Here is a 57,671-nt window from a genome sequence, read left to right as displayed (position 1 = left end):
CACGCCCGGCATCGGCATCGACCTGGACGTCGCCCGCCTGCGAGCCAAACCCTATCGCGACATGGGCACCCGGATGGGGAAGGGGCTGCGGTCCTACACCGAGGAGTTTCCCCGCAAGCACTACGCCGCCGCAGCGACGCGGACGGGATATTGATCCGGCGGCCCTACGGCGTTGCCGTGCACGACAAGAAAAAGGGGAGGATGACACAATGCTGACGGAAGCCGACAACGTCCTGCTGACCCGTACTGGTCCGAAAACGCCGATGGGCCAACTCTTCCGCCATTTCTGGCAACCGGTCCTGCTCAGCACCGAATTGCCCGAACCCGACGGCCCGCCAGTCCGGGTCACGATCCTCGGCGAAGACCTTCGGGCCTTCCGGGCCACCGACGGGACCGTCGGTCTCGTCTCCCCGCGCTGCCCTCATCGCGGTGCCGACCTGTTTTTTGGCCGTAATGAGGAAGGCGGCATCCGTTGCGTTTATCACGGTTGGAAGTTCGGCGTTGACGGCCGCTGCCTCGCCTTGCCGACGATGGACCCCGGCCCAGCGAGGCAGCGCGCGGAAGATAATGTGCATCTGCTGGCCTACCCCACGCAGGAAGCCGGGGGATTCGTCTGGGCCTATCTCGGCCCGCGCGAACACAAACCGCCTCTGCCCGAACTTGAATTTGCGCTATTGCCCGCCTCGCATGTTTTCGTTTCCAAAAAGCTGCAACAATGCAATTGGGCGCAGGCGTGCGAAGGCGGACTCGACACCGCGCATTTCTCCTTCCTTCACATGGCCATCTCCGACGCCGACGACGTCACCGTCCGGCTGCTGGCCAAAGTCTCCTCCGGTACCGATACAGTCCGCTGGATGCGCGACGACGGCGCCCCGCGTTTCACCATCGCCGACCACCCGGCTGGCCTCGTTCTCGGCGCCGCTCGGCGAGGCGACCCGGGCCAGACCTATTGGCGGGTCAGCCAGTTTCTGATGCCCAACCACGGCCTGGCGCCGAACGCCTTTCCGGGCGAGAACTACCACGGCCAGTGCTGGGTGCCGATCGACGACACGTCGTGCTGGGTCCACACCTACACCTGGAACCCGGAACGTCCGCTGACGGATGCGGAACGTGCGCGCTTCCGCGCCGGATCAGGCGTCCATGCAGAGGTCGATGCGCACTACATTCCCCTGCGCCGGCGGGAGAACGACTATCTGATCGATCGTGCCAAACAGAAGACCGAAAGCTATACCGGCATCGAGGGCGTGTCCGAGCAGGATGCCTGCATCCAGGACAGCCAGGGCCTGATTGCTGACCGCTCGACCGAACATCTGGGGCCGACGGATATGGGCGTAATCCGTTTCCGCCGCCTGGTCCTGGAGGCGGCCCGCTCCCTGGCAAATGGGACGATTCCCGACGCTCTGACGCATGCGGCTGCGTATCGGGTCCGGGCTGGCGGCGCCGTCGCACAATCGGATAAGACCCTCCCCGAGGTAATGCGAATTCGTTTCGGACACGAACACGGACTTGTCCCGGTTAGTGCTGATTTGGCTAAATCCCGTGTATCGGCTTAAGGCGATGCCAAATAGCGTTGCCGCCAACCCTTGATCCGTCATGCCATGGCGCCAGTCCGGGTCATCTGATCCAGCACGGCACGGCGTGGATCCCTACGCAGCCTTCGGCACCCACCGCCGGGTCTTGCGCGCCGCGTGCAATGCAGACGATACTTGGCCTTATATTATCCCGCAGTACGGGTGGACGGCGGCGACTGTCATGCCCCGATGACACCCTGGTACGCAGAGGCCCCACCGGCTGGACAACGCACGGGATGACGATAACACTCCAGCCTGGACAATGGGGCTGGACCAAGTGCAATCCGCCCGCCTGAAGCGGCGCGCCGATAATCGTGGTTCGGCGTTTCTCGCCAGAATGGGTCAGTAAATATGCGAACCGAACTTATTTCGATCGAAACCGACACAATTCCCCTGGACGGTGCCTTGCACCTGCCGGATGGGCAGCCGACCGTCGGCGCGGTGCTGCTGTTTCATGGCAACACGATGAATTTCTATGTCGGCGCGCCACGGTTCCTGCCGCCGGCGCTCACCGCGATGGGCTATGCATGCCTGGCGTTCAACCGCCGTGGCCACGACATCCTGAGCATCCGTGACAGCCGCGCGGCCGAGGGCGCGGCGTTTCAACTGACGGCGGACGGAATCGAGGACAACCGCATTGCCGCGAAGTGGATGGCCGACCAGGGGTTTCCGCCGCCCGTCATCATCGGTCACAGCAACGGCGGCATGCTGGCCGTGCCGCATGTCGTGGCGCATCCTGACACGCCGGCACTGATCCTGCTGTCGGCGCACGGCGGCGGAAAGGAAGGTCTGCGCCGGTCAAGCCAGGCCGGCCTCATGGCGGGCGATCGTCTGGAGGAACTCACCGCCCAGGCTCGGGCCATGGTCGCGGCCGGCCGTGGGCGGGAGCTGATGCTCATGCCGGGCTGGTGGTACGTCATCACCCCGGAAAGTTTCCTCGACCGGCGAAGCGCGATGCCCGACACCCTGGAACTGGCACCGTCCATTGCATGCCCTATCCTGTATATACGCGGGGACCAGGAAGACCCGGAAACCTATCCCGCCGAGGCGTTCCGCGACCGCGCCGCGGGTGTCTGCGAGGTCGATATCATCCCCAACTGCGATCACTTCTATCGTGGGGGGCAGGACGCGGTCATCGAGCGCGTGACGGCATGGCTGCGGAAAACGCTGCCGCGGCAAGGATGAATCGGGTCATACCGGTCGCCGGTATGACCCCGTCCAATCAGTAAACGTCGCGGCTGCGTCCACCCAGCGCCGCGGCCACGCTGGCGATGAATGCGCCGATCAGCATCGAGAAGAACGTATAGAAGGAAAGCGCCGCCACTGCCTTCCTGCTCTGGTCGGCTGCCGCTTTGACTTTCTGTTCCGCGGCTTGTTCCTCACCGATCAGGTTATCCACGCGCTTGCGCGCATCGTCCTGGGAAATCCCGGTCCGTTCGGCCACCAGTCGTGCGAGGTACGTCTTGTCGCCGTCGGGGACCGATCCATTCCGTATCCCCATTGCCAGGATGCGGGTCGCTTCGGGACGCGGGTCCTGGCCTGAACTCGCCTGTGAGTCGGATCGAAACAACTGATCGATGTAGTATCCGCCTGGTGCCGCCGACTGCGCGGCCCCCTGGCTTGCCCCAGACGCCGCGCCGGCCGCCAGGCTGGTTGCGGCGTGGACACTACCGCCGACGATTGACGAAACGGCTGAGGTCAGCAGGCCGATGCCGATCACCGATGCAACGGCCCAGGCCAGCAGACCGTGCGCGGTGTCGCGGAAAAACACCTCGTGGACATGCACGCCCGCCCAATGCGTGCGCAACCGCCCCGTCAGGTAGCCGCCGAGCGCGGCGGACAGCCACTGGACGACGATAAGCCATATTGCCGTGATAACGGTGAAGCCCGTCACCGAAACCCCGCTGCCTGGCCATGGCGAGACGGAAGAGAGGCTCAACCCCGACCCAAGTGCCACCAACAGGATCGTGACCGCCGCCATGACGAAGGCGCCGGCGATAATGGCACCCCACGAGACGGCCGACACCGATGTCTCGGCGACCAGAGCGCCGGGATCGGTGGGCATTGTTGTTGTCTGCATCGCTGTTCTCCGGTCGGTTGGGACTCAGTGCCAGAGCAGCACAAGCAAAATGATGATCGGGATCGGCACGCCCAGCAGCCAAAGAAGAATTCCCGGTCCCATGATTTCCTCCTGTTATAATCTGCAAGATCACGCAAGCGGGAGCGCTGTCGTGTGTCACGCGCATGCAACATTGGCGGTGCGGAGCGAATTGGTAATCAAGCGCTGGTGAGCGACGATGCGGGGCACGGTCTGTTGTCGGCAGGCATCACCAATGATCTCGGTTCCGTGTTGGAAAGCAGGCAAATCAATCCACCGGACATCTGTCCTGACATCCCGGCGCCGTCGTGACGGCCAGCCTGAGTCCAATTGTTGTGACATGATCGGCCCGCTACGCGGTGTGCCGGTTTGGGCCCCATTCAGCCGTATCGTCCTATTGGGCAATGTGCGACGGTCGCAAACCGCCGTCGCGACGGCATGGACGACGGCCGATCGCGCATCGAGGCGGGTTCGCGCAGGCCTGCCACGGTGGCCATCCGGCAACGGTGGGTTTCATTCCGGGCGGCAAATCGACCAAGCGTTCTTGACACCCGTCCCCCCCGTCGGTAGCAAGCGCCGGCTTTCCGGCATGTAATGTTGCCAGGAGCGAGCATGAGTCAGGATGACGGCGACCCGGGGCCCTCTTTTGAGGATCGCCTGAAGGTCGCCCGAAGCAAGCAGGGTCTCGACGCCCCGCCGACGCCACCCGGACAGGATGGCCTTGGCGGCTCCGCGTGGGGAATCGGCGCGCGGGTTGGGGTAGAGTTGGTTTCGGCTCTTGTGGTGGCGGTCGCCATCGGTTACGGGCTGGACCGGATTTTCCACACCACCCCGATCCTGACGGCGGTGTTCGTCCCCCTGGGCGGTGCGGCGGGCGTGGCAAACCTTTGGCGTGTGTTCGCGCCAAAGCAGTCTGATCGAGGGTAGGAGCGCACAGCGTGGCGGCCGAGGGTTCAAGCAGCATCGACGCGCTGGGGCAGTTCCAGCTTCATCCGGCCCTGGGCGGCATTGGCGCCTCGGTGAATTTCACCCAGTCGAACCTGATGATGGTGGTCGCCAGCCTGTTGGTGCTGGCCCTGCTGTGGTTTGGCATGAAGCCGCGGGCGATGGTGCCGGGCCGGCTGCAGGCGGCGGCCGAACTGGCCTACGAGTCCATGATGTCGATGTGCGTCGAGCAGATCGGCCCGGAAGGCCGCAAATTCTTTCCGTTCGTGTTCACCCTGTTCTTCTTCATCCTGTTCGGCAACCTGCTGGGCGTCTTCCCCTATTTCTTCACCTTCACCAGCCACATCATGGTGACGCTGGCGCTGGCCCTGCTGGTATTCGTGCTGGTGACGGCGGTGGCGATCAAGGAACACGGGCTGCATTTCTTCAGTTACTTCCTGCCGCAGGGCATCCCGATGGTGCTGGCGCCGCTGTTGGTCGTGATCGAGGTGATCTCCTACCTCTCGCGCGTCATCTCCCTGTCGGTTCGCCTGTTCGCCAACATGATGGCTGGGCATGTTATGCTGGAGGTATTTGGCGCCTTTATCATCATGCTGAGCGGTCTGGGATGGCTGGGCTACTTCCCGGCCGGACTGTCGTTCGGGCTCAATACCATCCTGATCGGGTTCGAACTGCTGGTGGCGGTTCTGCAGGCTTATGTGTTTGCGGTGTTGACCTGCATCTATCTGCATGACGCGGTTCACCTGCACTGAGTGTCACTTCTCAACCCCTGAACAACCGGGCTGACGTCTCAGCCCGCGCGCTGGATAATCGAAAGGAAATAGAACTATGGATCTCGCTTCCGCCAAGATGATTGGTGCCGGTCTTGCCGTGATCGCTCTCGCGGGCGTCGGCGTCGGCATCGGCAACATTTTCGCCGCCCTCGTCTCCAGCGTGGCCCGCAATCCCGCCGCGCGCGACCGGGTGTTCGGGCTCGCGATCTTGGGCTTCGCGCTGACGGAAGCCGTCGCGCTGTACGCCCTGGTTATCGCCTTCATCATTCTCTTCGTCTGACAAAGGCGAACGCGCTCATGCTTTGTTCGAAGAAAGTCCAAGCGCGTTCGGCAGGCACTATGAAACTGTCCCGCTGGACCATACCGCTACTGGGAACGGGTTTGTCGATGCTGCCCGTCGCCGCGATGGCGGAAGGGATGCCTCAGCTCGACTTCAGCACGCCGCTGACGACCAGCCAGGTGGTTTGGGGCGCGATCATTTTCGCGCTGCTTTACTGGATTCTTTCCCGCGCCGGGTTGCCGCTGGTGGCATCGGTGCTGGAGGAGCGGGGGACGAAGATCGCCAGGGACCTGGATGAGGCCCGCGCGGCCAAGGCCAGTGCCGATGCCGGCATGGCGGAAGCCGATCAGGCGACTGCCAAGGCGCGGGCCGAGGCTCAGGCGGCGATCAATGCCGCCCTGGACGAGGCGAAGAAGAAAGCCGCGGAGCAAGCCGAGGCGCTGAACGCAAGGTTGGAAAAGCGGTTGCAGGATTCGGAAGCGCAGATCGCCCAGGCCCGTGTTTCGGCAATGAGTGCGTTACGCCAGGTGGCCACGGAAACCGCGACGACGGTGGTCACCCGATTGACCGGGACGGCGCCGGATGCCGGCCGTCTGGATACCGCGATCGGGTCGGCCCTCGCCGCTCGCGGTATCGGCTGAATAGGAGCAGAGCATCATGCACCCCGAGGCAAGCTTCTTCGCCGAACCCAGAAACTGGGTTGTCCTGGCGTTTTTCCTGTTCTTCATCCTGTTCGGGAAGAAGCTGTGGGGCGCGCTGGCCGGCATTCTCGATGCCCGAGCCGTCAACGTGAAGGCGGAACTCGAGGAAGCCTCAAGGCTACGCCGGGAAGCCGAGGCGATGCTGCGCGATGCCGAAAAGCAGCGTGCGGATGCGTTGGCCGATGCAAAGGCGCTGATCGAGGGGGCGCGTGCCGAAGCCAGCCGGTTGACCACCGCCGCCGCCGCCGAAGCCGAAGCGTCCGCCAAGCGTCGTGAGCAAATGGCGATCGACCGGATCGCCGCCGCCGAAAAGGCCGCCGTCGACGACGTCCGTCTCGCCGCCGCCGATATCGCGACCACCGCCGCTCGGCATGTGCTGGCCGAAGGCCTGACCACCGACGCGGATTCGCTGCTGATCGACCACGCGATCACCCAATTGCCGACGGCACTGGCCGCCCGCCGGGCGGCCTGAGGCGGGCCGAGGGCTTCACCGCCCGTAGGTGCCGGAACGAAGGCACCGGCCTGTCCCTGTGTCATGGTTCGGCGCGTTCTCACCGTTATGGCCGGGTATCTCCCGGCCATCTTCGCATCGGCGGGTGAAGCGCGGATAGCCGGGCCGAGCTTGGCCCACGGGGGCTAAGCCGCGGCCGATCTGGCCAGCCATTCTCCGCCCATCGCTTGTTCTGATGGTCATGGGGCTTAGCCTGGCCACCCACGACATTCTATCCGAAACGCGGCCAAGGCATGGATGGCCCGACCACAACACGGGGCAGGTCATGCCCTTATCGCAACCCCCGTGCGCCTCAACACCCTCCGCACCACCAGCGTCGGCGGCCCTGAGAACCCGCGGCGGACACGGGGAGGGGTCTTAAAGCCCTCCATGACGCCTTGCAGCCCTTCGCCCCGCCCCTATCGCAGTCGCTCCATCGCCCCCGCCATCAGCTCGATCTGTCGAGCCAATCGCGCCAACGTATCATTTTCCGTCCCGCCGGGCCGAGGCGGCAGGTCCGTCCGTCCCGACGCCAGCAGCCGCATCGACATGCCGATCCAATCCCGCCACACCCGCAAAACCGGCGCCGGCGTGCCCGAGGCCACCAGGGGATCGTGCTGAAGCCGCGCCAACCGCCCGGCGCACCGCCGTAGCGCCGCATCGACCACCATCGCCGCCTCCAGCGCGTCCCGCTGCTTTGTCCCCGGCTCCAGCAGCGCGCGCGTGATCAGTGCCTCCAGCGCATTGCTCGCCACCCCTGCCGCCCGTCGAGCCGGCCCAAGGGCCGCACCGGTGGAGTCGCCCAGCAGCGCGGAGAAATCCGCCTCGGCATAGGCACCGTGCGCGGCGATCGCGTTCTTCACCTCCGCCGCCACCAGATCCGGCTCCCGGCTCGGCCACAGCGCGAAATTCGCGCCCACGGCGATCAGCCCGCCCAGGATGGTGAACGCGGCGCGGACGAAGGCGATCATCCATTCGTCGGTTCCGGGCGTGCCAGTTTCCACCAGCAGTACCACCAGCGGCGTCAGCGCCATCATGAACAGCCCGAAACTGACCGCCCGCACCGCGAACGCCAGCATCGCCAGTGGAAACATCGCCCCCGCGATCGCCAGCGGAGTCGTGCAAACCAGTCCCACCACCGCGGCAACGATTCCGCCGGCGGCGGTGCCGGCAATGCGCTCGATCGCCCGCGTATAGGTCAGCGAATAGTATGGCTGCATTGTCGCCACCACGGTCATCGTCAGCCAGTGATCGTACGGCGTGAACCAGAACATCGTGAACGCCAAAGGCAGTGCCGAGACAACGCCGGTGCGCACCGCATGGCGCAGGGCAGGGGACTTCCAATCCAGATTCGCCCGCAGCGGCCGTATCATCTGAGGCCAGAACGGCATCGCTCGCCCGCTGGCATCGACCCCCGGAGCCAAGTTCGCCGGCACCGCCAGCGTATGCGCGATCCGCAGCCGCTCGGTGATCCGGTCGACGATGGCCCACAACGGCGCGCCATCCGGCAGGGCACCCAATCCCTCCACGATCGCGTCGATAGACCGGTCGATGCGGTGATGCGCATCCGGATCGTCGGTGACTATGCCCCGGCCGAGGATCAGCAACAGCGGCCGCATCCGCCGCAACACCCGCTCTGCCACGTGCCGTTCGGACGGTGACGCGTGCTCCAGCAGATCGCTCAGCGCGATCAGGCTGCCAAAAATCTGGTCTGCCGTCTCCAGCCGGATCACCGCCTGGGCGGCTCGATTGCTCACCGCCCCGCGTGCGCGCAGCGTGTCCATGACGACTGTCCTGGCGGCCTCGATCGCGTCGCGGGCGGCGCGCCGATGGATACGGGCATGGGCCTCCCACGCGGCATCGGAGATGGCTGGCGCCCGCACCAGCGCGTGCAGGTCGCCGGCCAGCTCGGATAATTTGCGATACGCCTCGCCGACCGCCCGCCGAGCCGGCAGGAACGGATGAATGCGCCATATCACCATGGTCAGCAGAATCGCCCACAGTGCCCCGGCGATGAACGAAGCCGCCAAGATGCCGGCCTCCGTCAGGCTGGAATTGCCCCGGTCCAGCGATAATATCTGCACCGTCGCCAGCAACGCGCCCAACTGCTGCGGCGCCTGGCCGTAAATCCGCACGAAGGAAGAGCAAAACAGCCCGAACACCCCCAGCGGCAGCGCCACCGCGGGGCCAAATTCCCGCAGCAGACCGAACCCAGCCGTCACGGCCGCGCCCAGCAGGGCAAATGTCAGCAGCACCGGGACACGCCGGCGGATCGGCCCGCCCGGGTCGCAGATGCAGGTCAGCAACGCCGCCAACGCTGCCTCCCGCAACGGCGCGAACGCCAGATATTCGTTCAGCGCAATGATGACCGCCACCGAAAGCCCCGCGCGAATGCCCTCCGACAGGCTGATTGCCCGAGCGTTGACGACGATCGGCAGGCGCGCGAGGTCTGGCGCACTGGAAAAGGAAGCTGACGGCATGCCGGCTTATTGCCGCTTCGCCTGGAAAAAGTCGCGCAGCAATGTCGCCGCTTCCGTCTCGCGCACGCCGCCGACGATGTCGGGACGGTGGTGGCAGGACGGCGCGTCGAATATTCGGGCGCCGTGATCGACTCCACCGCCCTTGGGGTCGTAGGCGCCGAAGATCAGCCGGCGGACACGGAACAGGCTGATGGCGTGGGCGCACATCGGGCAGGGCTCCAGTGTGACGACCAGGTCACAATCCGGCAGGCGAGGGCTTTTCCGGATTGCCGCGGCGGCCCGCAATGCCAGGATTTCCGCGTGCGCGGTGGGGTCGCTGTCGGCTTCGGTCCGGTTGCCCGCACCTGCGATGACCTCGCCGTCGGGGCCAAGAACCACGGCGCCGACCGGGATTTCACCGCGCTCGGCGGCCGCCCTGGCCTCGTCGAGCGCGTTTTGCATCGGGTCTGGGATCATGCGGACGGTTATAGCTGGTTGCTTGCGGTGCGGGGGGACTGTATAGCGTGGCCCGCACATGCTGCCGGCGTAGCTCAGGGGTAGAGCAACTGATTCGTAATCAGTAGGTCCACAGTTCGATTCTGTGCGCCGGCACCAGCTAAATCAAAGCATTAGCCGGCCGCTACCGTTCTAGGATTCCTATTAGAACGGTGGTTGCTGGCGCCACCCAGTTTGCGGAGGGCTGCAGCACAACCTTGCCAAGGTTGGGGTCGAGGGTTCGAATCCCTTCGCCCGCTCCCGATTTTCTAAATGAAATCAAGGGATCAGGAGTGGTCCTTCGGGGCCGATTCTGCTTCCCCGTCCCCGGCACGAAAGCCGGGGAAGCAGTAGAAAGCAGGAAGTAGCGGGTTTTCGGCTACCTTCGGCATGTATGCAGTCCCTAAAGCCCGGTTTTCCGCCCGCGCCGGAGGGTGTGATGAAAACGGCCGCGCAGCAGGGCGAAGGCTTGCGCTGGGCGTCGTCGGGCTTCCCCGAAGGCCAAAGTAAGGGTGATTTTGCTTCCCCGGGCGCTTCCCCCGCGCCGGCTGCGAGGCGGATACGAAGCTCATCGTTCAGCACTCCCGCTTGCTAGGCGCATCGGCAGGACCAGCCGCAGAGAATCTGGCAACCGCTCGATGATAGTGGTCCGACAGCCATCTCAACGCAACGAACTTTCCAATTCCGCCTTTCGGGTCATCCAATCAGGCATCACAGTGTCGAGGAGGTTGCGCCAGCCCTCGCCGTGGTCTGGATAAAAGGCATGCGCCAGTTCGTGGCAAATCACGTAGTCGATCAATCGCGGACTGGCCCGCACCAGGTCCACATTGAGCACTATGCGCCGATTTGAGGTGAAGCTTCCCCATCGCTTTGACATCGGCCGGATATCGAGCGTGCGGCTGGTCATTGTCATTCCGCCGGTTCCGAAGCCGACAGCAGCGGCTTGCGGAAGATCAGACGATCGACCGCCTGCGGATAGAGCGGGCGCAGCTTGACGATAAAGTCCCACGCCATCAGCAACGCGCCGACCGCAAACAGCACATCGCCCGGCAGCCGCATCCACTGCCAAAACAGGGTCGTGTCGTAGAAGGTGCTGCTGCGGGCGTAGGCAAGGCCATGCTCATAGACGGCGTCGAGCTGCGCCCAACCGATCGGGAAGAAGTTGAGCAGTATCCACAGCACCAGCCCGCCATTGTAGAGCCAGAAGGCCCACAGCCCGACCTTCTCGCTGAAGCGCTGCCGATCGGCGGCGATGTACCGCAGGCAGAAGTAGATCAGCCCGATCGCCAGTTCGCCAAACGCGCCGAACAGCGCGGTATGGGCATGGTTGAGCGTCAGGAAGGTGCCGTGCTCGTAGTAGTTCACCAGCGGCGCATTGAGCGTGCCGCCGCCGAACACGCCGGCGCCGACGAAATTCCAGAACGCCGCCCCGATGACATAAGTGTAGGCCAGCCGGTATTTGAACTCCTGATGCGCCTTGATGAGGCGGTAGTGATTGATCGCCTCGATGATCAGCAGCACCAGCGGCAACACCTCGATGAAGGAGAACATGCTCCCCATCGGCACCCACATGCTGGGACCGCCGGCCCAATAAAGGTGATGGCCGGTGCCGATGACGCCGCCGAGGAAAATCAAGATGATCTCGAAATAGGTCGCCCGTTCGGCGAGCTTGCGGGAAACCAAGCCAACAGACATCAGGAGATAGGCGCTCATGGCGGCGGCGAAGAACTCGAAGGACTGCTCGACCCAGAGATGGACCACCCACCAGCGCCAGAAGTCGGTGAGCGTGAAAGACTTCTCGATGCCGGTGAGCGGGATCATGCCGAACACGTAGAGGACAGCAATATTGATGGTGGAAGCCCAGATCAGGTGCTCCATGCGGATGCGCCCGGTCCAGAACTGGCCCGCCGCCGTGCGCCAAAGCGCCGTGCCCGGCCACAGCGCGCGCATCACCAGCAGGCTCCACAGCGCCAAACCGATGAAGAATCCGATCTGCCAGAAGCGCCCGAGCTGGATGTAGGAGAGACCCTGGTTGCCGAACCAGAACCAGTTCTGGTCGATTACCCCCATGATGCCGAGATAGTCGCCGATCAGCGCACCCGCCACGACCAGCAGCGTCACCCAGAACAGGAAATCCACCAGCCAGTGCTGGCCTTTCGCTTCCTGGCCGCCGGCGATGGCGGGGGCGAGAAATAGCGCCGCCCCGATCCACGACAGGCCGATCCAGACGATCGGCGCCTGGATATGGACGTCGCGCAAGAAGTTGAAGGGTAGGAGGTCGTTGATCGCGATGCCGTAGAAGCTCGTTCGATCATAATAGGAGTGCGCCATGATCGTGCCGGCCAGGATCTGGACCAGCAGCAACGCGGCGACGACAAGAAAATATTTGCCAATCCGCTTCTGGCTCGGCGTCAGCGGCCGGAAAGTCGCCAGCACCGGATCCATCGGCGCGGCGTCGGGGTTGTTCAGGAAGAATTCGTAGATGAACAGCACCACGCCAAAGGCGAAGAAGGTGAAGCAGAAGCTGATCCAGGTCCACCGGAAGGTGTTGGTGGTGGGGGTGTTGCCGACCAGCGGTTCAAAGGGCCAGTTCTCCGTCCAGGACCAGGTTACGCCCGGCCGCCGGGCGACTGTCGTAAGCGCGGAAAATACTAGGAAATCCGCGGTCTGGCGCGCGAGTTGCGGGTTCAGGCTGTAGGCCGGCGTCCAGCCCGCAGGAGGATTGGCGACGTTGAGCGACTTGGCGAGATCATCGCGCACACTGACGATGGCGGCCGCTACGGGCGGCGGCAGCACCACTTCTGTCTTCGTCAGATCAATGCTCTGCAGATCGTGCTGCATGACCGTGGTCGCCGCGGTCTGCTGGTCCGTGGTGAGTACCGCGAACGCCTTCCTGGTAGTCGCCATGGCGACATTGTTCTGCGTCTCCGTGCCCAGCCGCACCAGGGTCGAGGCGGTGTAGTCCTCGCCATAATAGGAGCCCATGCCGTAGAGGCTGCCGTAATCCATCAGGTCGGCTTTCTGGAAGCCGCCTTTGCCGGCCACGATGTCGTCGTCCGTCATCAGCACGGTCCCGTCCGTGGCGACGAAGCGCTCCGGCTGCGGTGGTGCTGTGCGGTAAGTCTCCACCGTCGCCCAGGCAAGCAGACCAAACGTGGCGATGGCGACGACGAGCAGCACCCATTTGAGAACGTTGCTGACGGGATCTTCGACCGGCGGGTCGATATGCGCCGCAGTCAGCGTCATGATGTCAGCCCTTGCTCAAAATCCATGGTCCGCTCTCCCCACGCATTTGCCGGCCGGCCACTCGTGGCCGGTATTCAAAAGATCGACCATCCCTGGCTGCCTGCCACCGCGCCCAGGATCGTCACCACGCTCAGCGCCAGCAGCAACCAGTGCGCCCGGTGCAGCCGGGCGAAGGCGACCTCCGGCTGCGCTGTCGCCCAGAGGCGGAAACGGCGGTGCAGAATGAATGGCTCGGCGATGAACAGGACGAAGGCGAACAACAGCCACAAGCAGACCATCGCGTGCATCCACCAGAAGCCGACGGTGCGGAAGCGATCCCACAGATCGAGCCGCCACGTCATGTAGAAGCCGGTCAACCCGACCAAGACAATTGCCGTGCGAGCCTGCCAGGCGAAGCGATGTTCGAAGGCCTGAAAAGCTTGGAACTTGTCGGACCCAAGATCGCCATGGCGAACCGCCGGCAGCGCCACCGTCGTCGCCATCGCGACGCCGCCGATCCAGATTACGACGGCCAGCACATGCAACGAGCGGGCGACAATGACGTCATCCATCATCCCGCACCCGCCCCAAAGGGAGAGGATCACCCGCTTTGGCACTGCGAACCCGCGATTCCATAGGTTTGCCTCCAGCTTTTCCAAAGAAATTTACGACGCTGCTGACCCGATGTGTTTGCGCTGGAGCAAACTGCTGCTCTTATTCCAGATCAGCGGGTAAGGTCTCCACATGATCAGAGATGCCCAGATGCCTCCGCAAACACTGGCTGCGATGGACCTATTTCGGGAACTGCCGCCCGCCGCCCTCGAAACGGCGGCGACCTGCGCGCGCGTGCGTCGCGTGCCCAAGGATATGTGCATCTTCAACCAGGGCGATGACAACGTTCGCGCTCACGCCGTCATCGAAGGTAGCGTCCGGATAACTCAATCAGGCAGCGACGGCGCCCAGGTCGTGATCCGCTTCATCGGCCCTGCCGAGATGTTCGGGACGGTCGCGCTCTTCACAGACAAACGCTATCCGGCCGACGCCATCACCCTCGCCGAGACCACGGAAGCGAGTTGGAGCGAGGACGAACTGATGAGGCTAATGGCCCGCTATCCGCAAATCGCCATTAACGTTATCCTTATCATCGGCAAGCGCCTGCAGGAGGCGCAAGACCGCGTTCGCGAACTCGCCACGCAGCGTGCGGAGCGGCGCGTCGCCCACGCGTTACTGCGGCTCGCGCGCCAAGCCGGGCACAGCACCGTCGATGGCACGGTAATCGGGTTCCCGTTGCGGCGAAGAGATCTGGCTGACATTGCCGGCACGACGCTTCACACCGCCAGCCGCATCCTGACAGGCTGGGAAAAAGCGCGGCTGCTGACGAGCCACAATCAGCATCTTACTATTCGAGACACGTCGGAGATCCTGCGGATCGCGGAGAACGCGACCGACTGACGCGGCGCATCGATATTGGGTTTGCGCGGGCGCCAGCCGGTCATCGAGGACCGATCGAACGGCAGCCTGTAGCAGAAGAAGTCCTCGCCGCGGAGCAACTGGTAATAGGGGTTCTTCAGTCACCGCTCGCACAGCATCTCGTCGGACAGGTTCTGTCCGCACCTCGCCTACTGTGGTGCGTCGCACCAGGCGCTTGCGGCGAAGCGCGTCCTATGTCGCCGTTCAGTGCAATGTCAGCGTCGTGCCGCCCGCTATTGGCCAATCCGGCGAAATGCCGATAGATTCACGGTCGTCAACGAACGCCCAGGGATCTCTGCCAACGTCCGCGGACCCGGATCCAATACACACATCAAGGCTACCCATCCATGAGCACACAGCCCGTGATCGTTCCAGTTGGCACGATCCGCCAGAAGCTGGATAACGACGATCCCAACTACATCTTTGCGCCCGATCTATATATGAATTTGGCACTCAGCTACGACTCGCTGGCAGCACCGGGCGTATCCACGGGACGCGACGGCGTGATGGAGCCGCGCTATGACATGATGCAGCCGCGGCTTGCGACCGCGTGGGAGGAGCAGGCGAACGGCGACTGGATCGTAAGCCTGCGTCCCGGCATCCGCAGCCATGCCGGCAACGAATGGTGTGCCGAGGACATCGCCTGGGTGTTCGAAAAAGTCACCGCACAGGGCGTCATGGCGTGCTGGCGCTGGCGCGAGGTGGTCGGTGTGACCCAGGTGGAGATCCTCGACCGGCATCGGTTGCGGTTTCACCTGCGCAGTCCGTATCCGCATTTTCCCAACTGGCTGATTTCCGTGTCGCCCAACATGGTCGATTCGACAGCAATCCAAGCCGGCAGTTCGGCAGAGGATCCTTGGGGTATTGAGTGGCTGAATAGCCATGTCGCTGGTTTTGGTGCTTATGAGCTGACGTCCATGGATGCCGATCGGTTGTGCTTCTCCGGCCGCAACGAGTACTGGATGGGGGCGCCAGAGGCGGGTGCGGTCGAGGTGCAAAAGGTAGGCTCACGCGCCGAAGCGATCCGTATGCTGGATGAGAATCGGCCCGTGGTGTTGGCCGGCCTGATGCCTGATGAGGCGGTGGCGTTGCTGAAGCGTGACGACCTGACCGTGCTGCGGACCTGGGCGGGGCATAACTCGGTGGAGATCGATTTCACTGCCGCACCATTCGACGATGCGCGGGTCCGCCAGGCGCTGGCCTTCGCAACCCCGGTCGAGCAGATCATGGCCGACGGCATGTTGGGCCAGGCTCGGCCGTGGCGTAGCCCGGTGAAGGGGTTTAGCCAATGGTATTCCGGTGCCGGTTGGCGCTTTGACCAAGACATTGCCAAGGCCCGGACGCTGCTGAAGGAGGCGGGATTTGGCAGCGGCCTGGCGAGCGATTTCTACGTCGATCCACGCCGGCCGTACAACGTACGGATCGCGGAGATCATCGCGGCGGCCTGGCGTCAGGCCGGCATCGAACTGGTGATGCGCGACATCAACGGCATGCCGGATGGTTGGCTGCCACCGTTGTTTCTACGCACCGAATGCGCTCACAATCTGTCTGAACCGTTCTACGATCTGGCGCACGATTATGCCGCGATGAACCCGGTGTTCCCGCTGCCGGGCGGCCCGACGAATGTCGGTAACTGGCGTCCCAGGTGGAAGAAGAACCCGGGTGCGGTCGAGCGGTTTGGTGCGTTGCTGTGCGAGTGCGACCGCGATCGTAAGCGCGAGCGGTTTGATGATTTGCAGTCCTGGCTGGTGGATTTCGGCTCGTCTGTGTTCATTGCGGAAGGTCATCAGGTAATGGTCGCAAATCGCCATGTGCCGGCGTCGTTGATCGCGCCGGAATCGCGGTTTTTCCAGGCGCTGAACCATCAGAACTGCACCACGAATTACCTTCCGCGCTAAAGCGTCGCGGTCGAAACGCTGGGGGAAACACATGCCGGAAAACGAAAAATATGATGTCGTGGTGATCGGATCGGGGGCCGCCGGCATGGCATGCGCTGTCGCATCCGCCGAACTCGGGCTGTCCTGCCTGGTGCTGGAAAAGGCCGAGAAACTCGGTGGTGGGACTGCGATTTCGGCCGGTGCGCTTTGGGTCGGGGCCAATCACCTCAACGCCGCGGCCGGCGGCAGCGACAGTCCGGCGGAGGTGATCGATTACCTGCGTTATGTCGGTGCGGGCGGGCTCGATGCTGGCCGCATGCGGACTTTCGTTGAGGAGGCGCCGGAAGCGCTGAAATTCTTCGAAGCGTGTGGAATCCCGTTTCAGTTGACGCAGCGCATCGACCATTACGGCATGGCGCCCGGCGCGAAGGCCGGCGGCCGGATCGTCGACACGCCACCGATCGCTGGTGCCGATCTGGGTGAATACCGGGATCGCGTGTTGCTGCCGGCTGGCCGGTTGTTCCGCCATAGCGGCAACGCAATGATGAAACTCGGAGGGCCGAACAACTTGGCCGCCTGGGACGAGACGCTGTTGACAGAGCATGAGGGGCAAGATTTGCGTGGTTTCGGCGCCGGTCTGGTCGCCTGGTTCGTGCGGCTTGCGGCGGCTCGGGGTGTCGGGATCCGTACCGGCGCCGCGGTCGAGCGCCTGACCACTGAAAACGGCCGCGTCACCGGCGTAGTCACCACTGCCGGCGAGCGGATCGAGGTTCGGCGTGGCGTCGCGATCGCCTGCGGCGGTTACGAGTCCAACCCCGACCTGGTCGCCAATTACGAGGCCTTGCCGGGTTTTCAGTCGATGTTTCCCGATTCCGTCACCGGCGACGGCCTGGTCATGGCCACCGAGATCGGTGCCGCCGTGCGGGTGATCGGCAATAATCTGTCGGTGTTCATGGGATTCCGTAACCCCGATGATGCGCCGACCGGCGGCAACGCACCCTGCCGCCTGTCGGGCACTCAGGAACTGACAGCGAGACATACCATGGTGGTTAACCGCTATGGACGCCGTTTCACTGACGAGACTTTCTTTCAGGCTGCGGCACCTAGTCTGCGTGTGTTCGATGTCGACACGCGCGAGCAGCCGAACCTGCCCTGCTTCCTCATCTTCGATGCCCAGTACGCACGCGGCCACTCCTTCGCCGGTCGCAAGCCGGGTGCGCCCATTCCGTCGTGGGTCGCCAGCGGTTCAACATTGAGTGCCGTGGCTGAGGCCCTGGGGATTGACCCGGCCGGGTTGCAGGCGACCGTGGACCGCTTCAACGCGGACGCTCGCCAGGGTACCGATAGCGCGTTCCATCGCGGCGAGACGGCGCGCGGCCTGACCCGATTCGCGCCCGGCGCCACGCTTGGTCCCATCGAGCAGGCGCCGTTTTACGGCATCGAGCTGCATCCGACCTCGCTGGCCTCGGCAGGCGTTCTGGCCGACCAGCGCGCGCGGGTCCTGCATGTGCGCGGCATGCCGATCCCCGGGCTGTACGCGATTGGCAACGCTGCCGCTCGGACTGAAACCGGGTCTGGTTATCAGACGGGATTTTCGCTTGCCTCCGCGATGACGTTCGGGTTGATCGCCGCGCGCGATATGGCGCAGACCAATCGAGGGACCGGCACATGAGCGCAGCGCCGGCCGCCGGCTTCGGACCGGCTATGCAGGATGCGCTGTTCCGCAAGCTATTATGGCGGCTGGTTCCATTCCTGTTCTGTAGCTACGTCGTTAGTTCGCTGGATAGGGTGAATGTCGGTGTCGCCTCGCTGACCATGGCCAAGGATATCGGCCTGGGCTCCGCCGCACTGGGGCTGGGGTTCGGCATTTTCTCCGCCGGGTACGTCTGCTGCGAGATTCCCAGCAACCTCGCCATGCATCGCTTTGGCGCGCGCATATGGATCGCCCGTATCATGATCACCTGGGGCCTGGTGTCGATGGGCACGTTCCTGGTGACCAACGCCTACAATTTCTATGCGGCGCGCTTCATCCTGGGCGTCGCCGAGGCCGGCTTTGTGCCGGGCATCGTCTACTACCTGACGCTGTGGTTTCCGGCGGTCTGGCGGGCGAAGGCGATGGTCGCGTTCCTGGTGGCAATACCGATCAGCGTGGTGATCGGATCACCGATTTCCGGAGCGCTGCTGGGGATGGAGGGGATTTGGGGCCTGCATGGCTGGCAATGGCTGTTCATCATTGAGGGCAGCCCTGCCATCATCCTAGGCGTGATGTGCCTGTTCGTGCTGACCGATCGGCCAGGGCAGGCGGCGTGGCTGACCGGGGCTGAACGCGACTGGCTGCAGGGGGTGCTGGCACGCGAAAGCGAAGCGATGGAACGGCGGCAGAGCTTCACTGTCGCCCAGGTGCTGACCAATGGCAGGGTCATCACGCTGTGCGCCATCAATTTCTGCTACATCGTCGGCAACCAGGGGATCGGCATCTGGATTCCGCAACTGGTCAAGGGCTTTGGCCTGACCAATCTGCAGGTCGGCTTTGTTACTGCCATCCCATTCCTGTGCGGGTCGATCGGCATGATCCTGTGGGGGCGTCATTCCGATCGCATGCAGGAACGCACATGGCACGTCGCCGGTGCCGGACTGGTGGCCGCCGCGGGATTGGCAGCCAGTGCTGCCTTCGCTTCGGCCTCGTTGTCTCTCGTTGCGTTGACCATCGGTGTGACCGGGATTTTTTGTTTCTTCGGCACGTTCTGGGCGATCCCGCCGTCCTTCCTGACCGGGCGGGCGGCGGCGGCGGGCATCGCCATGATCATTTCGGTCGGCAACTGCGGCGGACTGGTCGGCCCGTTTATCGTTGGCTGGACGCGAGAACTGACCGGCAGTTTCACGCTGGGCTTCGTCGCCATGTCCGGCTTCTTCGTGGTTGCGTCGTTGTTGATCGTTGCACTGCATTTCGTGGCCCGCATTCACGAAGTCAGCCTGCCGGTGGATCAGGCGGCCATCGATTGACCACCGACGGGAGAGATGATCGGCCAAATTCGAACAGAGCGTAAAGCGGTGTCGCTGCCTCCTACGAGACTGTCCGTCGCTGGTGTAGGAAATTCGCCGCCAGCTTCGCCGACCGCCTACAACGGCCCCGGCCCCGGACTGGCGACAAGTGGCACATGGATGAAGTCTTCATCCGCATCCTGAGCGTGGAGCATTACCTCTGGCGCGCCGTCGATCAGGATGGCGTCGTACTCGACATACCGGTTCAGGCCCGGCGCGATGCCCAGGTGGCCAAGCGTATGTTCAAGCGGCCGCTGACGGGTTTGCAATATGAGCCGGGGGGCAACTGTGGCCGACAAGTTGCGCAGCTACAGCGTCACTCAGAGTCAAATGCTTCCTGGCGTCGAACATCCACACAGCCAGTATCTCAATGGTCGGGCCGAGGACTCACGTTGATCGACATGACGACGAGAGCGGCAGATGCAGCACTTCAAATTGTCCCGGCAAGCTCAGGGCTTTCTCCTTGCCTGCGCCCTCATTTACGGCCACTTCTGCCTCCGCCGACGCCACCTCGCATTCGCTGGCATCACGAGCTCCGGTCGAACGTCTTCAATGTCTGCATCAGGAAACGAGCACCGAGAACGCAGCACAACCGGCACCGCCGGATAATCCTGGTCCCCACACTGTCCGCCTTGGGTTAAGGTGACAATGCCCCTAAAATTACCTGCGGCTTCTGATAGGCTTCCGCTCGATAGAGCGGCCGAGACTGACGGACTGCCTCCGCGCCGGAGCCATTCACGTGTGCACGATTGGACAGTGCCCGTCAGCAAGTGGCCGGAACGCTTCGTCGCCGCCGATCGTGCGCAACACCTTGTAGTAGTCCCAATCGTAGCGACTCTCGGAGGGTGACTTCACCTGGAATAGATACATCGGGTGCAGCACACGGCCGTCGGCCCGGACGGTGCCTTTGCCGAAGAGCGGATCGTCGGTCGGCATCGCCTTCATCTGCTGCACAATGGCACGTCCACTGTGCGCGTTTTCGATCCCCAGTGCCGCAATCGCCTTCAGGCAGTGGGTGTTGGCGGCATAATCACCCGCCTGGACCATTGATGGCATCCAGCCGTTCGCCCGCGCGCTGTAGCGCTTGCCATAGGCGCGTGTGCCTTCGTTCAGGTCCCAATAGAATGCTTCAGACAGGAACAGTCCCTGCGCGGTCTCCAGCCCTCGCCGTGCAGGTCCGGCAGCATCATCAGCAAGGCCGCCAATTGAGTGCCTTTCGCGGTCAGCCCGAATTCGTGCGCCTGTTTCACGCAATTCACGGTGTCGATGCCGCTGTTCGCGAGGCCAATGACCTTGGCGCCGGAGGAAGAAGCCTGCACCAGGAAGGATGAAAAGTCGGTGGTTTCCGGAAATGGGGTAAATACGGTACCCAGCACTTTGCCGCCCGCCTCGGCGACGAACCCAGCGGTATCGGTCGCGAGTTGGTGGCCGAACGCATAATCGGCAGCGACAAAATACCAACTGGCGCCGCCCTGCGCTACCAGCGCGCCGCCGGTGACTTTGCCGGCCGCCCAGGTGTCATGGGTCCAATGCACGTGGTTGGGGCCGCAGGCGGAGCCCGTCAGCGCCGAACTGGCAGGACTGGTGAACAGCGCGACCTTATCCTTCTCCTTGACCAGGTTGGCGATCGCCAGTGCAGCGGCGGAATTATTGATATTGGAGACGATGTCGACTCCCTGGCGATCGAACCAATCGCGCGCGACCGACACGGCAAGATCGGGCTTCGATTGGTAGTCGGCCGACAGAACCTCGACTTTTATGCCCGGGTGCGTCGCCATGAAGTCTTCCGCGGCGAGTTGCGTGGCGATCACCGAACCAGGGCCATTGGACGCGGAGTTGGGGCCGTTGAGGTCGGTGAGTACGCCGATACGAATGGTGTGGCTGCTTTGGCCGTAGGCGCTGCGCAGCGGCAAGGCGGCGGCAGCCGAAAGCAAGGTGCGGCGGCGGATCATTTTGGACGACTCCCGATTTTTCTGGCACCCAGGCTGCCCTTAATAATCTTGGGGGTCCATGGGACGGCCGGCCTTCGATTGCGGGAGCATGCGAACCGGCTGGACTCGTTACGATTCCAATGCGACCAGGTGATCGGGGTTTGCGAGGTGGAAGCTGGGATAGCGACGCGATCGCCGCGATGTCGTGCGCCGCCATACGGGTGTTCAGTTGCTGATGATACGGCCCCCATTCGATGATTTTCGGCTTTGCCACGATTTTTGCCGGCACGAACACTGACGGAACCGGATTGACCGCTCTCCAGCGTTAGCACCGGCATCGCCGGCTGCCCGTAGGCCTAGCGGAGACCGTTGCGTTGCGGTCTGATCGAGGATCCCAGCCCGCGGGTCGCAAGCTAACCCAGGCTCAGGGCGAGCCAGCGCAGCCCGTCGGCATTGTGCACGAGCAGTGCGACGTAGCGACGCTGCTGCTCGCGGGCGAGTGACACCTGCCGAACCACATCATTGGGTTCAGCGACTTTTGCCTGCTGGACCTCGACGATGACGTCGCCGACGCTGATCCCCGCGTCCGCGGCTGTCCCGTCCGAGGCGACCTGTGTCACGACGACACCGCTCTGATCACCGCCGATGCCGAACGTACGGCGTGCGGTATCGTTGATCGGCCTCAAGGTCCAGCCAGGGTCGGAGGGGTTCGCGGCCGGTGCGGGAAGGGCCGGCGGCGGCGATGCCAAAGACGGAAGTTCCTGCACTGTCGCCACGACCACTTTGGGTTCCTCGTTGTGCCAGACCAGCAGATTGACAGCAGTCCCCGGAGGCGTTCGCGCAATGGCCCGTGCGAGCGCCCGCACGTCTTTGACGTCCATATCGCCGTATCGCAAAATGATGTCACCGGCGATGATACCGCATTTGGCGGCAGCGCCCCCCTCCTTCGTTCCGCCGACAATCACGCCTTCGGCTTTCGGCATGTTCAATGCATCCGCGATTCCCGGCGTGACCTGCTGAAGACGGAAGTCGAGCGTACCCACCTTCATGACGCCGCCACTTCGCAAAGCAGCAGCGACAATCTTGACGTCGTTCGATGGGATGGCGAAACCGAGACCTATCGAGCCACCAGATGTTCCCGCCGCGAAGATCGCGGTGTCCATGCCGATCACTTCCCCTCGCATGTTGAACAGGGGGCCACCGGAATTGCCGTGATTGATGGCAGCGTCGGTCTGGATGTAATCGTCGAACGGCGAGTCGCGAATATCGCGATTGAGGGCGCTGACGATGCCCTGCGAGACCGATCCTTCAAAGCCGAGCGGATTGCCGATTGCAAGCACGGGGTCAGCTACGCGTACCGCGTCGCTGTCGCCAAATCGGACGGCTGGGAGCGGCGGGCCCCGCGTGACTTTGAGCAGTGCGACATCGATCTGGCTTGCCTGGGCGAGCACCGTCGCGTGCAGCAGCGTGTTGTCCTCGAGCGTGACAAGGATGTTGGTCATCCCCTCGACCACATGCCTGTTGGTGACAATGATCCCGCTTGGATCGATGATGAAGCCGGAACCGAGAATCCGGGTGCTCCGCTGTGCTGTCGCTTTCGCCGGTTGTCCTGGGGAGCCATTTCGTGTCGGGGTCCCCGCCGCCGCGCCTGTGGCTGAACTGACATCAGCCGGCAGAGCGGCAGGTGAGCTTGGCGGCCGTAAACCGGAGATGCTGACGACCGCGGAAAGATCCTGCAAGACGACATCGGGAGTGCTCGGGCCCTCGTCGCCGCGGGCATGAGGGACGCCGCACAAGAGCGTCGCCACGAGCGCGGATAAGCAAACTGTCAGTCGCGGCATGGTTTATGACTCCTTGGATGAAGGGCGCGAAACCCTGATTTGAACAAGACCGTCCGGTGGTGCGATTTATTCGCGGCGATCAAAAAAATTTTGTAGCCCCATACCTACATCGCAAAAAAATCCTGCCGACGCCGAATAAATCTTGGCTGGCCACGGTCTCTATAGCTGCCAGAGGCAAACCCAAGGGGTCCGATTGGACGGGCGTTGCTAACAACCAAACGCGTACTCCGTGAGTCGATTCTGGCGAATAGACACGATCAACTCTCTGCTGAGGAATTTGCTATGAAAACGATCCGACTCTCGATAATCGGAATGGTTGCCGGATTGCTGACATCGGTGCCGGCATTCGCTCAAGTCCCAACTGGTTCGGGTGCCTCTGGGGTAACCACGGTTGCCAAGCAGCACACCGATGGTGGGGATTCGCCGGACAATCCAAGGGCGACCGACGCGGCGGCCGCTGCCTGGCACAAGCAGCACACCGATGGTGGGGATTCACCGGACAATCCAAGGGCGACCGACGCGGCGGCCGCCGCCTGGCACAAGCAGCACACCGATGGCGGGGATTCACCGGATAACCCAAGGGCGACCGACGCGGCGGCCGCTGCCTGGCACAAGCAGCACACCGATGGTGGGGATTCACCGGACAATCCGCACGTGTTTCATAAGTCGACCGCTCAAAGCGCTGGTCACAGCGACTTTCAAGCGATAAATGTTGCAATTACGGTATAACAATAACACCTCTGGGATCAGAGGCGATCAGACGGCAGCAGTCAGCGGCGGTTCTTCTGCCGATGATTGCTGCCAGTCAGACCGGCGTATCAACGAAATTTGCCGCGGCTTGACTTCGACAGTCGCGATTAGTTTCCGTCAGCGCTAAATGACCGTGATGAGGAAAGGTCGGACGGACCGATGGAATGTATTTGCATGCGGGTCGGCTTCCGTTTCGGAGCGGCGCGAGCGCACTCTCAGGGCTGCCGGCGGTTTCGTTGTCGCGCTTGCGGCAAACAGTTCAATGAGTGGAGTGCTTGCTTATTGAAGCGAACACAGTATCCCAGCGATGTCATCGCCCCCGTGGTGTTCTGGCGCCTGCGCTATAAGCTTGCCCTGCGTGATTTGCCAGGGATGTCTTCGAACCATCTCGGTCGCCGCGGTGGCGCTACAATGCGGTCGTCGCCATGCCTGGGGTATTCGAAATCTTGAATCCCCACCATGCACTGTTGTCGGGGTTCTGTCGTAAAATTTCGTCGTGGACGTGTGAGTTCCGCAGGGATGACAGCCCTTATCCCGCCAACGAATAAAATTGCCGAGCCGGGCACGCCACGCCTGTCGGCAGCAGTAGGCCCTTCCGGATCATGTGCATGAGTTCGATGCCGGCAAGCGTTACCGCGGCAAACCAGAAGGACTTGAACCCTGGCATCGGCCGTACCTGAGTACCCACCTCAGTCTCGGCGTTCTGGCTTTCGATCGCCGCGACGGCGGTGCCGCTCTTACCGATCGTGATCTTCTCGGGTGTTTCATTCCTCTTGATCGCCTTGCGTAAGAACCTTAGCGCTGCGTTGCGATCCCGCTTGGCGGTCAGCAGAAAATCGGCTGTGGCACCGGCCTTGTCGACGGCCCGATGCAGGTGCTTCAGATTCCCTTGATCTTCACATAGGTCTCGTCCATTCACCGGCCGAGCCCTACCGGGCGTTTGCGTACTCGAAATTCCTGCTCCAACTGCGGAACGTACTTTAGCACCCATCGATTGAGGGTTGCGTGGTCAACCTCAACGCCGCGATTCGCCATCGTTTCCTCAAGCTGACGGTAGCTGATCGGATACGCCACATACAAACGGGCCGCCCACAGGATCACCTCCCGTTCGAAGTGACTGCCCTTGAACTCAACCATTGCCACTTGCCCACCAAAATCGCTCCCGGCAAACGTAAGCCAAGCGAATCAGTCGGCCAACTTTACGACAAACCCGTTACCTAACCGTGTAGGTTCGCGAGCGGAGGCAACGGCGCTCCCGGCCCTCCATCAGGAGGCTCAGAGTTGTAGTTTAGGCTGGGCAAAGGGGCTTCTAGCGAGCGCGCGGTGGCAAGGAAGTTCTAGGACAGAGCGTGATAGACGCCCTCCGGGAAGACCAGCCGCGACGTCGCGTAGCCGATGAAGGCCGCGGTCATCATTGGGATGACCATTGCGTGGTCGTTGGTCATCTCCGTGACGATGACGAACGCCGTGATTGGCGCCTGAACCACGCCTGCGAAGTAGGCCACCGTTCCGAGCAGGACCACCGCCGCCACGGGCGTCCCGGGAAAAAGGCCTGAGACGTTGAACCCGATCCCCGCACCAACCGCCAGAGAAGGGGAGAAGATCCCGCCCGGGATCCCGCTGATCGAAGCCAGCGTCGTTGCAATCATCTTCAACAAACCAAAGGACTGCGGCAGAGGCACGCCATGGTCCAGGAGCGCCTTGACCTGGCCGTAGCCGGTGCCATAGATCGTGTCCCCGGAGGCGAGGCCACAAACAGCCGTGTCCAATGCGCACACCAGGGCGAACAGAATTGGATGACGACTGACCGCTCGCCTCACTGCTCCTGGAAGTCCCGCGGCCACTTCGATCAGGATGCGGCTGAATATACCCCCGAGCAGCCCGCCAAGGACACCGCATACAGGCGCGGCAGCCATCCGGATGCCACGTGCAGCGTCGCCGCAGTCGTGCCGAAATAAGTGTAATCGCCGAGCAGAGTCAGAGAAGTCAGGCCAGCGGCAATGATGCCGACAATCAGCAAGCCGCTGGAGGCGACGTCGAAGGCTCGGCTCATCTCTTCAATTCCGAATACGATGCCGGCCAGTGGTGTATTGAAAGCCGCGGCGATACCGGCCGAGGCCCCGGCCCGTATCGATTTCTCAAGGACGAGTATGTCTCGGGCGCTTTCATTGCTTACACGAAGTTTGACGACTACGTTCCCCGGCAGGAGCCGCCCGACTGGTCCACCGGTGGCAAGGTCGCGCATATGGAACGGGTGGAATGGCGTTTCATTCCGGATGCGGCCACGGCCGCGGCAGTCTTGCAGAATGGCGAGGTAGACTGGTGGGAGCAGGTGCAGGCGGATCTGGTGCCGTTGCTGAAGAAAGATCCGGACGTAAAGCTGGGAATTTCGGACCCCACCGGCAACATCGGCTACATGCGCTTCAACCATTTACAGGCGCCGTTCAACAGCGTGAAATTGCGCCGCGCCGTGCTGAAGGCGGTCAATCAGGACGATTACTTGACCGCGGTCGCAGGCGGCGATCCGGAACTGTATCGCCAATGCCGGTCAGTGTTTCCCTGCGGCACGCCGTATGCCACGGAAACAGACGCCCCGCTCTACAAGGGGGATATCGAGGGCGCCAAAGCCGACATCGCCGCGTCCGGCTATAATGGAGAGAAGGTGGTCATCATCAATCCCACCGATTTTGCCAGCATCGCGCCATTTGGTGACGTCACCTACGATTTGTTTCGCAAGCTCGGTCTGAACGTCGAGATTGCCGAGACCAATTGGGGTACAGTGGTTCAGCGCCGCACCAATCGAGAGTCGGTGGACAAGGGTGGTTGGTCGGTATTTCATACGTGGTGGACCGGCTCATCGACCGCAAATCCGGCGGTCAGCGCGCCGTTGCGCGGGCAGCGCAGTACCTGCTGGTTCGGTTGGTATGAAAACGCGAAAATCGAGGCGTCGACGGCACAATGGTTGCAGGCAAAGAGCGACCCTGAACGCCTTCGGCTGACCAATGCGATCCAGGCTGAGGCTTTCGATACGGTTCCCAGCATTCCGCTCGGGGAATTTTTTATCCGATCGGCTTATCGCAGCGATCTGGTGGGCTTGTTGGAAGGAACCGCAACCTACTCCTGGAATGTCCGGCGCGGATAAAGCTCAAGCAGCGGTTTTGGTCAGCCGATCGACGCGGGGACGAACCTCATTGGCGAATCGCGCCATTTCAGCCTCGAAGGGTTGGAACTGCAGCATGAAGGTTTCAATTCCAAGGTCAGCGAAATGCCGGATTCGTGCCGCGACGGTGTCGTAGCTGCCGACCAGGCCGGCGGCCGTGCCGCCATTGCTGCCGAACGCGGGATTGCGCGCGAACGTCTTGAACATCACGGCCTTCGGGTCGGTTCGGCCCGCCATTGCCTGACGCAGCGGCGCATCCTGCTGGGAAAGACTGAACAGATAGCGTAGTTCATCCTCGGCCTGGGCGGTTGTCTCGCGTGCAACGACGAAGGCCGACAAGGCGAAACGAATGGGCGTTTCATGCCTGGGACGTGCGGCGACGGCACCAATGAGGCGGCGAACATCATCCGGCGGCTGGCCATTGATGAACCAGATATCGGCAGTATCCGCGGCAAGGGCCTGTGCCTGTTCCGATTCGCCGCCGGCATAGATGATGGGCCGTTCGCGATACCGTCCCACCGGGCGGATTTGATAGTCTTCGATGTTGAAATGGTTGCCAGCGAAATTGACCCGATGGCCCCGAAACAGCGCCCGGACGACCTCAATCCATTCCCGTCCGTAGGCATATCGATCATCATGGTCAGCAAACGCGATACCTGCTCGTTCCAGCTCTGGCTTGAACCAGGCGTTCACGAGGTTGATGGCGAAGCGTCCGTGACTGATCTCCTCAATCTGGCTTGCCATCTTGGCCAGCACCACCGGATGGAACAGATATGGCTTGATCGCGGCGATGATCTCGATCCGGCTGGTCACGGCGGCGAGTGCCGTGCTCGCCGTCCAAGTCTCCAACTGATCGCGCTCGTCATCGCGGGGATTGAAGAGATGTTGGGCGACCAGCGTTGATTCGAAGCCGAGGGATTCTGCCTGCAGCACAAGGCGCTTGTTGCGCTCCCATGAGGCGTCCGGCGGATCCTGTGGGTGGAAGAAGGATCCGGACGCACCATAAACCTGCGTCCATATTCCAAAGCGTAGGTCGTACTGTGGCATGTGATCGGCTCCGTTGCGCTATTCAGCAGCGATCTTCTCTTCGGCGAACCACGTCAGTGGCGGCGGCGTGCCGTTCACGGCATAGTCACCGATGATTCTTTCTTTGTAGATGAGCGGATTATGTGACGACAGGGTCCGCGCGTTTCGCCAGTGACGATCAAATCCTCGGGAGCCGCGCGAGGCCGACGCACCGAGCGCATCGAACAAGATCGTCGCTGCGTCAAGGATGAGGCGCGGGACGACCACCTGCGCCTGGGCTACCTCGATCTCGGACAAAGCCAGGGCCAGGCCCGCGTCGGTGCCCTGTCCTGCTTCGAAGGCGGTCTGTGTGGCCTGTGCGGCCTTGGCCACGATGGCGCCGGCGGCATAGGCTAAGGCGCGCACCCGTCCGACGACTTGAAGCACTTGCGGGTCTTGGCGGGAGGCGGCGGCCGCGGCGTGCGAATAAGTGCGTGGCCGTTCCGCGACCGCTTGCGCGACCTCATTCGCCGCCGCCCGTCCGATGCCGGCCAACGTGGCGAGGTGGACAAGCTGGAAGAATGCGATGCGATACACGAACCGTTCGCTCGCCGGGCGGACCTGGTCGTCGTCGACCGGGCTGTCGGCGAATTTCGCTGTTCCGCTGCCGGTCATCTTCTGGCCGAAGCCGTCCCAGTCGTCGATCACATCGACGCCCTCGGCTCTGGTGGAAACCAGGGCCGAAACGGTATCGCCGTCGCCGTCGACAGCGCCGGCACCGATCCAGTCGGCAAAATACGAACCGGTCGTGTAGAACTTCTGACCGTTGATCCGCCAGTGATCCCCGTCCCGGGTCAGGGTTGTCGACAGCTTGCCGACCGTCTCGTTGCCGGTCTCGCTCCAGCCGCTGCCAACCGTTTCACCAGCGACGATCCGCTGATACCACCTGTCACGCCACGCCGTATCCGCGGTGTTCAGAAGATCTTCGACAAAGCCGAAATGCGCTCTCAGCGCCTGCGTCAGGTTGGAGTCGGCTTCCGCGAGTTCGGACAATAAGCCGAACAACTCGGGCAATGTGGCCCCCAGACCGCCGTGTTCGACCGGAATCCGAAGGGCCGTGAAGCCGGCTTGTCGCAACCAAGCGAGTTGGTCATGGGGCAATCGCCGTTCGCGGTCCCGTTGTACGGCCTCTGCGGCGATGCGCTGAAAAATCGGACGAAACGGTTCGGCGAGGCGGTCATAGGTCAGCGAGGGCGGAGTACCCCACGCGTTGGCGGCCATGGTCATGGACGCAAATCCTTGCTGTTCATTGTCGCTCCGGTTACTGTTATCAACGATGTTCAAGCTGCTGATGCGATCGTGCGCCGTTGTGCCGCGAGACTGTCGCCGGGCCGGACAAGACCGAAATGATCTCGTAAAGTATGACCGGTGTATCGGTGGCGGAAGATGCCCTTCCGTCGCAATATCGGAACGACATGATCGACGAACGTCTCCAACCCCTCGGGCAACACATCAGGCATCAGGTTGAAGCCATCGGCGGCGCCGCACAGGAACCATCGCTCGATATCATCGGCGATCTGTTCAGGTGTCCCGGTCAGCAAGCGGTGACCTGTGCCGCCGCCCAGCTTGCGTAGCAATTGCCGCAGCGTCAGACGATCCTGCTGCGCGACGCGAAGCGTGGCGGCAGCGAAGGTTTGCATGCCATGTTCCGGTATCGACACATTGTCCGGCAAGGGCCTGTCGAGTTCCAGACGATCGGGATCGATCTGCAGCAGGCCGGCGATGCGTCCAATGCTGTATTCAGTCGGCAGCAGGTCCCAGAGCGCTTGTTCCCGCTGCTTCACCTCGGCCTCCGTCGAGCCGATTGTTGTGGCCAGACCAGGCAGGAACACGATCGGCCCGGTGCGGCCGAAACGTTCGGCTCGGGTTCGGATGTTGCGGGCGAACTCCAGCCCATCAGCCTCGGTCTGGGCGACCGAGAAGATCGCTTCGGCATGTAGCGCGGCCAGGTTGCGGCCGTCTTCCGACCCGCCGGCCTGGATCAGCACGGGCTGGCCTTGTGGGGAACGCGGTACGTTTAGCGGACCCCGTACCTTGAAATGATGCCCGGCGTGCTGAATGGGGTGCACGCGGGCGACATCGACGAATTGGCCGGTAGCCTTGTCGCCGACCAGCGCGTCATCCTGCCAACTGTCCCAAAGCGCCTTTACAACGTGGCAGAATTCCGCAGCCCGTTCGTAACGGTCACGGTGCGCGGTGACATTGTCGAAGCCGAAATTGCGTGATGCGCCGGGATCGGCTGTCGTAACGACATTCCAACCCGTCCGGCCGCCGCTTGCCAGATCCAGCGTGGCGAACCGGCGTGCCAGATTGTATGGATCGTTGTAGGTTGAGGAGGCGGTTCCAATCAGGCCGATCCGATCGGTCGCGGCGGCGATGGTCGCCAGCACGATGGTCGGCTCCAACGCCTGGTAGGGGCGGTAGTCGGGACGGTCGGCAAAGCTGGGCGTGTCGGCCAGAAAGACCGCATCGAACGTGCCCCGCTCGGCGATCTTGGCCACTTCGACATAGTGCCGGACATTGACAAACGCAGCCGGGTCGCTGGATGGCGTCCGCCAGGCAGCGGCGTGGAAGCCGGCGTTAAGAATGTTGATGTTCAGATGCAGTTCGCGCCGGTCCATCAAAAGAAACCTAACCTGACGGGCTTGCGCGAAGCCAGCGGATGCATCCGATCCGTATCGGGCGCGGCAGCGGCTTTGGCGATCGGATCATAAATCTGTCGCAGTTCGGGCAAGGCGACGTCGTTCACGGCAATACCCCATGGTTCGTGCCGAGGCATCATATCATCTGGAATTTTCGTTGAACACATTTAACACGCAAAAAAAGCGTGTTTAATGTTGATTAGCGTCTAAGACGTGCGTAATGTATCTCCACACTCTGAGGAGGAAGACATGTCGTTAACGTTGGACCGGCCAGCCGTGACTTCGGATTTGCGATTCCATCCCACGACGGCGCTAATCGGCGCCGATGTAAGCGGCATTGACCTGCGCCACGAACTCGATGCAGAAACCGTCTCGCGTTTGCGGCAGGCGCTGCTGAAGTACAAGGTCCTGTTTTTTCGTGACCAGTCGATCGACGACGACCAGCAGATTCGTTTCACGCGTTATTTTGGTGCGGTCACGCCCGCGCATCCCGTCACCAACGGTCTGGAAGAACGCCCCGAGATCAAGGTCAACAAGCTGTTCGGCGGGATCCAGGAATATCCGACGTTCCGCCTGGACGCGGACCATCCGTTGCGGCCGGTATCCCGCTCGCGGAAGGGCAGGGGGTGGCACACTGATATCACCTTTGTCGCCAATCCCGCCGCGATCACCATTCTACGTGGCGTCGAAATCCCATCGTATGGCGGCGATACGGTGTGGGCGGATCTGGAGGCGCTGTATGACGGCCTGTCGACGCCGCTGAAGGGCTTCCTCGATGGGCTGCACGCGATCCACGTGCGTGATGATGCCGCGAACGGATTGCCTCGGCCGCCGCGTTATGATGGCCGAGCGCCCGGGCCGTTTGCATCGTTGCATCCGTTGGTCAGGATTCACCCCGAAACTGGCCGCAAGGCGCTGTTCCTTAGCACCGGCTTCATCAAGGCGATCGACGGATTGCAGCCCAGTGAAAGCGCCGCGCTACTGGATTATCTCAACGAGGAACTCAGCGGGCATGCAGACTACCAGGTGCGCTTCCGCTGGGCGCCCGGTTCCATTGCGGTGTGGGACAATCGTTCGACGAGCCATTTCGGACCAGTCGATGGGCCGCATCTGAAAGAGCAGCGGATCGTCCATCGCACCACAGTCGGCGGTGATCTGTCGATCGGCCCGGATGGTTTCGTTGCGCGTCCATTGGTGGGCGAGCTATTCAACACGATTTCCTGACGCGAAAAGCGGCAATCCAGACCTCGCCGGGAATGCTTGATGAGGATGGGCCGACGATCGGCGGCAAAATGCTCGGGGACCTGGTGGTCGACGCGCTGGAGCGTAAGGCACCGCCTGATCCCCGGCGGAGGAAGCGAACTCGACGACTGATCGCGTGCGCCTCGGCTTCGGCTCGGAGACGAACCTTTCCCGAAGGAATTCAATATGGCCGGCGACTTCGATACCGACGTGCTTGTTCTCGGCGGCGGTCCTGCCGGAACCTGGGCCGCCTTGACCGCGGCATCCGGTGGCGCGCGCGTGGTGTTGGCCGATAAAGGTTTCTGTGGCAGTTCCGGGGCGACAGCAGCGGCCGGAACCGGCGTCTGGTATGTGCCGCCCGATCCCGCGAAGCGTCAGGCCGCCATGGACAGTCGCGACACTCTGGGTGGTCACCTCGCCGATCCTGCCTGGATGGCGCGGGTCTTGGATCGCACGTGGCATGGCGTCAACGAAATCGCTGCATGGGGCTATCCATTTCCGTTGGACCAGGACGGCGCGCCACGCCGCAATTCATTGCAAGGACCCGAGTATATGCGGTTGATGCGCCGTCGGGTCAAAGGCGCCGGGGTGCGTATCATGGATCAGGCACCGGCGCTGGAATTGTTGGTGGATGAACACGGGGCGGTTGCCGGTGCGGCCGGTGTCTACCGTCAGAAGGATGCGGCCTGGACCGGCAGGGCGAAGGCGGTGGTGATCGCGACCGGCGGTTGTGCGTTCCTCAGCAATGGTCTCGGTTGTAACGTCTTGACCGGCGATGGCTATCTGATGGCGGCTGAAGTAGGCGCGGAATTCTCCGGAATGGAGTTTTCCAACGCCTACGCTATTGCACCGGCTTTCGCATCCGTGACCAAAACGTTGTTTTACAATTGGGCGACGTTCACCGCGCCCTCTGGCGCCGCCATTCCGGGGGCTTCGTCGAAAGGCGGCCGGTCGGTGATTGCGCGATGGCTGCAACGCGGAGCGGTCTATGCCCAGATCGACAAGGCCGACGGTGCGACACAGGCGACCATGCGTGTCGCCCAGCCCAATTTCTTCCTGCCATTCGATAGGGCTGGTATCGATCCTTTCACCCAGCGCTTTCCGGTGACCCTGCGGCTTGAGGGGACGGTTCGTGGCACCGGCGGCCTGCGCATCATCGACGAGAGCTGCGCCACCTCGGTCCCTGGCCTCTACGCGGCCGGCGATGCGGCGACCCGCGAGCTGATCTGCGGCGGGTTCACCGGGGGCGGAAGCCACAACGCTGCCTGGGCAATGTCGTCCGGTCATTGGGCTGGACGCGGGGCGGCGGACCATGCGCGTGCCAGCGGGCCGGTGACGCGCCGCGCGGTGCATCGTAGCGGCGGGGCGGCGCTGGTTGGGGGTGGCGGCTTCGCGATGGACCCGCAGGCGCTTGTTCGCGTGGTGCAAAGCCAGGTGTTTCCGTACGAAACCAACTATTTCCGAACCGGTGACCGGCTGGAAAAAGCCCTGACCGTGCTGGATGATCACTGGCATGAAGCGCGTCGCGCGTCGCCTGCTGCCCGCTCCGAGGCTTCGAAAGCGCGGGAAGCCGTGGCAATGCTGGCAACGGCGCGATGGATGTATCGCAGTGCCCTGGCGCGTTCGGAAACGCGCGGCATGCATCGGCGGCTGGATCATACCGGGACCGACCCAACTCAGCGTCATGCCTTTGCCAGCGGTGGATTGGATAAGGTGTGGGTGCGGCCGTTGCCGCCGGTCGAGCGGGCGGAACAGGGGCTTGCCGCATGATCGAACTCGTCAGCACCGAACGCTGCACCGAATGCAATATCTGCGTCCAGGTGTGTCCGATGAATGTGTTCGATCGCGTCGCCGGCGCCGCCCCCGTGGTCGCCCGTCAGAATGACTGCCAGACATGTTTCATGTGCGAACTCTACTGTCCGGAGGATGCGCTATACGTTTCGCCCCATACCACGGGTATCGAACCGGTTGATGAACACGCCCTTGCCGATGTTCTGGGCAGCTACCGCAGGGCGATCGGCTGGAGCAAGCCGGCGCGTCATCTTCGCGGCAACGATCGAAGCTATCAGCTTCTTCCCCCCGCCTGAACAAGGAGAATCGCAATGACACTTCCCCTGCATCGGCGGACACTCGTGCGGTCCGCGCTTGGTATAGGTGCTACGGCGCCGTTCGGGTATGCAGCCACCCGAGCGTTCGGCGCGTCTCGTGTCGGTGGTGGCGCCCTGATCGATACGGCGCCGATTTGCCACGTGGCCGATACAGTGGCGCCGCCGCTGGCCGCACCCGTAATCCTTTCACCCCGGAAGCCGATCCGTTTCGCCTGGAGCGGCACTGGTGTCTGCACCAGTTCAGTTCCGGTGGCCTTGCATCGCGGATATTTCGATAAGCACGGCCTGGATGTGGAGATCGTGAACTTCAGCGGCGCGCAGGACCAAATCCTGGAATCGATCGCCACCGGGAAAACCGATGCCGGTGTCAGTTTCGCTCTCCAGTGGCTGAAGCCGCTGGAGCAGGGTTTGCAAGTCAGCTTCACGACAGGTGTCCACGGTGGATGCATTCATCTGCTGGCCCCGGTGAAATCCGGGATCAAGGAATTGTCCCAGCTACGCGGGAAAACCATCGGCACCACCAGCATGATCAGCGCCGCAAAGAACTTCTATGCCATCCAACTTACGAAATTGGGAATCGATCCGAATTCCGATGTGCAATGGCGCGCCTATCCCGGTGAGGTGCTCGGTCTGGCCATTCAGAAAGGCGAGATCGACGCCATCGCCGACGCTGATCCCAACGTCAACATTGTTGAAAAGCGCAGCAACGGTGAACTGATCACGATCAATACCAATCTGGATGGGCCCTATCGGACGCTGTCGTGCTGTGTGCTGGGAATTCGCAACACCCTGATCGAAAACGAACGTGCGACCGCTGCCGCCATCACCCAGGCAATCCTGGAAGCCGCGGAGCATGTCGCCAACGACCCCTTGGACGCCGGGACCGTGTTCGCCCAGTATTCGCCCGTGCCGGCGGCCGATCTGGCGGACATGTTACGGCAGCATACCCATCATCACCATCCTTCCACGCCCATTCTGAAGGATGAGTTGGCCGTCTATATCACCGATATGAAACTGATCGGCGTCCTGAAGCCATCCACCGATCCCGTACGGTTCGCCAGCCGGATTTACAAGGATGTCCTGGCATGAGCGTGCAGCAGTCGACAGTCACACAAAGCAGTAGTGCCGGCTGGACCGAACTGTGGCGGAAGGAAGACTGGTGGGCTGTGTGGCTGGGTCTGGGCGCTTCGCTGGTGGCCTACGCTTTGTTCGTGAACGGCTCCAGCATCGCCTGGCTGGCGGTCTCTCCACCGAAATGGTCCACGTTTCCTCAGCTATTCGGGCATTTCGAGGCAAACGCTGTCCGCTACCTGGTGCAATTCGGTGTTTTCCTCGGCCTGTTCAGCATCGCTGCGTCCGCGATCGGCTATTCGGTTCGTCATTTCGTATTGGGGTTCGTTCTGGTTTACGTGCTTTCGGTCATGGTGATCGCGGCGGGCGCATGGGATCGGGCGATCTTCTATAATCTGGAGCCGCCGCTGATCGCCCTTGTCGGCGGATTGATCATTTCCAACGTGATCGGCCTGCCGCGTTGGCTCGATGCCGGATTCCGGGTCGAATTCTACGTCAAGCTAGGGATCGTGCTGCTGGGTGCGACGCTGCCATTTACTCTGATCGTCTGGGCGGGACCGGTGGCGATCCTGCAGGCATCGATCGTCTCTATCGTAACCTTCCTGGTGATCTTCTTCACCGCGCAATACCTCGGACTGGACAAGCGGCTTGCCGCCACGCTCGGGGCAGGCGGAGCAGTCTGCGGCGTTTCGGCCGCGATCGCCATCGCCGGGGCTGTGCGCGCGAAGAAAGAGTATCCGCCGATCGCCATAACCCTGGTCGTCCTCTGGGCGATCATCATGATCCTGGTGTTGCCGTTGGTATCTCGCTTTCTGTCATTGCCTGCAGGCGTTGGCGGTGCCTGGATCGGAACCTCGGAGTTCGCCGACGCGGCCGGATTCGCGGCGGCGCAAACCTATGGCGGCTTCGCTTCGACCGGCGCTGTCGCGGGAACGCCGGAGCAGGCCGTATGGTCCTACACGTTGATCAAGGTCGTCGGCCGCGACGTATGGATTGGTGTCTGGGCATTGGTTCTGTCGGTCATCGCCGTCACACGGTGGGAGGTTGCTGAGATCGGAGGCGGCGTCGATATCGGCCAGATCTGGTGGCGTTTCCCGAAATTCGTAGTTGGGTTTCTTGTCGCGTCGCTGCTGATCACCCTGGCCGTGCGCAATGTCACGTTCGCCGACTACAATACGATTATTCGGCCTGGACTGATTGCGCCGATCACATCGTTGCGGGTCTGGGCTTTCACATTCTGCTTTCTCAGCATCGGATTGACCACGCGGCTGCGCGAATTCGCGCCCGCCGGCGGTAAGCCATTCATTGCTTTCTCTGCCGGCGTTGTCGTGAATGTGGCGCTTGGATTCGTGCTGTCGGCGTTGGTATTTGGCCACTATTGGGCATCCCTGGCGCAATGACACGGGTTTTGCCAGGACGATGCGGCACATGCCGTCACTTCGACAACGACAGTGCGAAACTGGAGGCGGTGTTTCCGGGCTTCGCGATCATGGGGTCCGGATTTTCCTCTGTCCGTGATGGCGATGGCCTATGCGCCGTGCACGATGTGTACCTGTCGAACCGGTCGGGCTGCGATTGGTTCGAATCCCGGTCTAAGTCTTCGTGACGAAAACGTTGAAGAAGTTGCTGCCGGACACCATCCTGGGTGCGCGATAGACAACCGCATCGAGATGCCTAACTCCACTTCAATATTACGCTTGAAAACTACAACACGTAATTGACTCGTATATAACGACCATAGTAATAGCGTTTATTGAACGTGGTTTAATGAAACAGTGTTTGGAGAAGCCGATGCCGTGGAAAAAGCCAGTGTACCTCATGATTGCGTTCGCACTCATGCTGGGATTCATCAGGCAATCGGCGCATAGCGAAGAACCATTGCCTTCAATCAATCTGCCGATCGAGGACTGGACTGTCGTTGCCTACGCAAAGGGTTTCCTGCAGGAGGCCTACGCGCGGATCGGCACGACCGACGTCCGGTTGGTCGATCCCGGCACCACCCAGCTTTCAGGCTCCGAGGCGGCGCTGCTGGATCGTGGCGGCCTCGCGTTGGCGCAGCGCATGATGTATCCGGCGACCATCCATAAGGCCAACGGCATCGATGCTTCCATCGTATGGCTCTCGACCCGGTCCTCGCCAGCTCGGACCCCTGTCCTGGCGCTGGCGGACTCGCCGATCCAAACGGTGGCGGACCTGAAGGGCAAGACTCTCGGCTCCAGCAGGGTCAGTTGCGGCTGGACCTCTCCGACCGAGATACTGGACGACGCCGGTGTGCCCCTGGATACGCCGAAGCAACCGGGCGCCGTCCGTTTCACCAACATCATGAATACCGTCGCCACGACCAACGCACTGTTAAGTGGCCGGATCGAGGCGACCGCCACCCATATCGGCACTGCGGACAACGCTGCGCTGTGGACATCCGGTCAGGTCAAGGCGATCGGGCACAGCCCGGACAACGGGGTCTATGTCAACGACGCCGGACGCGTATCGTATTTCGCGATGCGAGAGTTCGCCGAACAGCATCCGCGCGCGATCCAGGCCTTTCTGCAGGCGCGGGAACGAACCATTGCCTGGGCTCGAGAGAATCAGGAAGAAGCTGTCGAACTTGTCGCCAAGGGCCGCCGTCTGCCGATTGACATCGCGCGCTTCACCCTGACCGACCCGTCTTCGTTCAGCTTCATCAATGGTGAGCCGTCAGCCCCGGCCGCCGTTGCCGCGGTCAAAGGCTTCCAGGCCTGGTACCTTGCACATGGCGATGAAATCCTGGCGGACCATCACCTGACGGATGCGCAGCTCGAGACCTTTGTCGACCGGCGCTTCTTCCGGGGCGGCGAATATAGCGTTTACTGAGAGCGCACATGGACGGCTCGATCAGCCTGACCGTTGCCGCGCTGCCGGCCGACGCCCCGCCGTCCGTGGACAAGGCGGGCCTGCCAATCTCGGTCGGCGCGCTTCTGCCTCTCGCCATTCTAAGTCTGTGGGAACTCGCCTCCCATCTGCGATGGGTCAAACCGGTGTTCCTGCCGACACCGGAAAAGACGGTGGTCGCCTTCTTCACGATGTTGACCCAACAGGATTTCCTGCTCGATTTCCTGGCAAGTATTGAGATCGTGCTTCAGGGCTTTATCTACGGCGCCGGCCTGGGAATCCTTCTCGGTGCTGCCGCAGGCCTGTCACGCGCGATCCAGCGCATCCTGGGGCCCACATTGGATGGCGTCCGCCAAATTCCGGCCATCGCCTGGCTGCCACTGATCGTCCTATGGCTCGGCATCGGGCCGCTGGCGAAAGTCGTCATCATCACCAAAGTCGTGTTTTTCCCGGTGTTCCTCAACACATTGCAAGGTATCCGCGGCGTGCCGAAGGACTACATCGACCTCTCGCGCGTCCTGACGCTGCGGCGCTGGCAGTTCATCCGGCGCATCATTATCCCCGCCGCGACGCCCAGCATCCTGGTCGGGGTCCGGTATGGTGCCGGCCTGGCCTGGGCAATGGTCGTGGTGGCCGAGGGCCTCAGCGGCATGCAGGGCATCGGCTACCTGATCTTCCGCGCTCAGGCATTGCTGCTGACCGATCAGTTGCTGGTGTGCATGGTTATCATCGGCGTCGTCGGCTTCACGATCGACCGCGGCGTATTGCTTCTGGAGCGTCACCTGCTCCGCTGGAAACAAGGTTTCGAGGGCAACTGACATGATGGAACAGGGGAGTCTCCGCCTGCGCCATGTCGGCAAGCAGTATCAAGTGAAAGGCCGCACCCTCGACGTGCTGCACGACATCAACCTGGACGTCGAGCCCGGTAGTTTCATCAGTCTGGTCGGCGCCAGCGGATGCGGCAAGTCCACCTTGTTGCGACTGATCGTTGGACTGGATGCTGCGTTCCGCGGCCGGATCCTGTTGGATGGTGAACCGATCCAGGGTACCAGCCTGCGCCGGGGCATCGTGTTCCAGGATCACCGGCTGTTGCCGTGGTTGACGCTGTCGGAAAACATCGGGCTAAGCCTTGAGAATATGAATTGGCCGCGGCAACGCAAGCAGGATGCGGTCCACCGGCATATCGAACTGGTTGGCTTGGCCGGGTTCGAACAGGCCTACCCCTACCAATTGTCTGGCGGCATGGCGCAGCGCGCAGCGATCGCCCGTGGACTGGTCAGTGAGCCCGAAATCCTGTTGCTGGACGAACCGCTCGGTGCGCTGGATGCGTTGACCCGGATCAGGTTGCAGGACGAACTGCTACGCATCTGGCAGGCTCGTCGCGTGACGATGATCCTGGTGACCCACGACGTGGAGGAAGCAGTCTATCTAAGCGACCGTGTCCTGGTGATGCAGCCCCATCCGGGGCGGATCACGCAGGAGATTGCATTGGATCTGCCCCGACCGCGCGACCGCGCCTCCCCACGCTTCACCGAGATCCGCCAGCGGATTCTGCGTGACATGGGTGCTGTTCCCGCATTGGCGGCCTGACGTGAAGTTTGTCCTCGCCGTTCTCCTTGCGCTGCTCGTCAGCTCTGCCTACGCCGATGAAGATACTTTCGACACGAACAAGGCGATTTTTGTGTCGTTGTCCGACCAACATGTCGTGCCTTACATCGATCCGGATACGGACAAGATTGCTGGCAGCGTCGATGTTGGGCTGGTACCAAAACAGATCGAGATCGCATCGTCGATCGGCAAGCTGCTTGCGATCGACGGTAAAGGCCCGCTTGTGAATATCGTCGATCTGCAGCTTAAAACGATAAGCACCGTACCGCTCGATCTGGTTCCTAGCCGCATGACGGTCAGCAGCGATGGCCTGACGGTCGCTCTGGCGGACACCAAAAACGGGCACGTCGTGTTGCTCGATCTTTTGCGTCGCCGGATCGTCGGGACCGCGCACGGCTTGCCGCACCTGCGGGATATGGTGTTCAGCATCGACAGCAGGAAGGTTTATTTCGCTGGAGCAGAGGCTGGCGCGATCGACGTCATGGATGCCCTGAAGGGGCAGTTGGATCCCGCTATTGCCACCGGGTTGCCGAGTGGCAGTTTGGCGTTTGGTCGGTCGCCTGATGGCCGGCGGCTTTTCGTGCAATCGGATAGCGGAGGTGGGATCGGCGTACTGGACCTGGAACGGTCGGGCCCACTGGCTCCAATTCCTGCTGGACCCGCGGCGACCGTTGCCTTTCCGTCAGCGACAGGTGCGTATCTGTTGGTCGTGGACAACCAACGCGGTACGCTGATGGTCATTCGTGACGGTGATGCACAGAACGCGACCGTGCTGAAGGCGGCCACGGGTGTCAGCATTGTCTATACTGGATGGTTCGATACGTTGGCACTCATACCGAGTGTAACCGCCAAGTCGGTCCTGCTCTATGACCTGGAAGTGATGCACGCGGCCGGGGAAATCCCCCTCGCTGGCACCCCTGCGCGTGGTGGTGTCACGCCAGACGGCCAAAAGCTTTATTTGCCGCTGATCGATGCCGATCAAGTGGCCGTCATCAACGCCCAGCGCCGCAAACTGACAGAGTCCATCGCCATGCCAGGTCACCCGACTGCCATCGTCCTGGCCGGCAGCTACGGGGTCTGCCATTGATCTGGTGGATCGTTCGGGGAGGTTGTCATGGATCGATTTCACAACCACTATGTCCCTTCTCCCTGTCTGACCGACACGCGCCGCTCGTAAAGAAAGCGACGACGCCGGGTAGGCGTCGCCGAGTTTAGGGAAGAAACGGCAACCGTAACCAAGCGTTACAGCATGCGGCGGCATATTTGATCGACTATCCTATCGAGTCAAGTGTTGCCCACTTAATTACCTAAAATGACCGTGCATAAAGATTCCAGCCGCAGCTTTGATACGTCGGTGTTCTACAGAGCTCGTCAGGCTCCTCCATCTCCCGCGCCAATCTTAGGGAGCCGTGGGAGCGCTTCGGAGATGAACCTTAAGCGAAGGGACCGTGGCATGGTTGCCTTGGCGATTGCTTTGACCATAGCCGAATCCCACTAACCCTAGCTCGGCGTGGCACTCGGGCCGTATTAACGATATACAAACGTATTTATGCGTTGACCACGTCGTGAATATGCTTATAGCTTTCCCGCGGGCCGCCACCCAACGTCGTGCGGGCCCGCATCGAAAGATGTCGGAGGACATGTCCATGACACTTGTGATGTACTTTCCACTTCGAAGGATATAGATTATGGCGATTGCGCCATTCGGCGGCATTGCATTCACGGTGTTTCGCGGCAGGGTCCTGTCCGCCCCCGCGTCATGCAGCGGGGCTACGTCCTCACTGGTTTCACGACAGCCGGCCGTTCCACGTCAACGCCTGATGGCTGGATTTATTCTTGCTGGTATCAGCTTGGCCGTCGCGCCGCCAGCATCCGCGGATCCAAATCGAGGCGGCACAATTCGTTACGGCCATGAGCAGGAGCCGCCGTGCCTTTACGCCGGCTGGGTTCAGGCCGGGTACATCCAGCGGCAGTACGCGGATAATCTCGTTGCCCGGACGCACGATGGCCGGATCGTGCCGTGGATCGCGACGGAGTGGACGATTTCCGATGATCGCAGGACGTATACCTTTAAGATCAAACCGAATGTGAAATTCACTGACGGCACAGCGCTCGACGCGAACGCCATCGTGGCAGACTTTAATCGCTGGCTCTCGAATGATCCCGACAAGGCCAATGTAAACGCCAAACTCTATGTCGGAGACTACATCAGTGCCGTCACAGCGCCCGATCCCCTGACCCTGCGGATCGACCTCCGGCAGCCTTACGAGCAATTGTTGACCGTGCTATCGACGTATTTCTTCGGACTTCTCTCCCCGACCGCCTTGGCGCTTGGTCCGCAGGCGACATGTGAGAAGCCGATCGGGTCGGGACCTTTCTATGTCGAAAAATGGAATCACGGCCAGAACGTCATCCTGAAGCGCAACCCGAATTATAATTCAGCCCCCGCCACCGCTAAGCATCAGGGACCGGCCTATGTGGACGAAATCATTTGGAAGTTCCTGAAGGACAACACGGTTCGCTACGGTTCCCTGCTGACTGACGAGTCCGATGCGATCTATGACGTACCGGCCGTCGATTGGGCGGACGCGAACAAGCGATTCACAGTCATCCGGGACATCACCGGCGGGACCCCCACGCGCCTGCAACTGAATACTGCGTTTCCACCGTTCGACGACGTGCGCGTGCGCCAGGCCTTTGCCCATGTCTCGGAACGGCGCCAGGCGGTCGACGTCGCGTTTCGTGGCGCGGTGCCATACAACGCCAACGGCTCCATGAGCATAAGCTCCCCCGAGAGGGTAAAGGAACTTGACGCTTCCGATCCGTACGATCTCACCGCCGCCAACCGCCTGTTGGATGAAGCCGGTTGGACCGGGCGCACCTCCGATGGCATCCGTACCAAAGACGGTAAGCCGCTCACGGTGCGGCTGCTCTACGCCGGCGGCTCGCTGATCTCGAGCGACGGAGTTCTGGTGCTTCAGATCCTGCAGGACCAGGCCCGCGCTGCCGGTTTCAATGTCGTGTTGAAGCCGATCCAACAGGCCGACTGGTTTGCCGGCAAGGGGCGTGGTCCGCACGATTATGAGGCCCAGCCTGCTTACTGGGTTGCCGCCGGCGCGGAAATCCTGAAAATCTCCTGGCGGCCCGACCATGATGGGTTCGTGAATGCGAACAATGCCTCCCGCTTCCAACCCCCGGCGCTATGGAAGCTGATCGCGGCGGCCGACAGCGACTTCGATGACAAAGAACGTCTGAAACTTTATCAGGACGCCCAGCGCCTCATTGTCGACAACGCCGCCGTCGTCGGCCTGTTTCCCCTCACCGTGTCGATCGCCAGCCAGCCGAAGCTCAAGGATGTCTGGATATCGGGGCCAGTCAGTGAGCCGGTCTTCTACGACGCGTATTTCGAGAAATGAGCGTAGTTACCGCGGGTGTTGCGTCGACAGCCGATAGGGCGGGCGGCAGACGGCGTGTCCGTTGGGTCGCCAGCCGCCTGTTGGGAGCCATTACCGTCTTTTGGGCCACTGCGACGTTCACCTTTTGCGTCCAGGCTCTGATGCCGGGCAACCGAGCCGAGATGATCATCAATCTTGCGTCTGGTACGTTCAGCCAGCCGAGTGCGGCGCAGATCGCGGCGGTGAATGCCAAATACGGCTTCAACGATCCCCTGATCGTGCAATATTCTCATTACATTTCCGGCTTGGTCAGCGGCGACTTTGGCGAATCCTATCAGGCACACCGCCCGGTCATCGACATTATCGCCGAACAGATCTGGCCAACCATCCAGCTTACGCTATCGGCTCTGGTTTTGGCATGGGTCATGGCAATCGTCCTGACACTTGCCACCGCGGGGCGCCAGGGTCGGGTATCGTCCTTCGTCGGGGCGTTGCAGGTTGCGATTGCGGTTTCGCCGCCGTATTGGATCGGCACGATTCTGCTGGTTATCTTCGCGGTCAAACTCGGCTTGTTCCCGGTCGAGGGCAATAACGGTCTTCCTGGCCTGGTATTGCCGTCCCTGGCATTGGCGATCCCGCTCTCCGGCTTCATCGGCCGGATCATCCGGGAGGAATTCGCACGCGTGCTGGAGCAGCCTTTCGTGATGTCCTCACGCATGCGCGGGATGGGGGACTTCGGAGTCAGGTTACGCCACGTGCTACGGCACGCCGTGCTGCCGGGCGTAACCCTTTCAGGCTGGGCCCTCGGGGCATTGTTTTCCGGTGCGGCCGTCATCGAAACCGTCTTTGCTCGGCCCGGTATCGGCGGTCTGCTGGTCAGCGCCACGTCCGTGCGCGACATCCCCCTGGTGACGGGCATCATCGTCGTTTCCGCCGGTATGTATATCGTTGCAAACCTGATCGTCGATCTCGCCTATCCTATCATCGACCCCCGATTGAAGGCAGCATGAGCAGTACAAGCACCATCACCGGCACCCGTTTGGGTTTCTCCGGCGATTTTCGTCGGCGACTTACCTATGTCGTAACGTTTGTAACGAGCATACCCGTCAGCGTCTACGTTGCCGCCTTCATCCTCGGCGGCTTCGTGCTCGCCGCTTTGGCGCCTGGCGTGCTGCGGACACACGACCCATTCCGGACCGATCTGTTCTCGACGCTCCAAGCCCCGTCCCTCAGCCATATCTTCGGTACCGACCAGTCGGGCCGTGACGTCTTCTCCCGCGTCGTCCAGGGAACGGCGCAATCGATGGCGATCGGGGTTGGCGCGACAACGCTCAGCATGTCGATCGCCCTGACGCTGGGCATTGCCGCCGGCCTTGGTGGGCGCATGGCCGACAGCCTCATCAGCCGCTTTCTGGAGGTAATGTTCGCGTTCCCCAACCTGTTCCTCGCCTTGCTGTTCGTAACGATCTTCGATGCCACGACCGCAACCCTGATCGTGGCCGTGGGTGTCGGCACCGCGCCGGGATATGCCCGCATGATCCGGGGACAATTTCTGGCGGTCAGGAGGGCAGGATATGTGGAAGCGGCAACGGCACTCGGGCATTCGTGGCAACGCATCGTCCGCCAACACATTTTTCCCAACGCCATGCGGCCGCTCGTCGTGATGATCACGCTGGGGTTGGGCCAGTCCATCGTCTGGGCCTCGGGACTCGCCTTCCTTGGCCTGGGTGTCGCGCCACCGTCGCCGGAATGGGGTGCGCTGCTGGATGCAGGACGCGACTACGTCGTCAATGCGTGGTGGCTGGAGGTGATGCCCGGATTCGCCATCATCGTCTTCGCCTTGTCCGTTACCGTCATCGGCCAGCATCTCCAGGACCGGCTGGAAGGACGGTTTCACCCGGTATGATCAATCCTCCTCTGCTCGCCGTCGACAATCTGCGCGTATCCTTCGGACGCGGTAACGAAGTTGTTAAGGGTGTCTCTTTCACCGTGGAAGCGGGACGCTGCCTCGCCATCGTCGGGGAGTCCGGATCGGGGAAAAGTGTGACGGCGCGCAGCCTGGTCGGCTTGGCAGGGCAGGGCGCCCTGGTGCAGGCCGACCGTCTTTCCTTCGAAGGCCGCGACCTGACTGCCTTGCCGGATCGCGAGTGGCGGCGCGTCCGCGGCCGGCATATCGGTTTCGTGCTGCAGGATGCGCTGGTATCCCTGGATCAGTTGCGGCCGGTTGGCCGGGAGATCGCAGAAGGTCTGCAACTGCATGGCGAGGCGAGGTCGCGAACCGAACGGACCGAGCATGTCGTTCGGTTGTTGGAACGGGTTGGTGTGCCGGAACCAACCGTCAAGGCGCGGCAACTGCCGCATGAGCTGTCGGGCGGCCAACGCCAGCGCGCACTGATAGCCGCGTCCCTGGCGTTGGACCCGAAGCTGCTGATCGCCGACGAACCGACGACTGCCCTGGACGTCACGGTGCAGGCGCGAATACTGGATTTGCTGGCGGAGACACAGGCGCGCGGCAAGGCGCTGATCCTGATCAGCCACAACCTCGCAGTCGTTTCCCGCATGGCCGACGAGGTGATCGTCATGCGGCGTGGAGAGGTCGTGGAGTGCGGAGCTGCCGACCAGGTTTTCCGGGAACCCCGCCACGAGTACACACGCCGCCTGCTCAATGCCGTTCCGTCGATGCATTCGCGCGGCACGCGGCTGGCGCCCGCGTCGGCACCGCGCCCGTCGTTGCCTGTGCAACCGGCGGCACCGTCGTATGCGGAAAATCCGCTGTTGCAGGCGAACGGGCTGGTGAAGCGGTTTCGACGCCCGGACGGAAGCCTGCACACCGCCGTGCGCGGCGTTTCGTTTTCGCTGAACACCGGCGAGACGTTAGGGATCGTAGGTGAATCCGGGTCGGGCAAATCCACCGTGGCGCGCATGGTGATGGCGCTCGAAACGCCCGATGAAGGCGAGGTACTGCTCAACGGTGCGCCCTGGACGGCCTTGCCGGAACGGCAGCGCCGGAAATGGCGGCGCGGCATCTCGATCGTCTATCAGGACCCGCTGAGTTCCTTCGACCCCCGTTGGACTGTCGAGCGTGTCATTGAGGACAGCCTGCCAAAGGATGAGGCGCATCGGCGGGCACGCGTCACCGAGTTGCTGGAGCTTGTCAGCCTGTCCAATGCGTTTCGCATCCGCCGGCCGCTTGAATTGTCGGGCGGCCAGCGTCAGCGGGTCGCGATCGCCCGAGCGATCGCCTCGCGCCCGAAGGTCATTGTGTGCGACGAACCCGTTTCCGCTCTGGACGTTTCCATCCAGGCGCAGATCCTCGATCTGCTGGGCGATCTCAAGCATCAATTCGGAATCAGTTACCTGTTCATCTCCCACGATCTCGGCGTCATCCATCACCTGAGCGACAGGGTGCTGGTCATGAGCCAGGGCGAAGCGGTGGAAAGCGGCGACGTGGACGACATCCTGCTGCGTCCGCAATGTCGTTACACCCAAGACCTTGTCGCTGCTGTCCCGCGCCTGCGTTTCGCGCTGGCCGCGTGAGGGCCGTTCTTTCGGATCGCGGCTGAACCGAGCGGACACATGGCACGCAATGCACGCGATCAAGCACCCGACTTTTCCGAGGAACCGACACCATGACCAGGCGTCCGCGTCAGCTTCATTTCAACGTCCACGTCAGCACCGGCGGCAACCATGAGGCTTCGTGGCGGCATCCGCGTACCGCGCCGGTACGTCTCAGTTCGCTTGCTTTCCACAAGATGATCGCCGACATCGCGGAGCGGGGAAAGCTCGATGCCGTGTTCTACGGCGATACGCCGGCCTTGTCCGACAACGTGACATACCGGCCGGTGGAGCAGCTCGACCCGATCGCGCTGCACGGCGCGCTGAGTGCCGTGACCCATACGATCGGGCTGGCTGCAACCGTTTCCACCACGTTCAACGAGCCGTTCAGCGTGGCACGCAAGATCGCCTCGCTGGATCAGCTCAGTGGGGGGCGCATTGGATGGAACATCGTAACCACCAGCAACGAAGCCGTGGCGCTGAACTATGGGCTGGATGGCATCGCTGCCCATCGGGACCGCTACCGTCGCGCCGAGGATTTTGTTCAGGCAGTGAAGAAGCTGTGGGATAGCTGGGATGCGGACGCGATCATCGACGACCGCGCCAACGATATTTATGCCGATGCCGGAAGAATTCATGAAATTTTCCATGAGGGTGAATTTTTCAAAGTTCGCGGCCCGCTGAATGTCCCGCGTTCTCCCCAAGGCCGGCCGGTGCTGATTCAGGCAGGGTCATCCGAAACCGGCATGGCGTTCGCCGCTCGGCACGCCGAGGTCGTGTTCACTGCCCAGCGAACGTTGGAGGACGGCCAGCAGTTCTACGCGGGGTTCCGCCGGCGTGTGATCGAGAACCGGCGCGACCCTGATCGGGTGCGGATCGTTGTCGGACTCAGCCCCATCATCGGGGGTACTGAGGCCGAGGCGAAGAATCTGGCCGCCGAGTTCGACGAACTGATCGCGCCGGAATACGGGCTGCGCCAGTTGCGCGGTTTCACCGGCGTGGACCTCAGTAATTATCCACTCGATGCGCCGTTGCCGGCCGATGCCTTCCCAGAGAACGAAACGGTGGAAACCCATCGCAGCCGTACCGCCCTAGTTGCGACGCTGGTTCAGCGGGAGAACTTGACGCTGCGCCAGCTTCTTCAGCGCATGGCCGGTGCCCGCGGCCATCAGACCATGATCGGTACCCCGGAACAGGTCGCCGAGCGGATAGAGGAATGGTTCAGCAACGGAGCGGCCGACGGATTCAACTTCATGCCAGCTTATCTGCCTGGTGGCCTTACCGACTTCGTTGATGGTGTGGTCCCTATTTTGCAACGACGCGGCCTGTTTCGCCGCGACTACGAAGGCGCCACGCTACGCGATCATTACGATCTTGGCGCGCCTCAATGAAGCGCCTTCCGTTTGAAGCGTCATGACGTCCGGTCGAGCGGCGCGGCAGCTTCGGGCGCTACCGCGGTGTAAAGTAGCCTCGGTAGCGGGCAGCAGGATGGCGATCATTGAGCCGGTCGTGACCGAACAGTTTGGCGCGTAGCGTGCCTTTTGCATATTCGTGCTTGGCAAGGCCTCGTTTCTGAAGAACGGGCAGCAAGTGCCGCGAAAATTCCTCGTACGAACCGGGAATCATCCAGTTGATCAGGTTCACCCCATCGATGCCGGCCTGCTGCCAGACAACGAGTTGATCGGCGATTTGCTCCGGCGTGCCAACCAGGCGAGCGTGCCGACGGGACGTCAATCTACCCAGGTCGGCGACAGTCGGCTCTCGGTCAGGCACGCTTTTGCGCATCCATTCGATATGACTGCGGCCGCCGTTCGTCTTTACATCGGCCAGCAACGTATCAGGCGGCAGCGGACGGCCGTCGTCCTGCGAGACGCCCAGATTTGCATGGGCCAGGAAACCGTCAGGACTGATATATCGCTCAAGATCTGCTTCGTTACGCCGAGCCTCTTCCTCCGTACTGCCGGTTACAAGGACGAACCCCTGGAAGAATTTAATGTCGTCACTATGGCGCCCTGCGGCTTCGGCCAAGCGGCGCGTGTCGGCGATCAGTTCTGCCGCCGCCGCCGGATTTGGTGTCGAAATGAACTGAGCCTCGGCGTTGCGCGCCGCGAAAGCGCGGCCGGCCGGGGAGGACCCGGCCTGGAACAGCAGCGGCGTGCGCTGTGGCGATGGTGCGGGCAGGTGTGGACCTTCTACCCGATATCGCTTCCCGACATGATGGATCTTGTGGATTTTCGTGTAGTCGGAAAATACGCCTCGCTGGCGATCCTTCAGCAGTGCCCCTTCGTCCCATGATCCTTCCCAGAGCTTGAATACGACATCCAGATATTCGTCGGCCCATTCGTACCGCTCATCGTGCGCTGTCAGCCGATCCAGGCCAAAATTCCGCGCGGCATTTTCCTGCGTGCTGGTCACGATGTTCCAGGCAATGCGGCCTTTGCTGATGTGATCGAGGGTCGACGCACGCCGGGCGAATTCGAACGGATGGGCCTGAAGCACCGAACTGGTAAAGGCAAGCCCGAGATGCTCGGTATTCACGGCCAGCGCCGACATCAGGACGGAAGGATCGTGACTGGGGATCTGCAGGCCCTCGCGGGCGTTGACCTCGTAATCGCCGTTGACCGGCCCATACAGTCCCACCACATCGGCGAAGAAGGCGGCATCGAAGAGACCTGACTCCAGCGTCCTGACCAGGTCGATCCAGACCTGTACGTCGTCAAAGTCGGCCTGCCGCGCGGCCGGGTGCCGCCACAATCCGTGCTGGATGTGAGAAACGGTATTCATGATGAAAGCGTTGAACAGCAATTCGGTCATGCGTCGGTGCCCTTCCCAGCCTTTTCAGCAACCCCGACACCCCAGGCGAGGTCGGGCAGTTTGCCGTTGACGAAGTCGTCGCCCACGATGCGCCCGATATCGTTCTGACCCAACTATGTTCAACTGGCCTGGACAGTCGCCTGATTGAACCGGCGGCTGAATTCGATGTTTACGTCGATCTTCTTGTTGATGTCCTTGGATTCGAACAGCACGTCAGCGATGCGCTGTTCATGGCGCATCAGGTCATCGTCGAGCGGACGGAACACGGATGCGCCGGAGGCGGCGTAGTATTTTGCCTTGTCTGGTGTCTGTTTCAGTTTCTCGACAAGGATGCGCTCCACGGCGCCAAGGTTGTTGGCGTACCACGTCCAATGCAGCCGGACGCGGTTGAGGAAATCCGCTAATGCCTGGCTCTTGGCATCGTCGCGAAGCACGTCGGCGCGGGCCGTGAAGACGCCGAGAGAGGGAATATCGAGATCATCACTGATGATCAGGATGCGTGCCGTCCCCTTGTTCAGTGCCTCGATAATCGGCCCTGGCCCGCCGGAGAACACATCCGCTCGGCCGCTGTTGAAGGCCGCCGCCGCGGCATTTGTATCCACAAGCTGCACCGGCACGATGTCGCTGACCTTCAGGCCGGCCTTGATGCGGGTGAGGACATATTGCAGGTAATTGAATCCGCCGAAGTTGAAAGCCCACGTCTTCCCGCGCAGATCGGCCAGCGTATTGATATTCGCCGCGGTGCGAACAGCGGTGATGATCGGCGGATAGGCGCGGTCCAGATTCCGCCAGCCGGCAACGATCTGCAGCGGCTGATTGCTTCCGGTCCAATCGGTGCGGGCACGTCCTTGCTCGATAATCAACGACGTATCACCCATCAGTCCGACATCGATCGCCTTTGAATACAGGCCGGAAAGCTGGGCCGCCGGACCGGGCAGCGTCGCCCACTGCAGATCGAACGGACTGCCATCCAGGACCTTCGAGGCATTGACGGTTTCCTGCAGTGCGATGTCCTGCGTTCCAACGATCAGCCTGACTTTCCGCTCATCTGCACGGACGTACGGTGCCGCTAGAGCGGCAGCCCCGGCCAGGGTCATCAGGCGGCGGCGGGAAACGGCCATGTCGATCTTCCTTGGTGCGTCAATGAACCAATACGCCGAGTTTGCTCAGCAGACTGGCGCGCAATTCAGCGAACTGCCGTCCGGTGCGCCCGCGTGGACGTGGGATGCCAATCGGCAGGTCAAGGGTCACACAGCCATGAGAGAGCACGATCACCCGGTCCGCTAGCAGAATGGCCTCATCGACGTCATGCGTAACGAGTACGACAGCCGGGCGGTGTCGCTGCCAAAGCTGCGCGACAAGTTCATGCATCCGGATGCGGGTCAGTGCGTCCAGGCTGGCGAACGGCTCATCCAGCAACAGCAGACCTGGTTCATGCACCATCGCCCTGGCCACAGCCACACGCTGTGCTTCTCCGCCGGACAGCGTCTTCGGCCAGGCGTCGACGTGATCGGCAAGACCAACCTCTGTCAACGCAGCGACCGCCTGCTGGCGAGCCGCGGAACCCCGTTGGCCCAGGACGACGTTCTGCCATACGCGTTTGGCCGGCACGAGCCGCGGCTCCTGGAATACGACGGACCGCCGGCGCGCCACGCGCACGGAACCGGCATCAGCCTGATCCAGTCCCGACAGCAGACGCAGCAACGTCGTTTTGCCAGTGCCCGATGGGCCAAGAACCGCAACGAATTCGGCCGATCGGATGGTCAGTTCGAAGCCGTCGAGAACGGCACGTTCGCCGAAAACTCGGCGAACCTGGTGGAGTTCGACGGCGTGATCAGGCGAGGACAAGCTTGGCCCTCCACGGCAGCGCGAGATGTTCCACCATCCGCATAAGCAGATCGATGGCGATTCCCAACGCGGCGTAAACCAGGATGCCGGCGATGATGATGTCGGAGCGCTGGTTCATGTTGGCATTGTTCAGAATGTAGCCAATGCCGGAGCTGGCGTTGATCTGTTCCGCGACGACCAGGGCCAGCAATGCGGCCCCCGAGGCATACCGCAAGCCGACCAGGATGGACGGCAGTGCGGTCGGCAGAATGACATGCCAGGCTGTGTGCCGATGACTCAGGCCAAAAATAGACGCGGCTTCGATCAGCTTCGGATCGACGCCTCGTACTCCGGCGTAGGTGTTGAGATACATCGGGAAGATCGTTGCGGCGATGATCACCATCAGCTTAGCCAGTTCCCCGATACCGAACCAGGTGATGAACAAGGGAACAAGCGCGATGAACGGAATGGTCCGCAGCATCTGTAACGGTGCATCAAACAGGCCCTCGCCGATCCGCCACAGTCCGGCGAACAGGCCGATCGCCAGTCCGGTCGTTCCACCGATTGCCAGGCCGGTCAGGGCCCTGCCGAGTGACACGGGAAGGGCGGCCTGAAGGTCGCCAAGACGAACGAGTTCGGCGAAGGCGGATCCGATGTCGGACGGGGAAGGCAACACCTCCGGCGTTACCAGGCCAAAAGTGGAGGCCAGTTGCCAGATCAGAAGGATCACCAGCGGCATAGTCGCTCGCAGCATCACGCGGTGCCAGCGCGCCCGGGCAGACTTCCGCCGCGCGAGGTTCGGTTGCGGACTAAGATCGATCAGGCCGGTATCGTCGCCGGATTGGAGCCCTGATCGCGGCAAGGGCCGTGTGACTGTCACCGAGTTGAATACGATCGACGTCATGTGGCGGTTACGGTCATGGTTCGTCTCTGTTTCGGTGGCGCACGGCGTGTTCAGAAGAATCCGCTGGTTGGAAGCGGCACGCCGTTGATGACATGGTCGCCGATCGCGCGCGCCTTGTACGTGCCGGGATTGTGGGAGGCGAGCGTGCGGGCGTTGCGCCAGTGCCGGTCGAGATTTTGGGAATGTTTGGTTGCCGATGCCCCGCCGACGTCCAGCAGTAGGCTGGCGGAACGGATGGTCAGTTCATCGACCACCACCTTCGCTTTGGCGGCACGCAGAGACGCCTCCAAGGCCGCTGACGTATCGTGTTCGCCGCGGTCGCGTACCGCGTCGAGAACGTCCAGCGCATCCGCGGCCGCGAGCACGGTCGCCTCGGCGGCGAATGCGTTGCTGGCGATCTGCCCCACAGTCTGCTGCAAAATCGGATCGTCGGCCGGGCGCTCGGCTGCTGCATGGTAGTACGATCGTTGCCGCCGGTGAACCAGTGCGGTGGCGTCCCGCAGGATCGATCGCAGGATACCGGCATTGATAGCGGTTAGGATCAGCTGCGGAATCGTTGCGGTGTACGGTTGGGTGTAGAATGGTCCCTCGCGGTCGAACACGACCTCATCCGCTTCAACCCATACGTCGCGCAGGATTGTTGTACCGCTGCCGGTCAGGCGTTGGCCGAACCCGTCCCAATCGTCGACCAGTTCGACCCCTTCGCGGTTGGCCGGAACGATCGCCGACGCAGACTCCCCGTCCAGGGTGACGGCGCGTACCAGCACGTAGTCTGAAAACAGACTGCCGGTGCTATAGTATTTGATGCCGTTGAGGCGATAGCCGCCGCCGTCCGGTGCCAGCGTCGTACGGACCTCACGGCTGCCTGCCTGTTTGGTTTCCAGTTCCCCGAATGCAAGCCCGATGATGGCCCCATCCAGAACTGCCGTGAGCCATTTGGCATGCTTCCCCTGTGGGTGGTTCCGCACGAAGCGCTCGACGAGAGCGAAATGGTTTCGCACGATATGTGCAACGTTCTGGTCAGCGTCGCCCAATTGGATGACGACATCGAACAATTCCCGAGCGGTGGCGCCGGGGCCGCCGTTGACCGTCTTGATCCGCAATGCACACAGTCTGGAGCGGCGGATCAGGTCGATGACATCATAGGGAAGCCGGCGCTCCTGCTCCCGCTCACTGGCGCCCTCGGCGATGCTGTCGAACAGCGCGCGCAATGCATCGGAATTCGGGGTGACCGGGGCCAGAAAGTCGAGTTTGGATTGGACGGCAAGGTCATTCATGGGGGGGGGCTCCCTTTCCTGATAGAGCGGGGTGGCGATCCACTGTGAGGATCGCGCGTATCGGGCATCGGTGTTGCCCGATACGCCGCGACACGGACAACCTGGGGATACGATGATACCTGCTTAACACGCCGTCAACACGTATAATGTAATTTAACCGCCCTAGATCACGTAAATCGGGGTATGTGGGTGTGGCGGTGTCCCCACATTTGAAATGCTATGTCGCTATGGCCTCACCGTCGATTGGGCTGTCCCTGATAAATGCCGTTGCCCTTGCGGCACGGCGACATTCGGGTTCTCGAATGCATGGAGTATGTTGACCTACATAAGATAGTTATATAGACATATACACAGACGCAGAAAGTTCTACCGGACGCCGCTGCTCGAACGCACGGTTCGTGGCGGCCCGGACCAACTGGGGTGACAAATAGCATGACCCGGCAGCTTCACCTGAACGCCAACGTCATTCCCTCGGGACGCCACGGCGCGGCCTGGCGGTTGCAGGCCAACCCGCGTTCCGTCACCGACCTCAACGGCTTTCTGGAAATCGCACGGATCGCGGAACGCGGCACCTTCGATGCGGTGTTCTTCGCGGACCACTCCGCGCTCGACGCCACGGCGCGGGACCGCCCGTGGCAGGCGCTCGATCCGGCGCTCGTGCTGACCGCGATGGCGGCGGTAACCGAACGGATTGGCCTGGTGGCGACCGCCTCAACGACATTCGAGCATCCGTTTCATGTGGCCCGTCGGTTTGCCTCGCTCGATCATATCAGCAAGGGCCGTGCGGCGTGGAACATCGTGACCACGCAGCACAACGGAGCGGCGGCGAATTTCGGACTGCCGGAATTGCCGCCGCACGCCGACCGCTACCAGCGGGCGGAGGAATTCGTCGAGGTGGTAGTGAAACTGTGGGACAGTTGGGATGATGATGCGCTGGTGGCTGATGTGGGGACCGGGATCTATGCCGATCTCGACCGGGTTCGTCCGATAGACCACCAGGGCTATTCGTTTTCGGTGCGTGGTCCGCTGAACGTGCCGCGCTCGCCGCAAGGCCGCCCCGTGCTGGTGCAGGCCGGGGCATCCGACGCAAGCCAGCGACTGGGTTCGCGGTGGGCCGACGCGTTGTTCACCGTGCAACGAACATTCGGGGAAGCGCAGGGCTTCTACGCGAACGTCAAGGCATTGGCCGTGGGATTTGGGCGCGATCCCGACGGGCTGGTCGTCCTGCCCGGACTTTATCCGGTGATCGGCAGCACCGAAGCCGAGGCACGGGCGCGCAAGGCGGAGATGGACGCGCTGCTGGATCTCGATGAGGAGCGGGTGAAGCTGGCCGAACGATTTGGCATCGACGCGGACCGGCTGCGCCTCGATCGTCCGTTCCCAACCGATATTCTGGACCATGTCAGCAACCATGTATCGAGGGGGTTCGTGGAAAATATCGTTCGCGAAGCGAGCCGCGAAAATCTCACCGTTCGCCAGGTGCTTGGGCGCAATCCGCACGGCGGGCACCGCATCATCGTGGGAACGCCGGACCAGATTGCCGATGATATGGAGGTGTGGTTTCGTGGCCGGGCGGCAGATGGTTTCAACCTGAACATGGACGCCTACCCGTCAGGGCTGGAGCTGTTCGTGGACCATGTCGTGCCGGAGCTGCGCCGTCGTGGACTGTTCCGGCAGGCCTACAACGGGACAACCCTGCGTGACCACCTTGGCTTATCGCACCCTCGCCGATTATCCGCGGCGGCGCCGCTCGCGAATGTAGCGTGAACGTCAACACTGGGAGACCTCACATGGCCGATGTCGAAGCAGTCCGAGTGGAAAGCATCACGGCGGAGGAATTGAGACGGGCGGTACTCGACCCGGACGAGATCGCGGTCGTCGATGTCCGCGAAGGCGACCGTTATGCCTCTGGCCACATCTCGGTGGCGGTGGAGTTGCCTTTCAGCGAGATCGAACTGCGGGCGGCCGAATTGCTGCCGCGGAGCGGCGTGCGCATCGTGGTGACCGACGATGACGGCGCCAGCCTGGCACCGGCCGCCGCCGCCCGCCTGACGGCGATAGGATATCAGAACGTCCGGGTACTGGCCGGCGGCCTTCGGAGCTGGGGTGTCGGGGGCAACGAGTTGATCACTGGCCTGAATTCGCTGAGCAAGGCACTGGGGGAGTTCGTCGAGCGGCACTATCAAACCCCGAAGATCGGCGCCGGGGAGCTTCATAAGCTCCTCAGCTCCGGGCAGGACGTGATTGTGCTCGATACCCGTCCGCTGGAGGAATTCAACCACATCAGCATCCCGGATGGTATCGCGGCACCGGGCGCGGAACTGCTGCACCGGGTGTTTGATGCGGTACCGTCACCGACAACCCAGGTCGTGGTCAACTGTGCCGGACGCACCCGCGCCATCATCGGTGCACAGGCGCTGCTGAACGCCGGTATTCCCAATCCGGTCGTATCGTTGGAGAACGGAACCGCGGCATGGCTGCTGGCGGGACTGGAGCCAAGCCGAGGCGCGACAGCGCAGGCCGGCAAACCGTCGGCGGCAGGTCTGGCCAAGGCTCGGGAAGCTGCTTCGCGCATCGCCGCCCGGTTCGGTGTGCGGACGATCGACCGTGCCCTGCTCGACACATTCAGGTCCAGCCGAACGGATCGCACGCTTTATCTGTTCGATGTCCGTACGGCCGAGGAATTCGAGGCCGGCCACTTTCCTGGCGCGCTGTCGGCGCCCGGCGGGCAGCTTGTTCAGGCGACGGACCGTTATGTTGGCGTGCGGGAGGGGCGGATCGTCCTGCTTGACGATCCAGACCTGGTGCGCGCCGCCATCACCGCGTCGTGGCTGTATCAGCTTGGCCTCAGCAATGTCTTTATCCATCCCGTAGCACCGGCAGATCGAACGGAGAGTGGACGGGTCGAGAAGCGGATCCTGGGCGACTTGTATAGTGGCGAAACGATCCAGCCCGTTGATCTGGCGGCGCTGATCGCGTCCGGCGCAGTGGTGCTGGATCTGGAAGCGCCGCCGCCCTATTTCCGCGAGCGTCTCTACATTCCCGGCTCGATCGTCGTGCGGCGATTGACGTTGGTCAGCCGGCTGGACCAGGCGCCGGGGACGGGACCCATCGTGCTGACCTCCTCCGACGGTGCGTTGGCACGGCTTGCGGCCGCTGAACTCGTTTGGCACGGCAAGCGGCGTGTTCTCGCCCTGGCCGGCGGGACGGCCGGCTGGATTGCGGCTGGATTGGGGGAACCGGGACGGGGACTGGATCAGCCCGCGCTGGACCCGTCCGAGGCATTGCCCAAGCTGCCGACCCTGGAACAACGGCGAGTCACCCTGGCGGCCTATGTCCACTGGGGCGACGTGATCGTCGAGCAGCTCGATCGCGACGGCCTTGTCCAGTTCCGCCTGCCGCTCGCCACCTAGCTCCGCGGCGATCGTGACCATGGCGGTTTTGCCACTATGATTACGCGGTGCAACTGATCCGCCCGGTGCGGACGATTGCCCACCGTTTTGGCGGCAGGCATGCCCAGCGTGACGTTATCGATCTGACCTTGATCGAGGCGGCATTTCGGGCTGGAGAGCGCGATCTCGCGAAGACGCTCGCGGCGGAGCGTATGGCGGCAAAGCCGACCAGCCCACTGGCGGGTTTGTTCGCGCGGCGGACTGCGTCCTGGCCGAAGCGGTTCATCCTTCGATGGGGCGTCGGAGATCCCTCGAAATCGATGAATGTGGAGTGTGCCAACCGCTCCCGAAGCTATTTGACGTGCAAGATCGTCGCGGGATTTCGCGATGTGCGATGCCTCGATCGGGCGACGATCCGACTGTGTTCGTGACCCGGGCCGGTGTGGTGGGACGTTCCCACCCTCCATCAGCCAGGGCCAATGAATAACTAGCGCGCCGCCGTCGCTGTATATAACCTTAGTGTGGGGTGTGGAATTCGCCGATGTGGTTACCGGGCTGTGGGACACCATCGACGACGGCGCGTTCACCCGGGACCGGGCCAGTGGCGAATATTTCGATACCGCGAAGGTCCATACGCTGGATCATCGGGGCCGGCACTTCAGGGTGCGAGGACCGCTGAATATCGCCCGTTCTCCGCAGGGACATCCGGTGGTTGTGCAGGCCGGTGCCTCCGAACCCGGCAAGGAACTGGCCGCCCGCACGGCCGAGGCAATCTTCACCGCGCAACAGACGCTT

General features: G+C 62.3%; 51 protein-coding genes, 2 tRNA genes and 2 pseudogenes (1 of these 55 only partly in view). 35 read left to right on the top strand and 20 right to left on the bottom strand.

What is annotated here, in order from left to right; all coding sequences use genetic code 11:
- The 3 genes from GSQ89_RS25475 to GSQ89_RS25465 all read left to right on the top strand — a co-directional run.
- Positions 1–154, top strand: the 3' end of a protein-coding gene (locus GSQ89_RS25475) for a mandelate racemase/muconate lactonizing enzyme family protein (RefSeq protein ID WP_158930536.1). Its footprint begins 1,046 nt before the window's first position; the window shows 154 of its 1,200 coding nt (coding positions 1,047–1,200); its start codon lies off the left edge, out of view; it ends in the stop codon at positions 152–154.
- 55 nt (positions 155–209) lie between these two features.
- Positions 210–1,553 carry a Rieske 2Fe-2S domain-containing protein gene (locus tag GSQ89_RS25470; protein ID WP_158930534.1) on the top strand — a complete coding sequence of 448 codons (1,344 nt, stop codon included), beginning with the start codon at positions 210–212 and terminating at the stop codon, positions 1,551–1,553.
- A gap of 369 nt (positions 1,554–1,922) precedes the next feature.
- A complete protein-coding gene (locus GSQ89_RS25465; RefSeq protein WP_158930532.1) occupies positions 1,923–2,756 on the top strand; it encodes an alpha/beta hydrolase in 834 nt (277 codons plus the stop codon).
- Between the two features lie 37 nt (positions 2,757–2,793).
- On the opposite strand, the gene GSQ89_RS25460 is transcribed toward GSQ89_RS25465, so the two are convergent.
- Positions 2,794–3,651, bottom strand: coding sequence for a hypothetical protein (locus GSQ89_RS25460; protein ID WP_158930530.1), 858 nt, complete (start codon positions 3,649–3,651; stop codon positions 2,794–2,796).
- A gap of 630 nt (positions 3,652–4,281) precedes the next feature.
- Between GSQ89_RS25460 and GSQ89_RS25455 the strand changes: the two genes are divergently transcribed.
- The 5 genes from GSQ89_RS25455 (at position 4,282) to GSQ89_RS25435 (ending at position 6,840) form a co-directional block, all read left to right on the top strand.
- Positions 4,282–4,596: an AtpZ/AtpI family protein gene (locus GSQ89_RS25455; protein ID WP_158930528.1), complete on the top strand. Its 315-nt coding sequence runs from the start codon at positions 4,282–4,284 to the stop codon at positions 4,594–4,596.
- An 11-nt stretch (positions 4,597–4,607) separates the two neighbouring features.
- Entirely contained in the window at positions 4,608–5,366 is a 759-nt protein-coding gene (locus GSQ89_RS25450) for a F0F1 ATP synthase subunit A (RefSeq protein ID WP_158930526.1), read from the top strand.
- 76 nt (positions 5,367–5,442) lie between these two features.
- Complete coding sequence (locus GSQ89_RS25445; protein WP_158930524.1) at positions 5,443–5,667, top strand: ATP synthase subunit C family protein; 225 nt, start codon at positions 5,443–5,445, stop codon at positions 5,665–5,667.
- A gap of 59 nt (positions 5,668–5,726) precedes the next feature.
- The gene (locus GSQ89_RS25440; protein ID WP_158930522.1) at positions 5,727–6,308 is read left to right on the top strand and encodes a F0F1 ATP synthase subunit B'; all 582 of its coding nucleotides are present in this window, start codon (positions 5,727–5,729) and stop codon (positions 6,306–6,308) included.
- Positions 6,309–6,324: 16 nt separating this feature from the next.
- The gene (locus tag GSQ89_RS25435; RefSeq protein ID WP_158930520.1) at positions 6,325–6,840 is read left to right on the top strand and encodes a F0F1 ATP synthase subunit B; all 516 of its coding nucleotides are present in this window, start codon (positions 6,325–6,327) and stop codon (positions 6,838–6,840) included.
- Positions 6,841–7,277: 437 nt separating this feature from the next.
- Here GSQ89_RS25435 and GSQ89_RS25430 read toward each other — a convergent pair whose 3' ends face one another.
- A complete protein-coding gene (locus GSQ89_RS25430; RefSeq protein WP_158930518.1) occupies positions 7,278–9,338 on the bottom strand; it encodes an FUSC family protein in 2,061 nt (686 codons plus the stop codon).
- Positions 9,339–9,344: 6 nt separating this feature from the next.
- Positions 9,345–9,779, bottom strand: a complete 435-nt coding sequence (locus tag GSQ89_RS25425; RefSeq protein WP_158930516.1) for a nucleoside deaminase — start codon at positions 9,777–9,779, stop codon at positions 9,345–9,347.
- A 78-nt stretch (positions 9,780–9,857) separates the two neighbouring features.
- On the opposite strand from GSQ89_RS25425, the gene GSQ89_RS25420 reads away from it, so the two are divergent.
- Together GSQ89_RS25420 and GSQ89_RS25415 are read left to right on the top strand one after the other, a co-directional pair.
- Positions 9,858–9,932: transfer RNA gene (locus tag GSQ89_RS25420), tRNA-Thr, on the top strand.
- Positions 9,933–10,009: 77 nt separating this feature from the next.
- A tRNA-Gly gene (locus GSQ89_RS25415) sits at positions 10,010–10,072 on the top strand.
- 401 nt (positions 10,073–10,473) lie between these two features.
- Here the strand turns inward: GSQ89_RS25415 and GSQ89_RS25410 are convergent.
- From GSQ89_RS25410 to GSQ89_RS25400, 3 genes are all read right to left on the bottom strand, one after another.
- Positions 10,474–10,719 (bottom strand): M48 family metallopeptidase, encoded by a 246-nt coding sequence (locus tag GSQ89_RS25410; RefSeq protein WP_158930514.1) that lies wholly within the window; start codon positions 10,717–10,719, stop codon positions 10,474–10,476.
- 2 nt (positions 10,720–10,721) lie between these two features.
- Entirely contained in the window at positions 10,722–13,058 is a 2,337-nt protein-coding gene (locus GSQ89_RS25405) for a nitric-oxide reductase large subunit (RefSeq protein ID WP_158930512.1), read from the bottom strand.
- Positions 13,059–13,132: 74 nt separating this feature from the next.
- Positions 13,133–13,609: a hypothetical protein gene (locus GSQ89_RS25400; protein WP_158930510.1), complete on the bottom strand. Its 477-nt coding sequence runs from the start codon at positions 13,607–13,609 to the stop codon at positions 13,133–13,135.
- Between the two features lie 172 nt (positions 13,610–13,781).
- Here GSQ89_RS25400 and GSQ89_RS25395 point away from each other — a divergent pair, with 172 nt between their 5' ends.
- From GSQ89_RS25395 to GSQ89_RS40260, 5 genes are all read left to right on the top strand, one after another.
- Positions 13,782–14,489, top strand: a complete 708-nt coding sequence (locus tag GSQ89_RS25395; RefSeq protein ID WP_158930508.1) for a Crp/Fnr family transcriptional regulator — start codon at positions 13,782–13,784, stop codon at positions 14,487–14,489.
- 365 nt (positions 14,490–14,854) lie between these two features.
- A complete protein-coding gene (locus GSQ89_RS25390) occupies positions 14,855–16,405 on the top strand; it encodes an ABC transporter substrate-binding protein (protein ID WP_158930506.1) in 1,551 nt (516 codons plus the stop codon).
- Positions 16,406–16,436: 31 nt separating this feature from the next.
- On the top strand, positions 16,437–18,056 hold the full coding sequence (locus GSQ89_RS25385; RefSeq protein WP_158930504.1) for an FAD-dependent oxidoreductase: 1,620 nt from the start codon (positions 16,437–16,439) through the stop codon (positions 18,054–18,056).
- Positions 18,053–19,387 (top strand): MFS transporter, encoded by a 1,335-nt coding sequence (locus GSQ89_RS25380; protein WP_158930502.1) that lies wholly within the window; start codon positions 18,053–18,055, stop codon positions 19,385–19,387. Before GSQ89_RS25385 ends, GSQ89_RS25380 begins: the two co-directional genes overlap by 4 nt.
- 155 nt (positions 19,388–19,542) lie before the next feature.
- Entirely contained in the window at positions 19,543–20,067 is a 525-nt protein-coding gene (locus GSQ89_RS40260; RefSeq protein WP_158930500.1) for a DDE-type integrase/transposase/recombinase, read from the top strand.
- 94 nt (positions 20,068–20,161) lie between these two features.
- Here GSQ89_RS40260 and GSQ89_RS25370 read toward each other — a convergent pair.
- Positions 20,162–21,378, bottom strand: a pseudogene (locus GSQ89_RS25370) (ABC transporter substrate-binding protein).
- A gap of 392 nt (positions 21,379–21,770) precedes the next feature.
- Positions 21,771–23,198: a trypsin-like peptidase domain-containing protein gene (locus tag GSQ89_RS25365; RefSeq protein ID WP_158930498.1), complete on the bottom strand. Its 1,428-nt coding sequence runs from the start codon at positions 23,196–23,198 to the stop codon at positions 21,771–21,773.
- 282 nt (positions 23,199–23,480) lie between these two features.
- Here GSQ89_RS25365 and GSQ89_RS25360 point away from each other — a divergent pair, with 282 nt between their 5' ends.
- Entirely contained in the window at positions 23,481–23,927 is a 447-nt protein-coding gene (locus GSQ89_RS25360; RefSeq protein WP_158930496.1) for a hypothetical protein, read from the top strand.
- A 550-nt stretch (positions 23,928–24,477) separates the two neighbouring features.
- Here the strand turns inward: GSQ89_RS25360 and GSQ89_RS25355 are convergent.
- The 3 genes and pseudogenes from GSQ89_RS25355 to GSQ89_RS40255 all read right to left on the bottom strand — a co-directional run bounded on the left by GSQ89_RS25355 (position 24,478) and on the right by GSQ89_RS40255 (position 26,022).
- A pseudogene (locus GSQ89_RS25355) lies at positions 24,478–25,085 on the bottom strand (IS6 family transposase).
- A 200-nt stretch (positions 25,086–25,285) separates the two neighbouring features.
- The gene (locus GSQ89_RS38715) at positions 25,286–25,864 is read right to left on the bottom strand and encodes a chloride channel protein (RefSeq protein WP_216856388.1); all 579 of its coding nucleotides are present in this window, start codon (positions 25,862–25,864) and stop codon (positions 25,286–25,288) included.
- Entirely contained in the window at positions 25,798–26,022 is a 225-nt protein-coding gene (locus GSQ89_RS40255; RefSeq protein ID WP_371734292.1) for a chloride channel protein, read from the bottom strand. Before GSQ89_RS40255 ends, GSQ89_RS38715 begins: the two co-directional genes overlap by 67 nt.
- A gap of 15 nt (positions 26,023–26,037) precedes the next feature.
- Between GSQ89_RS40255 and GSQ89_RS38710 the strand changes: the two genes are divergently transcribed.
- Positions 26,038–27,090: an ABC transporter substrate-binding protein gene (locus tag GSQ89_RS38710; RefSeq protein WP_371734291.1), complete on the top strand. Its 1,053-nt coding sequence runs from the start codon at positions 26,038–26,040 to the stop codon at positions 27,088–27,090.
- Between the two features lie 3 nt (positions 27,091–27,093).
- On the opposite strand, the gene GSQ89_RS25340 is transcribed toward GSQ89_RS38710, so the two are convergent.
- Genes GSQ89_RS25340 through GSQ89_RS39810 form a run of 4 tightly spaced genes read right to left on the bottom strand, consistent with a single transcriptional unit; the run spans position 27,094 to position 30,922 of the window.
- Positions 27,094–28,155, bottom strand: a complete 1,062-nt coding sequence (locus tag GSQ89_RS25340) for an LLM class flavin-dependent oxidoreductase (protein ID WP_158930492.1) — start codon at positions 28,153–28,155, stop codon at positions 27,094–27,096.
- Between the two features lie 18 nt (positions 28,156–28,173).
- Positions 28,174–29,400, bottom strand: a complete 1,227-nt coding sequence (locus GSQ89_RS25335) for an acyl-CoA dehydrogenase family protein (RefSeq protein WP_158930490.1) — start codon at positions 29,398–29,400, stop codon at positions 28,174–28,176.
- A gap of 53 nt (positions 29,401–29,453) precedes the next feature.
- Positions 29,454–30,794, bottom strand: coding sequence for an LLM class flavin-dependent oxidoreductase (locus tag GSQ89_RS25330; RefSeq protein ID WP_158930488.1), 1,341 nt, complete (start codon positions 30,792–30,794; stop codon positions 29,454–29,456).
- A complete protein-coding gene (locus tag GSQ89_RS39810) occupies positions 30,794–30,922 on the bottom strand; it encodes a hypothetical protein (protein WP_256367343.1) in 129 nt (42 codons plus the stop codon). The genes GSQ89_RS25330 and GSQ89_RS39810 overlap by 1 nt, the downstream gene beginning before the upstream one ends.
- Before the next feature lie 142 nt (positions 30,923–31,064).
- Between GSQ89_RS39810 and GSQ89_RS25325 the strand changes: the two genes are divergently transcribed.
- From GSQ89_RS25325 to GSQ89_RS25260, 14 genes are all read left to right on the top strand, one after another.
- On the top strand, positions 31,065–32,039 hold the full coding sequence (locus tag GSQ89_RS25325) for a TauD/TfdA family dioxygenase (protein ID WP_158930486.1): 975 nt from the start codon (positions 31,065–31,067) through the stop codon (positions 32,037–32,039).
- A gap of 204 nt (positions 32,040–32,243) precedes the next feature.
- A complete protein-coding gene (locus tag GSQ89_RS25320; protein ID WP_158930484.1) occupies positions 32,244–33,827 on the top strand; it encodes an FAD-binding protein in 1,584 nt (527 codons plus the stop codon).
- Entirely contained in the window at positions 33,824–34,144 is a 321-nt protein-coding gene (locus GSQ89_RS25315; protein ID WP_158930482.1) for a ferredoxin family protein, read from the top strand. Before GSQ89_RS25320 ends, GSQ89_RS25315 begins: the two co-directional genes overlap by 4 nt.
- Before the next feature lie 15 nt (positions 34,145–34,159).
- Positions 34,160–35,254 (top strand): ABC transporter substrate-binding protein, encoded by a 1,095-nt coding sequence (locus GSQ89_RS25310; protein ID WP_158930480.1) that lies wholly within the window; start codon positions 34,160–34,162, stop codon positions 35,252–35,254.
- Complete coding sequence (locus GSQ89_RS25305; RefSeq protein WP_158930478.1) at positions 35,251–36,636, top strand: YeiH family protein; 1,386 nt, start codon at positions 35,251–35,253, stop codon at positions 36,634–36,636. The genes GSQ89_RS25310 and GSQ89_RS25305 overlap by 4 nt, the downstream gene beginning before the upstream one ends.
- Before the next feature lie 478 nt (positions 36,637–37,114).
- Entirely contained in the window at positions 37,115–38,086 is a 972-nt protein-coding gene (locus tag GSQ89_RS25300) for an ABC transporter substrate-binding protein (protein WP_216856386.1), read from the top strand.
- A gap of 8 nt (positions 38,087–38,094) precedes the next feature.
- Positions 38,095–38,922, top strand: coding sequence for an ABC transporter permease (locus GSQ89_RS25295; RefSeq protein ID WP_158930474.1), 828 nt, complete (start codon positions 38,095–38,097; stop codon positions 38,920–38,922).
- Between the two features lies 1 nt (position 38,923).
- A complete protein-coding gene (locus GSQ89_RS25290) occupies positions 38,924–39,694 on the top strand; it encodes an ABC transporter ATP-binding protein (RefSeq protein ID WP_158930472.1) in 771 nt (256 codons plus the stop codon).
- Positions 39,660–40,799: a YncE family protein gene (locus GSQ89_RS25285; RefSeq protein WP_158930470.1), complete on the top strand. Its 1,140-nt coding sequence runs from the start codon at positions 39,660–39,662 to the stop codon at positions 40,797–40,799. The genes GSQ89_RS25290 and GSQ89_RS25285 overlap by 35 nt, the downstream gene beginning before the upstream one ends.
- Before the next feature lie 601 nt (positions 40,800–41,400).
- Positions 41,401–43,128 (top strand): ABC transporter substrate-binding protein, encoded by a 1,728-nt coding sequence (locus tag GSQ89_RS25280; protein WP_216856385.1) that lies wholly within the window; start codon positions 41,401–41,403, stop codon positions 43,126–43,128.
- Positions 43,125–44,117, top strand: coding sequence for an ABC transporter permease (locus GSQ89_RS25275; RefSeq protein ID WP_158930468.1), 993 nt, complete (start codon positions 43,125–43,127; stop codon positions 44,115–44,117). Before GSQ89_RS25280 ends, GSQ89_RS25275 begins: the two co-directional genes overlap by 4 nt.
- Positions 44,114–45,013 carry an ABC transporter permease gene (locus GSQ89_RS38705; RefSeq protein WP_158930466.1) on the top strand — a complete coding sequence of 300 codons (900 nt, stop codon included), beginning with the start codon at positions 44,114–44,116 and terminating at the stop codon, positions 45,011–45,013. Before GSQ89_RS25275 ends, GSQ89_RS38705 begins: the two co-directional genes overlap by 4 nt.
- Positions 45,010–46,644: an ABC transporter ATP-binding protein gene (locus GSQ89_RS25265; protein WP_216856383.1), complete on the top strand. Its 1,635-nt coding sequence runs from the start codon at positions 45,010–45,012 to the stop codon at positions 46,642–46,644. The genes GSQ89_RS38705 and GSQ89_RS25265 overlap by 4 nt, the downstream gene beginning before the upstream one ends.
- Before the next feature lie 92 nt (positions 46,645–46,736).
- Positions 46,737–48,053 carry an LLM class flavin-dependent oxidoreductase gene (locus tag GSQ89_RS25260; protein ID WP_158930462.1) on the top strand — a complete coding sequence of 439 codons (1,317 nt, stop codon included), beginning with the start codon at positions 46,737–46,739 and terminating at the stop codon, positions 48,051–48,053.
- Between the two features lie 58 nt (positions 48,054–48,111).
- Here the strand turns inward: GSQ89_RS25260 and GSQ89_RS25255 are convergent, their stop codons facing one another.
- The 5 genes from GSQ89_RS25255 to GSQ89_RS25235 all read right to left on the bottom strand — a co-directional run bounded on the left by GSQ89_RS25255 (position 48,112) and on the right by GSQ89_RS25235 (position 53,484).
- Entirely contained in the window at positions 48,112–49,476 is a 1,365-nt protein-coding gene (locus GSQ89_RS25255; protein WP_158930460.1) for an LLM class flavin-dependent oxidoreductase, read from the bottom strand.
- Positions 49,477–49,595: 119 nt separating this feature from the next.
- The gene (locus tag GSQ89_RS25250) at positions 49,596–50,597 is read right to left on the bottom strand and encodes an ABC transporter substrate-binding protein (protein ID WP_158930458.1); all 1,002 of its coding nucleotides are present in this window, start codon (positions 50,595–50,597) and stop codon (positions 49,596–49,598) included.
- Between the two features lie 19 nt (positions 50,598–50,616).
- Entirely contained in the window at positions 50,617–51,324 is a 708-nt protein-coding gene (locus tag GSQ89_RS25245; protein WP_158930456.1) for an ABC transporter ATP-binding protein, read from the bottom strand.
- The gene (locus GSQ89_RS25240; RefSeq protein WP_254073365.1) at positions 51,311–52,057 is read right to left on the bottom strand and encodes an ABC transporter permease; all 747 of its coding nucleotides are present in this window, start codon (positions 52,055–52,057) and stop codon (positions 51,311–51,313) included. The genes GSQ89_RS25245 and GSQ89_RS25240 overlap by 14 nt, the downstream gene beginning before the upstream one ends.
- Positions 52,058–52,257: 200 nt before the next feature.
- On the bottom strand, positions 52,258–53,484 hold the full coding sequence (locus GSQ89_RS25235) for an acyl-CoA dehydrogenase family protein (RefSeq protein WP_158930453.1): 1,227 nt from the start codon (positions 53,482–53,484) through the stop codon (positions 52,258–52,260).
- A gap of 432 nt (positions 53,485–53,916) precedes the next feature.
- Here GSQ89_RS25235 and GSQ89_RS25230 point away from each other — a divergent pair, with 432 nt between their 5' ends.
- The 4 genes from GSQ89_RS25230 to GSQ89_RS38695 form a co-directional block, all read left to right on the top strand.
- Positions 53,917–55,251, top strand: coding sequence for an LLM class flavin-dependent oxidoreductase (locus tag GSQ89_RS25230; RefSeq protein WP_158930451.1), 1,335 nt, complete (start codon positions 53,917–53,919; stop codon positions 55,249–55,251).
- A 23-nt stretch (positions 55,252–55,274) separates the two neighbouring features.
- Positions 55,275–56,897 carry a rhodanese-like domain-containing protein gene (locus GSQ89_RS25225; RefSeq protein WP_158930449.1) on the top strand — a complete coding sequence of 541 codons (1,623 nt, stop codon included), beginning with the start codon at positions 55,275–55,277 and terminating at the stop codon, positions 56,895–56,897.
- Positions 56,898–56,944: 47 nt separating this feature from the next.
- Positions 56,945–57,307 carry a hypothetical protein gene (locus tag GSQ89_RS38700; protein WP_216856382.1) on the top strand — a complete coding sequence of 121 codons (363 nt, stop codon included), beginning with the start codon at positions 56,945–56,947 and terminating at the stop codon, positions 57,305–57,307.
- A 97-nt stretch (positions 57,308–57,404) separates the two neighbouring features.
- Positions 57,405–57,671: LLM class flavin-dependent oxidoreductase (locus GSQ89_RS38695; protein ID WP_216856381.1), on the top strand; the 267-nt coding region annotated here is incomplete at its 3' end.

The sequence above is a fragment of the Acidisphaera sp. S103 genome (genome assembly GCF_009765975.1).
In the GTDB taxonomy this organism is placed as follows: Bacteria; Pseudomonadota; Alphaproteobacteria; order Acetobacterales; family Acetobacteraceae; genus Rhodopila.
The sequence above is the reverse complement of the archived record's forward strand: the minus strand, read 5'-3'. Positions and strand labels throughout refer to the sequence as shown.

Coding starts and splice junctions, on each gene's coding strand:
- GSQ89_RS25470 (WP_158930534.1), top strand. CDS start 210: ATGCTGACGGAAGCCGACAACGTCCTGCTGACCCGTACTGGTCCGAAA.
- GSQ89_RS25465 (WP_158930532.1), top strand. CDS start 1,923: ATGCGAACCGAACTTATTTCGATCGAAACCGACACAATTCCCCTGGAC.
- GSQ89_RS25460 (WP_158930530.1), bottom strand. CDS start 3,651: ATGCAGACAACAACAATGCCCACCGATCCCGGCGCTCTGGTCGCCGAG.
- GSQ89_RS25455 (WP_158930528.1), top strand. CDS start 4,282: ATGAGTCAGGATGACGGCGACCCGGGGCCCTCTTTTGAGGATCGCCTG.
- GSQ89_RS25445 (WP_158930524.1), top strand. CDS start 5,443: ATGGATCTCGCTTCCGCCAAGATGATTGGTGCCGGTCTTGCCGTGATC.
- GSQ89_RS25440 (WP_158930522.1), top strand. CDS start 5,727: ATGAAACTGTCCCGCTGGACCATACCGCTACTGGGAACGGGTTTGTCG.
- GSQ89_RS25435 (WP_158930520.1), top strand. CDS start 6,325: ATGCACCCCGAGGCAAGCTTCTTCGCCGAACCCAGAAACTGGGTTGTC.
- GSQ89_RS25430 (WP_158930518.1), bottom strand. CDS start 9,338: ATGCCGTCAGCTTCCTTTTCCAGTGCGCCAGACCTCGCGCGCCTGCCG.
- GSQ89_RS25425 (WP_158930516.1), bottom strand. CDS start 9,779: ATGCAAAACGCGCTCGACGAGGCCAGGGCGGCCGCCGAGCGCGGTGAA.
- GSQ89_RS25410 (WP_158930514.1), bottom strand. CDS start 10,719: ATGACCAGCCGCACGCTCGATATCCGGCCGATGTCAAAGCGATGGGGA.
- GSQ89_RS25405 (WP_158930512.1), bottom strand. CDS start 13,058: ATGACGCTGACTGCGGCGCATATCGACCCGCCGGTCGAAGATCCCGTC.
- GSQ89_RS25400 (WP_158930510.1), bottom strand. CDS start 13,609: ATGGATGACGTCATTGTCGCCCGCTCGTTGCATGTGCTGGCCGTCGTA.
- GSQ89_RS25395 (WP_158930508.1), top strand. CDS start 13,782: ATGATCAGAGATGCCCAGATGCCTCCGCAAACACTGGCTGCGATGGAC.
- GSQ89_RS25390 (WP_158930506.1), top strand. CDS start 14,855: ATGAGCACACAGCCCGTGATCGTTCCAGTTGGCACGATCCGCCAGAAG.
- GSQ89_RS25385 (WP_158930504.1), top strand. CDS start 16,437: ATGCCGGAAAACGAAAAATATGATGTCGTGGTGATCGGATCGGGGGCC.
- GSQ89_RS25380 (WP_158930502.1), top strand. CDS start 18,053: ATGAGCGCAGCGCCGGCCGCCGGCTTCGGACCGGCTATGCAGGATGCG.
- GSQ89_RS40260 (WP_158930500.1), top strand. CDS start 19,543: ATGGATGAAGTCTTCATCCGCATCCTGAGCGTGGAGCATTACCTCTGG.
- GSQ89_RS25365 (WP_158930498.1), bottom strand. CDS start 23,198: ATGCCGCGACTGACAGTTTGCTTATCCGCGCTCGTGGCGACGCTCTTG.
- GSQ89_RS25360 (WP_158930496.1), top strand. CDS start 23,481: ATGAAAACGATCCGACTCTCGATAATCGGAATGGTTGCCGGATTGCTG.
- GSQ89_RS38715 (WP_216856388.1), bottom strand. CDS start 25,864: ATGGCTGCCGCGCCTGTATGCGGTGTCCTTGGCGGGCTGCTCGGGGGT.
- GSQ89_RS25340 (WP_158930492.1), bottom strand. CDS start 28,155: ATGCCACAGTACGACCTACGCTTTGGAATATGGACGCAGGTTTATGGT.
- GSQ89_RS25335 (WP_158930490.1), bottom strand. CDS start 29,400: ATGACCATGGCCGCCAACGCGTGGGGTACTCCGCCCTCGCTGACCTAT.
- GSQ89_RS25330 (WP_158930488.1), bottom strand. CDS start 30,794: ATGGACCGGCGCGAACTGCATCTGAACATCAACATTCTTAACGCCGGC.
- GSQ89_RS25325 (WP_158930486.1), top strand. CDS start 31,065: ATGTCGTTAACGTTGGACCGGCCAGCCGTGACTTCGGATTTGCGATTC.
- GSQ89_RS25320 (WP_158930484.1), top strand. CDS start 32,244: ATGGCCGGCGACTTCGATACCGACGTGCTTGTTCTCGGCGGCGGTCCT.
- GSQ89_RS25315 (WP_158930482.1), top strand. CDS start 33,824: ATGATCGAACTCGTCAGCACCGAACGCTGCACCGAATGCAATATCTGC.
- GSQ89_RS25310 (WP_158930480.1), top strand. CDS start 34,160: ATGACACTTCCCCTGCATCGGCGGACACTCGTGCGGTCCGCGCTTGGT.
- GSQ89_RS25305 (WP_158930478.1), top strand. CDS start 35,251: ATGAGCGTGCAGCAGTCGACAGTCACACAAAGCAGTAGTGCCGGCTGG.
- GSQ89_RS25295 (WP_158930474.1), top strand. CDS start 38,095: ATGGACGGCTCGATCAGCCTGACCGTTGCCGCGCTGCCGGCCGACGCC.
- GSQ89_RS25290 (WP_158930472.1), top strand. CDS start 38,924: ATGATGGAACAGGGGAGTCTCCGCCTGCGCCATGTCGGCAAGCAGTAT.
- GSQ89_RS25280 (WP_216856385.1), top strand. CDS start 41,401: ATGGCGATTGCGCCATTCGGCGGCATTGCATTCACGGTGTTTCGCGGC.
- GSQ89_RS25275 (WP_158930468.1), top strand. CDS start 43,125: ATGAGCGTAGTTACCGCGGGTGTTGCGTCGACAGCCGATAGGGCGGGC.
- GSQ89_RS38705 (WP_158930466.1), top strand. CDS start 44,114: ATGAGCAGTACAAGCACCATCACCGGCACCCGTTTGGGTTTCTCCGGC.
- GSQ89_RS25265 (WP_216856383.1), top strand. CDS start 45,010: ATGATCAATCCTCCTCTGCTCGCCGTCGACAATCTGCGCGTATCCTTC.
- GSQ89_RS25260 (WP_158930462.1), top strand. CDS start 46,737: ATGACCAGGCGTCCGCGTCAGCTTCATTTCAACGTCCACGTCAGCACC.
- GSQ89_RS25255 (WP_158930460.1), bottom strand. CDS start 49,476: ATGACCGAATTGCTGTTCAACGCTTTCATCATGAATACCGTTTCTCAC.
- GSQ89_RS25250 (WP_158930458.1), bottom strand. CDS start 50,597: ATGGCCGTTTCCCGCCGCCGCCTGATGACCCTGGCCGGGGCTGCCGCT.
- GSQ89_RS25240 (WP_254073365.1), bottom strand. CDS start 52,057: ATGCTGCGAGCGACTATGCCGCTGGTGATCCTTCTGATCTGGCAACTG.
- GSQ89_RS25235 (WP_158930453.1), bottom strand. CDS start 53,484: ATGAATGACCTTGCCGTCCAATCCAAACTCGACTTTCTGGCCCCGGTC.
- GSQ89_RS25230 (WP_158930451.1), top strand. CDS start 53,917: ATGACCCGGCAGCTTCACCTGAACGCCAACGTCATTCCCTCGGGACGC.
- GSQ89_RS25225 (WP_158930449.1), top strand. CDS start 55,275: ATGGCCGATGTCGAAGCAGTCCGAGTGGAAAGCATCACGGCGGAGGAA.